General features: G+C 58.4%; 60 protein-coding genes and 4 tRNA genes (1 of these 64 cut by a window edge). 13 read left to right on the top strand and 51 right to left on the bottom strand.

Annotation, left to right across the window (positions count from 1 at the left end; translation table 11 throughout):
* The 12 genes from F6S12_RS07800 to F6S12_RS07745 form a co-directional block, all read left to right on the top strand.
* Positions 1-1,356, top strand: the 3' portion of a protein-coding gene (locus F6S12_RS07800; protein WP_315868818.1) for a 3-dehydroquinate synthase. It extends 528 nt beyond the left edge of the window; the window shows 1,356 of its 1,884 coding nt (coding positions 529-1,884); its start codon lies off the left edge, out of view; its stop codon occupies positions 1,354-1,356.
* Positions 1,353-2,237: a UbiA family prenyltransferase gene (locus F6S12_RS07795; protein ID WP_011063756.1), complete on the top strand. Its 885-nt coding sequence runs from the start codon at positions 1,353-1,355 to the stop codon at positions 2,235-2,237. Before F6S12_RS07800 ends, F6S12_RS07795 begins: the two co-directional genes overlap by 4 nt.
* A complete protein-coding gene (locus F6S12_RS07790; protein WP_123473020.1) occupies positions 2,234-3,001 on the top strand; it encodes an EboA domain-containing protein in 768 nt (255 codons plus the stop codon). The genes F6S12_RS07795 and F6S12_RS07790 overlap by 4 nt, the downstream gene beginning before the upstream one ends.
* Positions 3,002-3,052: 51 nt before the next feature.
* On the top strand, positions 3,053-3,937 hold the full coding sequence (locus F6S12_RS07785) for a TatD family hydrolase (protein WP_011063758.1): 885 nt from the start codon (positions 3,053-3,055) through the stop codon (positions 3,935-3,937).
* Positions 3,934-5,172, top strand: a complete 1,239-nt coding sequence (gene eboE / locus F6S12_RS07780) for a metabolite traffic protein EboE (RefSeq protein WP_053154141.1) — start codon at positions 3,934-3,936, stop codon at positions 5,170-5,172. The genes F6S12_RS07785 and eboE overlap by 4 nt, the downstream gene beginning before the upstream one ends.
* Positions 5,162-6,607, top strand: coding sequence for an alkaline phosphatase family protein (locus F6S12_RS07775; RefSeq protein WP_315868817.1), 1,446 nt, complete (start codon positions 5,162-5,164; stop codon positions 6,605-6,607). The genes eboE and F6S12_RS07775 overlap by 11 nt, the downstream gene beginning before the upstream one ends.
* Entirely contained in the window at positions 6,586-7,767 is a 1,182-nt protein-coding gene (locus tag F6S12_RS07770) for a hypothetical protein (RefSeq protein ID WP_315868816.1), read from the top strand. The genes F6S12_RS07775 and F6S12_RS07770 overlap by 22 nt, the downstream gene beginning before the upstream one ends.
* A 10-nt stretch (positions 7,768-7,777) precedes the next feature.
* Positions 7,778-10,189: a hypothetical protein gene (locus F6S12_RS07765; RefSeq protein WP_315868815.1), complete on the top strand. Its 2,412-nt coding sequence runs from the start codon at positions 7,778-7,780 to the stop codon at positions 10,187-10,189.
* A gap of 66 nt (positions 10,190-10,255) precedes the next feature.
* Complete coding sequence (locus tag F6S12_RS07760; protein WP_041120045.1) at positions 10,256-11,197, top strand: hypothetical protein; 942 nt, start codon at positions 10,256-10,258, stop codon at positions 11,195-11,197.
* A 13-nt stretch (positions 11,198-11,210) separates the two neighbouring features.
* Complete coding sequence (locus tag F6S12_RS07755) at positions 11,211-12,497, top strand: hypothetical protein (protein ID WP_015637223.1); 1,287 nt, start codon at positions 11,211-11,213, stop codon at positions 12,495-12,497.
* Between the two features lie 3 nt (positions 12,498-12,500).
* A complete protein-coding gene (locus F6S12_RS07750; RefSeq protein WP_015637224.1) occupies positions 12,501-14,327 on the top strand; it encodes a hypothetical protein in 1,827 nt (608 codons plus the stop codon).
* A gap of 14 nt (positions 14,328-14,341) precedes the next feature.
* Positions 14,342-15,394: a hypothetical protein gene (locus F6S12_RS07745; RefSeq protein ID WP_315868814.1), complete on the top strand. Its 1,053-nt coding sequence runs from the start codon at positions 14,342-14,344 to the stop codon at positions 15,392-15,394.
* A gap of 97 nt (positions 15,395-15,491) precedes the next feature.
* Here F6S12_RS07745 and F6S12_RS07740 read toward each other — a convergent pair whose 3' ends face one another.
* Complete coding sequence (locus F6S12_RS07740; RefSeq protein ID WP_011063767.1) at positions 15,492-16,001, bottom strand: single-stranded DNA-binding protein; 510 nt, start codon at positions 15,999-16,001, stop codon at positions 15,492-15,494.
* A gap of 9 nt (positions 16,002-16,010) precedes the next feature.
* The gene (locus tag F6S12_RS07735) at positions 16,011-17,405 is read right to left on the bottom strand and encodes an MFS transporter (protein WP_011063768.1); all 1,395 of its coding nucleotides are present in this window, start codon (positions 17,403-17,405) and stop codon (positions 16,011-16,013) included.
* Positions 17,406-17,583: 178 nt separating this feature from the next.
* Here F6S12_RS07735 and uvrA point away from each other — a divergent pair, with 178 nt between their 5' ends.
* Positions 17,584-20,418: an excinuclease ABC subunit UvrA gene (gene uvrA / locus F6S12_RS07730; RefSeq protein ID WP_019094235.1), complete on the top strand. Its 2,835-nt coding sequence runs from the start codon at positions 17,584-17,586 to the stop codon at positions 20,416-20,418.
* A 118-nt stretch (positions 20,419-20,536) separates the two neighbouring features.
* Here the strand turns inward: uvrA and bfr are convergent, their stop codons facing one another.
* The 49 genes from bfr to birA form a co-directional block, all read right to left on the bottom strand.
* Entirely contained in the window at positions 20,537-21,001 is a 465-nt protein-coding gene (gene bfr / locus F6S12_RS07725; RefSeq protein WP_011063770.1) for a bacterioferritin, read from the bottom strand.
* A 155-nt stretch (positions 21,002-21,156) separates the two neighbouring features.
* The gene (locus tag F6S12_RS07720; protein WP_019094236.1) at positions 21,157-22,605 is read right to left on the bottom strand and encodes a catalase; all 1,449 of its coding nucleotides are present in this window, start codon (positions 22,603-22,605) and stop codon (positions 21,157-21,159) included.
* 176 nt (positions 22,606-22,781) lie between these two features.
* Complete coding sequence (gene rplQ, locus F6S12_RS07715) at positions 22,782-23,168, bottom strand: 50S ribosomal protein L17 (protein WP_007924175.1); 387 nt, start codon at positions 23,166-23,168, stop codon at positions 22,782-22,784.
* 42 nt (positions 23,169-23,210) lie between these two features.
* On the bottom strand, positions 23,211-24,212 hold the full coding sequence (locus tag F6S12_RS07710; protein ID WP_007970428.1) for a DNA-directed RNA polymerase subunit alpha: 1,002 nt from the start codon (positions 24,210-24,212) through the stop codon (positions 23,211-23,213).
* A gap of 22 nt (positions 24,213-24,234) precedes the next feature.
* Positions 24,235-24,855 (bottom strand): 30S ribosomal protein S4, encoded by a 621-nt coding sequence (rpsD, locus tag F6S12_RS07705; protein ID WP_011063772.1) that lies wholly within the window; start codon positions 24,853-24,855, stop codon positions 24,235-24,237.
* Between the two features lie 18 nt (positions 24,856-24,873).
* Positions 24,874-25,263 carry a 30S ribosomal protein S11 gene (gene rpsK, locus F6S12_RS07700; protein ID WP_007924177.1) on the bottom strand — a complete coding sequence of 130 codons (390 nt, stop codon included), beginning with the start codon at positions 25,261-25,263 and terminating at the stop codon, positions 24,874-24,876.
* Between the two features lie 30 nt (positions 25,264-25,293).
* Positions 25,294-25,650, bottom strand: a complete 357-nt coding sequence (rpsM, locus tag F6S12_RS07695) for a 30S ribosomal protein S13 (RefSeq protein ID WP_003186020.1) — start codon at positions 25,648-25,650, stop codon at positions 25,294-25,296.
* 130 nt (positions 25,651-25,780) lie between these two features.
* Entirely contained in the window at positions 25,781-25,897 is a 117-nt protein-coding gene (rpmJ, locus tag F6S12_RS07690; protein ID WP_002555468.1) for a 50S ribosomal protein L36, read from the bottom strand.
* 24 nt (positions 25,898-25,921) lie between these two features.
* Positions 25,922-27,250: a preprotein translocase subunit SecY gene (gene secY / locus F6S12_RS07685; RefSeq protein WP_003210064.1), complete on the bottom strand. Its 1,329-nt coding sequence runs from the start codon at positions 27,248-27,250 to the stop codon at positions 25,922-25,924.
* The gene (gene rplO / locus F6S12_RS07680; RefSeq protein ID WP_007924183.1) at positions 27,251-27,685 is read right to left on the bottom strand and encodes a 50S ribosomal protein L15; all 435 of its coding nucleotides are present in this window, start codon (positions 27,683-27,685) and stop codon (positions 27,251-27,253) included.
* 3 nt (positions 27,686-27,688) lie between these two features.
* On the bottom strand, positions 27,689-27,865 hold the full coding sequence (gene rpmD / locus F6S12_RS07675) for a 50S ribosomal protein L30 (RefSeq protein ID WP_003176408.1): 177 nt from the start codon (positions 27,863-27,865) through the stop codon (positions 27,689-27,691).
* Positions 27,866-27,867: 2 nt separating this feature from the next.
* A complete protein-coding gene (gene rpsE / locus F6S12_RS07670) occupies positions 27,868-28,368 on the bottom strand; it encodes a 30S ribosomal protein S5 (RefSeq protein ID WP_007924184.1) in 501 nt (166 codons plus the stop codon).
* A gap of 3 nt (positions 28,369-28,371) precedes the next feature.
* Positions 28,372-28,722 (bottom strand): 50S ribosomal protein L18, encoded by a 351-nt coding sequence (gene rplR, locus F6S12_RS07665; RefSeq protein ID WP_003186037.1) that lies wholly within the window; start codon positions 28,720-28,722, stop codon positions 28,372-28,374.
* A gap of 10 nt (positions 28,723-28,732) precedes the next feature.
* Positions 28,733-29,266, bottom strand: coding sequence for a 50S ribosomal protein L6 (gene rplF / locus F6S12_RS07660; RefSeq protein WP_007924185.1), 534 nt, complete (start codon positions 29,264-29,266; stop codon positions 28,733-28,735).
* A gap of 12 nt (positions 29,267-29,278) precedes the next feature.
* Positions 29,279-29,671, bottom strand: a complete 393-nt coding sequence (rpsH, locus tag F6S12_RS07655) for a 30S ribosomal protein S8 (RefSeq protein ID WP_011063773.1) — start codon at positions 29,669-29,671, stop codon at positions 29,279-29,281.
* Positions 29,672-29,878: 207 nt separating this feature from the next.
* On the bottom strand, positions 29,879-30,184 hold the full coding sequence (rpsN, locus tag F6S12_RS07650; protein WP_003228726.1) for a 30S ribosomal protein S14: 306 nt from the start codon (positions 30,182-30,184) through the stop codon (positions 29,879-29,881).
* A gap of 13 nt (positions 30,185-30,197) precedes the next feature.
* A complete protein-coding gene (gene rplE / locus F6S12_RS07645; RefSeq protein WP_003210069.1) occupies positions 30,198-30,737 on the bottom strand; it encodes a 50S ribosomal protein L5 in 540 nt (179 codons plus the stop codon).
* Positions 30,738-30,757: 20 nt separating this feature from the next.
* Complete coding sequence (gene rplX / locus F6S12_RS07640; protein WP_010443924.1) at positions 30,758-31,072, bottom strand: 50S ribosomal protein L24; 315 nt, start codon at positions 31,070-31,072, stop codon at positions 30,758-30,760.
* 11 nt (positions 31,073-31,083) lie between these two features.
* Positions 31,084-31,452 carry a 50S ribosomal protein L14 gene (rplN, locus tag F6S12_RS07635; protein WP_011063774.1) on the bottom strand — a complete coding sequence of 123 codons (369 nt, stop codon included), beginning with the start codon at positions 31,450-31,452 and terminating at the stop codon, positions 31,084-31,086.
* A gap of 23 nt (positions 31,453-31,475) precedes the next feature.
* Positions 31,476-31,742, bottom strand: a complete 267-nt coding sequence (rpsQ, locus tag F6S12_RS07630; RefSeq protein ID WP_003194644.1) for a 30S ribosomal protein S17 — start codon at positions 31,740-31,742, stop codon at positions 31,476-31,478.
* A 2-nt stretch (positions 31,743-31,744) separates the two neighbouring features.
* Positions 31,745-31,936, bottom strand: a complete 192-nt coding sequence (gene rpmC / locus F6S12_RS07625) for a 50S ribosomal protein L29 (protein WP_002555481.1) — start codon at positions 31,934-31,936, stop codon at positions 31,745-31,747.
* Positions 31,936-32,349: a 50S ribosomal protein L16 gene (rplP, locus tag F6S12_RS07620; RefSeq protein WP_003228729.1), complete on the bottom strand. Its 414-nt coding sequence runs from the start codon at positions 32,347-32,349 to the stop codon at positions 31,936-31,938. The genes rpmC and rplP overlap by 1 nt, the downstream gene beginning before the upstream one ends.
* A 12-nt stretch (positions 32,350-32,361) precedes the next feature.
* Positions 32,362-33,048, bottom strand: a complete 687-nt coding sequence (rpsC, locus tag F6S12_RS07615; protein WP_007924192.1) for a 30S ribosomal protein S3 — start codon at positions 33,046-33,048, stop codon at positions 32,362-32,364.
* A 13-nt stretch (positions 33,049-33,061) separates the two neighbouring features.
* Positions 33,062-33,394 (bottom strand): 50S ribosomal protein L22, encoded by a 333-nt coding sequence (rplV, locus tag F6S12_RS07610; protein ID WP_003103908.1) that lies wholly within the window; start codon positions 33,392-33,394, stop codon positions 33,062-33,064.
* A gap of 13 nt (positions 33,395-33,407) precedes the next feature.
* On the bottom strand, positions 33,408-33,683 hold the full coding sequence (gene rpsS, locus F6S12_RS07605; RefSeq protein ID WP_002555486.1) for a 30S ribosomal protein S19: 276 nt from the start codon (positions 33,681-33,683) through the stop codon (positions 33,408-33,410).
* Positions 33,684-33,699: 16 nt separating this feature from the next.
* Positions 33,700-34,524: a 50S ribosomal protein L2 gene (gene rplB, locus F6S12_RS07600; protein WP_011063775.1), complete on the bottom strand. Its 825-nt coding sequence runs from the start codon at positions 34,522-34,524 to the stop codon at positions 33,700-33,702.
* A 14-nt stretch (positions 34,525-34,538) separates the two neighbouring features.
* The gene (gene rplW, locus F6S12_RS07595; protein WP_002555488.1) at positions 34,539-34,838 is read right to left on the bottom strand and encodes a 50S ribosomal protein L23; all 300 of its coding nucleotides are present in this window, start codon (positions 34,836-34,838) and stop codon (positions 34,539-34,541) included.
* Entirely contained in the window at positions 34,835-35,437 is a 603-nt protein-coding gene (rplD, locus tag F6S12_RS07590; RefSeq protein ID WP_007924200.1) for a 50S ribosomal protein L4, read from the bottom strand. Before rplD ends, rplW begins: the two co-directional genes overlap by 4 nt.
* A 12-nt stretch (positions 35,438-35,449) precedes the next feature.
* Positions 35,450-36,085 (bottom strand): 50S ribosomal protein L3, encoded by a 636-nt coding sequence (gene rplC, locus F6S12_RS07585; protein ID WP_007924205.1) that lies wholly within the window; start codon positions 36,083-36,085, stop codon positions 35,450-35,452.
* Between the two features lie 80 nt (positions 36,086-36,165).
* Complete coding sequence (rpsJ, locus tag F6S12_RS07580) at positions 36,166-36,477, bottom strand: 30S ribosomal protein S10 (protein ID WP_003186070.1); 312 nt, start codon at positions 36,475-36,477, stop codon at positions 36,166-36,168.
* Positions 36,478-36,617: 140 nt separating this feature from the next.
* Positions 36,618-37,811, bottom strand: coding sequence for an elongation factor Tu (gene tuf / locus F6S12_RS07575; protein ID WP_011063776.1), 1,194 nt, complete (start codon positions 37,809-37,811; stop codon positions 36,618-36,620).
* A 34-nt stretch (positions 37,812-37,845) separates the two neighbouring features.
* The gene (gene fusA / locus F6S12_RS07570) at positions 37,846-39,993 is read right to left on the bottom strand and encodes an elongation factor G (RefSeq protein WP_011063777.1); all 2,148 of its coding nucleotides are present in this window, start codon (positions 39,991-39,993) and stop codon (positions 37,846-37,848) included.
* Positions 39,994-40,023: 30 nt separating this feature from the next.
* Entirely contained in the window at positions 40,024-40,494 is a 471-nt protein-coding gene (gene rpsG / locus F6S12_RS07565; RefSeq protein WP_007925959.1) for a 30S ribosomal protein S7, read from the bottom strand.
* 111 nt (positions 40,495-40,605) lie between these two features.
* Positions 40,606-40,977, bottom strand: coding sequence for a 30S ribosomal protein S12 (rpsL, locus tag F6S12_RS07560; protein ID WP_003186084.1), 372 nt, complete (start codon positions 40,975-40,977; stop codon positions 40,606-40,608).
* 201 nt (positions 40,978-41,178) lie between these two features.
* Positions 41,179-45,378, bottom strand: a complete 4,200-nt coding sequence (rpoC, locus tag F6S12_RS07555; protein ID WP_011063778.1) for a DNA-directed RNA polymerase subunit beta' — start codon at positions 45,376-45,378, stop codon at positions 41,179-41,181.
* 64 nt (positions 45,379-45,442) lie between these two features.
* The gene (gene rpoB, locus F6S12_RS07550; protein ID WP_011063779.1) at positions 45,443-49,516 is read right to left on the bottom strand and encodes a DNA-directed RNA polymerase subunit beta; all 4,074 of its coding nucleotides are present in this window, start codon (positions 49,514-49,516) and stop codon (positions 45,443-45,445) included.
* A gap of 221 nt (positions 49,517-49,737) precedes the next feature.
* A complete protein-coding gene (rplL, locus tag F6S12_RS07545) occupies positions 49,738-50,103 on the bottom strand; it encodes a 50S ribosomal protein L7/L12 (protein ID WP_011063780.1) in 366 nt (121 codons plus the stop codon).
* A gap of 80 nt (positions 50,104-50,183) precedes the next feature.
* Positions 50,184-50,684: a 50S ribosomal protein L10 gene (gene rplJ / locus F6S12_RS07540; RefSeq protein ID WP_011063781.1), complete on the bottom strand. Its 501-nt coding sequence runs from the start codon at positions 50,682-50,684 to the stop codon at positions 50,184-50,186.
* A 198-nt stretch (positions 50,685-50,882) separates the two neighbouring features.
* Positions 50,883-51,578 (bottom strand): 50S ribosomal protein L1, encoded by a 696-nt coding sequence (gene rplA, locus F6S12_RS07535; RefSeq protein WP_011063782.1) that lies wholly within the window; start codon positions 51,576-51,578, stop codon positions 50,883-50,885.
* Positions 51,578-52,009 (bottom strand): 50S ribosomal protein L11, encoded by a 432-nt coding sequence (gene rplK / locus F6S12_RS07530; protein ID WP_003176435.1) that lies wholly within the window; start codon positions 52,007-52,009, stop codon positions 51,578-51,580. Before rplK ends, rplA begins: the two co-directional genes overlap by 1 nt.
* 118 nt (positions 52,010-52,127) lie before the next feature.
* Positions 52,128-52,661 (bottom strand): transcription termination/antitermination protein NusG, encoded by a 534-nt coding sequence (gene nusG, locus F6S12_RS07525; protein WP_002555501.1) that lies wholly within the window; start codon positions 52,659-52,661, stop codon positions 52,128-52,130.
* Between the two features lie 9 nt (positions 52,662-52,670).
* A complete protein-coding gene (gene secE, locus F6S12_RS07520) occupies positions 52,671-53,039 on the bottom strand; it encodes a preprotein translocase subunit SecE (protein ID WP_161467286.1) in 369 nt (122 codons plus the stop codon).
* A gap of 45 nt (positions 53,040-53,084) precedes the next feature.
* A tRNA-Trp gene (locus tag F6S12_RS07515) sits at positions 53,085-53,160 on the bottom strand.
* 54 nt (positions 53,161-53,214) lie between these two features.
* Positions 53,215-54,408 (bottom strand): elongation factor Tu, encoded by a 1,194-nt coding sequence (gene tuf / locus F6S12_RS07510; RefSeq protein ID WP_011063776.1) that lies wholly within the window; start codon positions 54,406-54,408, stop codon positions 53,215-53,217.
* Between the two features lie 84 nt (positions 54,409-54,492).
* Positions 54,493-54,568 (bottom strand) — tRNA-Thr (locus F6S12_RS07505).
* A gap of 26 nt (positions 54,569-54,594) precedes the next feature.
* A tRNA-Gly gene (locus tag F6S12_RS07500) sits at positions 54,595-54,668 on the bottom strand.
* A gap of 24 nt (positions 54,669-54,692) precedes the next feature.
* A tRNA-Tyr gene (locus F6S12_RS07495) sits at positions 54,693-54,777 on the bottom strand.
* Between the two features lie 142 nt (positions 54,778-54,919).
* Positions 54,920-55,366, bottom strand: coding sequence for a hypothetical protein (locus tag F6S12_RS07490; protein WP_161467487.1), 447 nt, complete (start codon positions 55,364-55,366; stop codon positions 54,920-54,922).
* 163 nt (positions 55,367-55,529) lie between these two features.
* The gene (birA, locus tag F6S12_RS07485; RefSeq protein ID WP_152686481.1) at positions 55,530-56,492 is read right to left on the bottom strand and encodes a bifunctional biotin--[acetyl-CoA-carboxylase] ligase/biotin operon repressor BirA; all 963 of its coding nucleotides are present in this window, start codon (positions 56,490-56,492) and stop codon (positions 55,530-55,532) included.
* Positions 56,493-56,608 lie beyond the last annotated feature (116 nt).

The following is a 56,608-nucleotide window of genomic DNA, read 5'->3' as shown; positions in this document are numbered from 1 at the left end:
ACCCTGGCCAACGCCGGGCTGGCCCTGGCCTATGCCGCCATCGGCAGCCTGCTGGTGGAACAGAACGCCCTGCTGGCAACCATTCTCGCCAGCATGGTGCTGCCCGGGCTGTTCCTCGGCACCCGCAGCCTGTTCAAGAGCCGCCTGGCCCAGCCCCGGTACGATCAGGCGCAGTCTCTGGAAGGCCGCTTCCAGGTGAGCTACCACTACCCGGTGCTGTTCACCGATCACATCTTCCAGGCCGACAACCCCTGCCTGCACCAGCAACTGACCCGGCAGAACCCGGGGCGCACCACGGTGCTTGTGTTTGTCGATGAACAACTGCTGCTGTGCTCGCCCCAGTTGCCGCTGCAGATCGACCACTACTTCAGCGCCCACGCCGCCGACCTGCATCTGCAGGCCGCACCGATCGCGGTGCCGGCCGGCGAATTGAGCAAGACCCCGGACGTGCTCCAGCAGATGTACGCGCAGATGCTGGAACACGGCCTGGATCGCCACTGCTATGTGCTGGCCCTGGGCGGCGGCGCAGTGCTGGACGCAGTGGGCTATGCCTGCGCCACCTTCCACCGGGGCATGCGCCTGATCCGCATCCCGTCCACCGTGCTGGCGCAGAACGATGCCGGCATCGGGGTGAAGAATGGCATCAACGCCTTCGCCCAGAAAAACCTGCTGGGGGCCTTCTACCCGGCCACAGCGGTGATCAACGACTTCCAGCTGCTGCTCAGCCTTTCCCACCGGGACCAGATTGCCGGCCTGGCCGAAGCGGTCAAGGTCGCGGTGATCAAGGATGCCGCGTTCTTCCAGTGGATGGAGCAGCAGGCCGAAGCCCTGGCCGGTTTCGAGCACAACGCCAGCCGCTACGCCATTCGCCGCTGCGCCGAACTGCACCTGGGCCATATCACCGGTGCCGGCGATCCGTTCGAACGGGGCAATGGCCGCCCCCTGGACTACGGGCACTGGGCCGCCCATAAGCTGGAGAACCTCAGCCAGCATCGCTTGCGCCACGGTGAAGCGGTGGCCGTGGGCATGGCCCTGGATGCGCTGTATGCCAACGCCAGCGGCCTGCTGTCCGACGCCGACTGCCAGCGCCTGCTGCGACTGCTGGACAGGCTCGGCTTCAACCTCTGCCCGCCGGAACTGAGCCTGCGGGACAACCAGGGGCGTTCGCCGATCCTGGTGGGCCTGGAAGAGTTCCGCCAGCACCTGGGGGGCCAGCTGTCGATCCCGATGCTCAACCGCCTGGGCCAGTCGGTGGATGTGCACCAGATCGACATGCCGCTGATGGAACAGGCCCTGCTGCGCCTGGCGGGTTTCGGCGGGCCGGATTTCGCCTGGGGCCCGGGGTGCGCGCAATGATCCAATCGTCGCTGACCACCTGGCTGACTCTGGGCCGGGTCTCCAACCTGCCAACGGTATGGACCAATGCCCTGGCCGCCGCGCTGCTGGCCAGCAGCGCTACCACCCTGGCGCCACCCTCGCCGCTGGTCTGGACCCTGCTGCTGGTGGCGCTCTCGGCGCTGTACCTGGCGGGCATGCTGCTCAACGACCTGATGGACGCCGACTGGGACCAGCAGCACCACAACCCGCGGCCGATCGTTCTCGGCCTGGTCAGCCGCGCCCAGGTCCGCCTGGCCACTGCCGCGCTGCTGCTGCTGGCGGCGCTGGCGGTCCTCGGCCTGAGCCGGATGATTGCCCAGCCCCACTGGCTGCTGGCCAGCGCCGGATTGCTGCTGCTGTTTATCCTTGGCTACAACCTTCTGCACAAGAAATATCCGCACAGCGTCTGGCTGATGGGCGGCTGCCGCTCGGCGCTGTACCTGACCGCCGCCGCCAGCCTGGCCATGCCGCCCCAGCCATTGTGGCTGTGCGCCGCGCTGCTGGGCACCTACATCGCCGGCTTGACCTACCTGGCCCGCCTGGAGCATCGCAACCAGTTGCTCAGCCGCCTGCCGCTGCTGCTCATGCTCAGCCCTCTGCTCCTGGCCGCCTATGCCGGCAACAGCGTGTTCTGGCTGGTCCTGCTGCTGTGGCTGGGCTGGTTGGGCTGGCACTACCAGCGCCACCTGGCCAACCCGCAACAACGGCAGGTCCGCGCCTTCATCGGTGCCGGGCTGGCCGCCCTGCCGCTGTTCGACGCCCTGGTGCTGGCGGTGGCCAACCAGCCCTTGGGCAGCCTGCTGTGTGTGCTGGTGTTCTTTCTGCTTCCCCACCTTCAACGCTGGATCAAGCCGACATGAACATGGACCCCATCGCCCCTGCACCGCCGGCGCTTGCCATTCGCCATGGTGCCTTCGCCGAGCGCCAGCAATTGCTGGAACGGCATCTGGACGACGACAGCCGAAGCTGGTGGCAGCAAGCCCGGGAACAACTGGCCCGGCAGCCCTCGGCCAACACCCTGATGCTGCTCAGCAGTCAGTGTCGGCGCCGCTTGGCCAGCGCACCGCTGGCCCCCAGCCCGGACTGCAACCGCACTCAACTGGCCCGGGCGCTGCTGCTGGCCCAGTTGCTGGAGCAGCAGGCCGGCGCCGGGCAACTGGCCCTGTTGCGCCAGCTGTTTCTCTGGGGCGACGACCAGGAAAAGGCTGCCCTGCTCAAGGCCCTGGATGACCTCGACAGCCAGGGGGCCAGCCTCGACCTGGCGCTCCAGGCCGGGCGCACCAACAACCGCGAGGTGTTCGCCGCCATCGCCCTGGACAACCCCTTTGCCGCGCGCCACTACCCGGAACGGGCCTTCCACCAGCTGGTGCTCAAGACCCTGGGCATGGGCCTGGACAGCCGCCACATCCACGGCCTGGCAGAACGGCGCAGCGTCGACCTCAACCAGTTGGCCCTGGACCTGATGGAAGAACAGCTGGCCGCCGAGCGCGAGGTCGCCGACGGCCTGCCCCAGGCCATTGCCTTCGAGCTGTTGAGCCTGGCCCAGCTGCAGCGCCTGCGAGGCCTGTACCAGCAGGGACGATTGCCTGCGCACTGGCGCGACCACTTCCCGGCAGGCGGTTGACCCCCGGCAGCTGAGCCCACGATTTTTCCCGCACTCAAGCAAGGAGCCACCATGGCGAAGTACTTCGACCCGCACATTCATATGGTCAGCCGCACCACCGACGACTACCAGAACATGGCCGCCGCCGGCATCACCGGGGTCATCGAGCCTGCGTTCTGGCAAGGCCAGGCGCGCACCAGCGTCGGCAGCTTCATCGACTACTTCGACACCCTGCTGGGCTGGGAGCGCTTTCGCGCCAGCATGTTCGGCATCCACCATTTCTGCACCATCGGCCTCAACCCCAAGGAAGCCAACGACCTGTCGGTGGCTAACGAAGTGCTGGAGATCCTGCCGCGCTACCTGGTCAAGGACGGCGTGGTAGCGGTAGGGGAAATCGGCTACGACGACATCACCCCGGAAGAAGATCGCTTTCTCGCCGCGCAACTGGAACTGGCCAGACAGTTCAACCTGCCGGTGCTGGTGCACACCCCGCACCGCGACAAGATCGGCGGCACCAAGCGCACCCTGGCGGTGATCCGCGAGGTGGGCATCGCCGAAAACCTGGTGATCATCGACCACCTCAACGAACTGACCCTGCCCCTGGTGCTGGACAGCGACTGCTGGCGCGGGCACTCGATCTACCCCAACACCAAGATGTCGGAGCAGCGCATGGTGGCCCTGCTGCAGGAATACGGCAGCGAAAAAATGGTGGTCAACAGCGCCGCCGACTGGGGCATCAGCGACCCGCTCAAGGTGCCCAAGACCGGCCAGGCCATGCTCGCCGCCGGCTTCAGCGAAGCCCAGGTGGAGCAGGTGCTGTTCCACAACCCGGTGGATTTCTTCGCCCAGAGCGGGCAGTTGGACAAGCAACTGGTGAGCACCCCGCTGCCGATCGACCAGCGCCGCCAGTGGCAGGACAACTCGGCCCTGAGGGGCCAGGAACCGGTGGTCAAATGAGTGCCCGGGCCGGCTGGAACGCCGCGCAGATCGGCTACTGCAGCAACGTGCACCCGGCCCATGACGTGGCCGGCCTACGGGCGTCGATCCAGGAACATTTCCAGGGTGTGCGGCGTCAGCGTGGGCTGGCGGTGCAGGACAGCGGCCTGTGGATCAGCGCCCAGGCCGCCGCCGAACTACAGGTGCCAGAGGTGCGCGAGGCCTTCATCGAACTGCTGCACGATTGTGGCCTGCGCCTGACCTCGCTCAACGGTTTCCCCTATGGCCAGTTCCATGAAGGCGCAGTTAAGGCCGAGGTCTACCGGCCCACCTGGGCCGAACCCCAGCGCCTGGAATACAGCCTGCAACTGGCGCATCTGCTGGCCGCCGCTCTGCCCCTGGATTGCCAGCAGGGGGTGATTTCCAGCGTGCCCTTCGGTTATGCCGCCACCTGGGACGAGGCCCAGCAGCAACAGGCCGAAACCCACCTGCGGCAACTGACCGCCGAGCTGGCCAGCCTGCATCGCAGCAGCGGCAGGAAGATCCTGGTGTGCCTGGAGATGGAGCCGGATTGCGTGCTGGAAAACACCGATCAGGCCCTGGCCTTTTTCAAGCACTGGCAGGCCACCGATCCCCATCATGGCTACCTGGCGCTGTGCTTCGACGTCTGCCATCAGGCGGTGGTCTTCGAAGACTGCTATCAATCCCTGCAACGGCTGCTGGATGCGCGGGTTCCGGTGGGCAAGATCCAGCTGTCCAACGCCCTGATCTGCCAGTTGCCGTTTGCCGATCGCCCACGCCGCCAGCAGGTACTGCAGGCCTTGGGCAACTTCGCCGAAGCCACCTACCTGCATCAGGTCAAGGCCCGGGATATGGCCGGGCAGCTACTGGCCTGGGCCGACCTGCCCGGGGCCCTGGACGCCGCCGAACCGGCCCAGGGGCAATGCCCCGAGTTGCGCATTCACTTTCATGTGCCGCTGTTCAGCGAACAGTTTCTACTGGCCGAGCTCAGCGGCAGCCAGCAGGCCTTGCTGCGCACCTTCGACTTTCTCGCCGCGCACCCGAACTTCCAGCCGGTGCTGGAGGTGGAAACCTACAGCTGGAACGTGCTGCCCGGTGCGCTGCGCCCGGACAGCGAGCAGGCCTTGCTGCAAGGCATCGCCGCCGAACTGCAATGGGTCGAGGGCCAACTGCGCCAGCGGCATCTGCTGCGTACCCACTCGTCTGCCCTGGAGGCTCCGGCCCATGCCTTCTGAACGCCCGCGCCAGCCCTTGCTGCTGATCAATGTGGTGGGCCTGACACCCAGCCTGCTGGGGCCGGCCACGCCGCGGATCAACAACCTGCTGCAACGGGCGCGAATGGCCCGGCTGCGCCCGGTGTTCCCCGCCGTGACCTCCACCGTGCAGGCCTCGATCCTCACCGGGCTGCCGCCTTCGGAACACGGCATCGTCGGCAACGGCTGGTATTTCCGCGATCAGGTCGAGGTGCGTTTCTGGCTGCAGCCCAACGCGCTGATCCAGGGTGAAAAGGTCTGGCAGGCGCTGCAACGGGAGATCCCCGGCCTGCGCTGCAGCCAGCTGTTCTGGTGGTTCAACATGTATGCCCAGGTGGAGGCAGCCATCACCCCGCGCCCCCACTACCCGGCCGACGGGCGCAAGATGTTCGGCCTCTATTCGTCGCCTCCGGGGCTGCACGAACGCATCGAACAGCAGATCGGCGAGTTCCCCTTTCCGAGCTTCTGGGGCCCGGCCGCGGGGATTGCCTCCAGCCGCTGGATCGTCGACTGCGCCATCGCCGAGTTCCAGATCAGCCGCCCCGACCTGCAACTGATCTACCTGCCGCACCTGGACTACAGCCTGCAACGCCTGGGGCCGGAGCATCCGTCCATCAGCGACGAAGTGCGGGCCATCGACCATGAAGTCGGGCGCCTGCTGGATTTTGCCCAGCAGCAAGGCGCGGCCGTGATGCTGGTCTCCGAATACGGCATCGAGGCGGTGCAGCAGTCCATCTCGATCAATCGCGTGCTGCGCGAGCAAGGTCTGCTGCAGGTACGTCGTTCATTGAGCTGGGAGCTGCTGGACCCCGGCGCCAGCGCGGCCTTCGCCGTGGTCGACCACCAGATCGCCCACGTCTATGTGCGCCAGCCCGAGGACATTGCCCGGGTCAAGGCCCTGCTGCTGCGCCAGCCCGGTATCGAGCAGGTGCTGGACAGGAGCGAGCAGCGGGCCTGCCAGCTCGATCACCCACGCAGCGGCGAGCTGGTGGCGGTGGCCGCCCCGGGCTTCTGGTTCGATTACTACTACTGGTTCGACGACCGCCTGGCCCCGGATTTCGCCCGCACTGTGGATATCCACCGCAAGCCGGGCTACGACCCACTGGAGCTGTTCATCGACCCGGCGATCCGCTTTCCCAAGCTGCGGGTCGCTCGCCGGCTGCTGCAGAAGAAGCTCGGCTTTCGCTACTACATGGACCTGATTCCCCTGGACACCTCACTGATTCGCGGCAGCCACGGACGCTTGCCCAGCAGTGCCGAGGCAGGGCCCCTGCTCATCACCGATTGCGATTTACCCCTGCCGGCGCACCTGCCGGCCACCGCGGTAAAGCACCTGCTCCTAGAGCATTTCCTAGGGCGCCCCTATGACGATACGGCTCAGGCCAAGGAGATTCCATGCGGCGAACCATCCCTATAGTCGTGCTCGGTGTGTTGAGCGGCCTCGCTCACGCACAGACCACGCCCGCCTTCAATTGCAGCAACTTCCTGACGTTCAATGGTGACCAGGCCGGCACCCTGAGCACCTTCAAGCAGAGCCCGGAAACCATGGCATGGAACTGGTTTGTGTGCCTCAACCAGCCGGCCGGCTCCGGTAGCCCGGAGCGGCTCTGGGAGACGTTCAAACCATCCGATGAGGTCTACCTGAGCAAGGGGCAGGCTCCCCAGCCCTACAGCACCCAGGCCAACCTGCCGAGCCAGGTGCAGACCCAGGCGCAGAAGATCCCGGGCATGAACACCAGCGGGCTGTTCCTCAACCTGGGCAACGACACCGACGGCAGCACCGACAACGGCACCCAGCAGGTCGATGGCCTGGCCCTGGAAATGGGCAACCAGGTGCCGGAAGCGCAACGGGGCCAGTCGGTGCGTTTTCACATGTTGATGGGCCAGGACACCTTCAACTACATCGTCCAGCAGAAGATCTACAACCGGAACGGCATTGCCGCCCTGACCAGCAGCCTGAACTTTCCCGCCACGGCTTGGGAGCTGAAGACCTCCTGGTTGTGGATCGGCAGCGATAGCACCTTCCAGGCGCAACTGGCAAAGGATGGCTACTTCATCGCCCAGGCCTACTACGTCGACAAGCAGGGCCAATACCACACCGGCTACGCCGGCCTCAGCGGCATGCACGTCATCAACAAGCTGACCCACGACTGGGTCTGGACCACCTTCGAGAACCGCAACAACAGCAAGTACACCGTGACCAACGGCACGCCGGCCAAGCCCATGACCAACATCACCGGGCCCACTGACGCGGCCCAGCCGGTGAATGCCACCTTCCAGCAGCAGAACCCCACGCTGGCCCAGTACGAGTTGATCGGCGTGCAGTACGACCAGGCCCAGGCCGAGCCCAAGCTGCTGGCCAACTCCCAGCTGGAATCAGCCTTCCAGAGCCACTCCTCGTGCCTGGCCTGCCACAACACCGCGGCCTATTCGATCAACAACACCTACTTCAACTTCGCCTTGAAAGAGGATGGCGGGATCGTCTACCCCACCACCGTACTACCGGACTCCGACTTCGTCGGCTACCAGAAACTGGACTACGTCTGGTCGCTCAAACGCGCCCAGTGGCAGCGCTAAGGAGCAGCTCATGAGCGTCTTGAACTTTCCCCGGATCTACTTCAATGGCCACATGTTCTGGAACCCACCGACGGCCAACAACAACGACGTTTTCCCGCTATATGACGCGGTGAAGATGCGCATGAACTGGCCGTTCCTGTCCTACTACGGGATCAACGACCAGAACGCCCCGCAACAGCTGATGCCCTGGACCATCGCCCCGCTGGCCTACGAGAACGTGCCGGACTACGTGCTGCAGGTGCCCACCAATGGCTCGCCCAGTGGCTACCCGATGATTCCCGCCGAATGGGACCTGTTCGGCGACAACGCCTGCGGCTTGGTCGACTACGAGCAGACCCGCTCGGTGATCGTCGGTGGCGAGTTCCAGGCCAACACCTACATCGACAACGACCCGCTGGTGAACAAGTGTTACCAGTTGCAGGGCAACCCGTTCGGCAGCGCCGCGCCGACAGCCGCGCGCTTCGTCGATATCAGCCCCTGGCAGAACACCTTCACCGCCCTGTACTTCGACAAACTGGTACTGGGGGACGCCACCTGCGGCCTGACCTTGAAGCGCCGGTACCGCATGCTCGACCGCTTCCTCAACTTCAACTGGGGGGCCTTCGGCGGCTTGAGCTACGTGACTACCACCTGGCAGACCTGCTTCCCGAAAGACCAGCTGCAGTGGATCGTCGGCGACTCGCAACTGCTGAAGACCCTGCAACAGGAGATGATCAACCAGAACGCCAAGGGCCTGATGTTCCGGTTCACCACCTACCTGACCTTCTACGACAAGAACGGCATCTTCAACGACTTCCCGGTGGTGGACAGCCACTCCAAGACGCCCGAAGCCATGGCCGCGCTGCAGGCGATGTACCAGAAGGGCCTGGATAACGTCGCCGACATCTTCTTCAACCCGGCCTACAGCCGCACCGCCGGTACTCTGGGCCTGTGGTTCGACAATGAATACCCCACCGCTCCGGCTGGCCGGCGCCTGGAACCCAAGGCCCCGGTACCGGTGTGCAAGGCGGTTCCCAAAGACACCAAGCCTGCGGCCATGACCCTGGGGGTGATCAGCGCCCAAGTGCACGACAACACCCTGTCCCTGGACCTGGGCAATACCTTTCCGTTCTATCCCGCCGGAGACAGCGCCGCACTGCCGCCCACCAACACTGACCTGAGCCAGGGAATTCCGGTGCCCGGGAAATACCTGGCCGGTGATTACGACATCGGGGTACGGCCCACTGGCGGCGCTTTCCACAAAGTCGCCAGCTTTGGCTTCGAACAGTATCGCCAGACCGCCTTCGACAAGCGCGCCGGCCTGCTGGACCTGCCCATCAGCCCCGCCGACCAGGCCGCGTTGCAACAGGGCGCCCTGGAGCTGCAGTTGCAGGGCAGCCAGGAACTGGTCGCCGCCGCCCAGAATATGTGGACCGCCGAGGTCCTCGACAGCGGCTGCTTCATCGATGTGGGCGACACCCGGGTCCTGAGCATCATGGTGCAGTACGACGGCCTGCCCGCGCCCGCGGGCACCGTGCTGTGGGTGGCGGAGTACAACAACGCCTACATGCTGACCACCAGCGACTATTACCTGGCCTTCAGTAACGCGGCCAACTTCACCCTGTTCAACAACTACCCGAAGGACCCCGGGAGCAACACGTCGAACCGACCGCAGTTCGTCGGCACCCAGACCGCTGAAAGCCTGTTGCACGTGGGCAGCGGCCGCCGGCTCAGCGCGGTGCTGAACGTCGAGGACAGCGAGCCATCCGAGCCCATGCTCTACCAGAGCTTCCTGACCACGCCCTCGGCCGCGGCCCTGAGCCCCCGCCTGCAGTTCACCAATGGGCAGGCACGCAGCGGCACCCTGGCAGACCCGCTGAACGCCACCGTGCAGTACAGCCTGGCGCAGATCCTGACCGACGCCAATGGCATCGCCCAGGTGTCGGTCAAGGCCGTGGCGGCCGGCTTCCCGACCTTGCGCTTCTTCATCCAGGACGGCCAGCAGCAACCGACGGTGCCCTTCAGCTTCAACTACACCGACGCCTACACCGACTTCCTTGCGCCCCTGCGGGTCCTGCCCCAGGAGCCGGAGATGCTCAAGGACTTCATCGACTGCTGGAACCGGGTGTGCACCCAGGACGACGCCAGCGTGCGGATCTGGAAGGAGTTCATCTTCCCCAGAATCCTCCAGCCTTTCTATTACCTCTACCCGATCATGAACAAGTTCATGCCGCTCAACTCCCTGCAACGCATCGAGGGCGCGATCAACCAGTTCATCGTGCTGATCAGCAAGGACTACCAGGAGGAAAGCACCCTGGCCATGCCGATCACCCGGGACCTGCCGCAAAGCCGGCGCAGGGTGCTGGAGATCTGGGCCCAGGACCTGGTGAGCAAGGGCTACCCACCGATCCCGCTGAAACTCAACGACTACCCCCACGGCTGAGCCACAAAGGCCAGCTCATGGAATGCCGGGCGACCCCGTCGCCCGGCGCTTTCAAAGGAGTGTCAGATGAACGCCAGTCTCTTCAAGCAACTGCTGTTGGCCGCCAGCCTGCTGAGCGCCAGCCAAACGCTATGGGCCGAGACCTACCCCGACAACGTCTACTTCAACATGGGCGTGCACAACGACCGGGGGTGCGACGCCAAGACCAACAACTGCATCGCCAAGCGCAAACCCGGCGAGCCGGCCGATCCGCTCTACCCGGCAACCTGGGTCAGTGACTGGATCATGTACCGGGTCACCGCCAACTACGTGAAGAACCCACCGCCCTACAGCAGCCCGCCCAGCACCCTGAAACCGGCCGACTACACCGTGTCCCGGGGCACCAGCTACTACGACAACGACTATGTGCCGGCCGACAAGGACGGCACCGGGGCGATGATGGAGCACTACGAGAAGTACTGCCTGCCGATCTTCCCGATCAAGGACAACAACTACACCTGCTCCTTCGTTTCCCTGGGCAACAAGGCCTACTTCCTCACCTACCCCGAGGACCGGCCAAAGGACATGCCGGCCTGCTGCATGTTCTCGCCCATGAACCACCCGCCGCGCCGGGACTTCATCAAGCACCTGCCCTACAGCGCCGCCCGCAGCCAGCATCTGGATGGCAGCGTGCAGGCCTACGCGCTGGAGATCCCGGTCCAGCCGAGCCCGATTCTGTTCGGCTATGCGTTCTACAAGAAAGCCAGCAGCGACGGCCCGGGCCAGCCGGCCTATCAGCATCCACAATCGTTCTATTTCTCCGGTGACGAGAGCGTCGCCAACGCGCCAATCGTCAGCCAGAACTACCTCAACTGGCGCACCGAGAAACCAAATCCGGCCAAGACCTGGGACCAGGTGGCGAAGATGTGCCCGGCCAACCCGCCGGACTGCCAGCTCTTCACGCCACCGCCATCGCTGAAGAACGGTGCGCGGCCGCAGTGGAACCAACTTTCGCCCCCCTCGCCATGACAGGAGCCGCCTCATGAACCCTTGGAGCCGTTTCACCGCCCTGTTGTTGCTTGGCCTGGGCAGCCAGCAGGCCAGCGCCCTGCAGCCCAGCGCAGCGGCGCCGCAGACCAGCTGCCCGCCCACGGCTGCGGTGCCTGCTGCGGGCGCGTCGCAGCAGGCTTTCGATCAATACAGCTGGAAGATGTTCATCAACCTGAACTGGCCGGCCCAGGCGGGACAGCGCGGAGTGGCCGATTGCAGCAAGCCCCTGGGCAGCCCTGGCGATACCGTGTGGCAGACCTACAAGAGCGTCAGCGAGACCTTCCTCCCCGGGGCCAAGAATCCGGGCCTCTGGAACTCGCAACTGCCCCGCAGAAATCTCAGCCTGATCAACATCGCCGCGGTCAAGAACACCCAGGTGGTGCAAGCGGACAACCAGGCGGTGGGCGGCTGGCTGATTGACCAGCGCGGCAACCCGACCTACTACGACATCGCCGCCAACGAGGTCTCCTACAACTACATCGTCGATAACGACTTCTACAACGCGGTGGTCGTCAACGCAGCGAAGAACATCAGCTTTCCCAACAACGCCGGCGAGATCAAGAGCAGTTGGCGCATCCTCAGCAGCGCCGACGACAGCAGCCGCTATCTGACAATGAAGGCCCTGGTCACCCAGTTCGACAGTCAGGGACAGCCCAACGGCACCACCGAGGCCACTTTGGGATTGGTGGGGTTGCACATCATCAGCAAGGTGGAGGGGTTCCCGCAGTGGGTCTGGTCGACCTTCGAGCAGGTCGACAACGTGCCTCCCAAGACCCAGCTGGGGGGCCGTTGGGTGGACCAACCGGTCTCGGGGATTTTCTACTCCTACTTCAACGCCAAGGCGCCCGCCGAAAGCCTCAACCAATCCCCCTGCCTGTGGCAGCAACAAGCTGGACAAATGGTCTGTACCCCAAAACCCGGTAACAGCTTCAGTACCCCGGACCCGCTGAACCGGGTCACCCCGATCACGGACGTCACCCAGCAGATCAATACCCAATACCAGGGCGATCCGCAGGTACAGCAAAGCGTGTTCAAGTACTACCAGTTGATCACCACCCAACGCCCGCAGTCGCCGGATAACCCCGGCAACCCCTTGGGGCAACCAACGCCATCACTGTCGGCCAACGTCACCATGGAAAGTTACATCCAGACCAACAGCAGCTGCATGAACTGCCATTCCATGGCCGCACCGCTCAACAGCCAGTACAAGAGCGACTTCTCCTTCCTGTTCAGATTCGCCCAAGCCCCAGTCACCAGCGTCGCCAAGGATAAGGAATAGATCATGAGCATATTGAATGGACCCCGACTGAACTTCTGGGGCGGCATCTCTACCGACGTCAGCGTGCCAAACAACTCACCGACCTTGCCCAATGGCATCGCCACCTCCCTTGAGCTGTTCGACCTGACCACCTCGACCGTGGCGGACCAGGCCAAGACCTATAGCGATGAGCACCTGTACCAACTGATCAACGCCCCGGACCCGAGAATCGGCCCCAACAGTCGGTACACGGCCGGCGGCTGGAACCACTATGGCGAACACGTGGTGACGCTGCACAACGCGCTGATCAGTTCCCAAGGCACCCCGGGCAACATTGCGCTGGAAGGGGATATGGTCGGACAGCCGGTTTACCTGCTCGGCTCCGTGACCCCCGGCACCGGACAAGGTCCCTACTCCGGCCCAATGATGGTCGACCTGGACCCCACAGCCAGCACCACGACCCAGATCTTTGTCGGAGGCCTGCAGATCGGCAACGGCAACACGCCTCAGCTCTTGATTCGCTGGGATACCGTGTGCAGCAGTTTCGACCTCAATACCCGGGTGCTGGAACCTGCAACCATGGACTCGCCGGGCTCCTTCCACGCCAGCGGCACCTTTCAACTGACCTTTCCGCTGAGCAGCATCGTCAGCTACAACAAGGAAAGTGCCGGACTCCGGGCCCTGATCGAGGCGCCCAACGCTACCGGGATCGTGCTGCGTTTCGTGATGTTCGAAATGTGTCCGACCCTGACCACCGAGCAACTGAATGCCGACTACGCAGCCAACCAGTTCAGCCCGAACCCGAGCATCGGCCGGGTCATCGGTACCCTGGCCACGGCGTTTACCGATGAGCCGCAGATCTGTCCGCCGGGCCGCCAAATCATCAATGCCGACAAAGACCTGAACATCAACAGCGTGGCCTATGCCGAGGTCGCCAACGGGCAACTGAGCATCGACATGGTCAACCTGATCCCCAAGCAGACGTTCAGGGCTGTACGCGACGACATCACCAGCCCCATCGGCCCCAACGCCGACTTCGGGACCGTCACCATCGCGGCCGGAACCACGCCCCTGGCGAGCTTCGAGCCCAGCAATCCGCTGCTGCAAGACTACTACCGGTACGGCGGCATCATCGACGTGCCGCTCAACTCGACCCAGACACAGGTGGTGCAGAGCACGCCCTTGTGCATTAGTGCCCCCGGGACCACCCGCAACCCGGCGCTGTCGGCCCCCGAATGCCCGTATCGGGTCTACAGCGATCAGCGCAACACCTACCTCGATCCCGACAGCACAGGCGTGCAGATCACCTTGCAAGTCCGTTATCTGGGAGCGCCGGTGCAGAAGGCTACGCCGATCAGCATCGATGCCTCGGCGACCGCCGTCTATCAAGCCAACCGCTACTGGAACTTCCTGGAGCTTCCGAACTCGGTAACGGTGCCGGCCGGTCAACCTTCGGTGAGTTTCAACGTCGTTCCCGTCGCCGGTTCCAATACCCAGGCTGGCTTCACCACACTGACCTACACCATCGACAACAACCCTCTGACCCAGAGCTTCAGCAACTTCCGCAAGTACGCCTGGAGCGACTTCGGCGTTCCAACAGGCAGCATCGTCACCTGGGAACAGGCGTTTCAAAACGTGCTGCGCTTTCATTACCTGGCCTTCCCCGCCATGTCGCGCTACATCCAGCTCAATCAGCCCGACGCGGTGATGGGTTACAAACAGGCGATCCTGGCCCGGATATCCCCCGAGTACCAGAACACCACCTTGTACATGTCCGTGGTGCGTTCGATGTCGCCAAGCCAACGCTCCCTGCTGACCGCCTACCTCAACGGCACGCCCTGGCAGCCTTGAACAAGGAGAAGACCATGCCCGTTGCTCTGCATATTCCCACCCAGCTCGAGCAGGTGCTGCGACCGGATCACGTCATCGCCGAGGGCCTGCTCAACCCTCGCGGGGTTTGCCTGCAAGGCGATGGCAGCCTGCTGCTGGCGGAAGCCGGCTCAGGCCTGCCGGACCAGCCGTTCAGCGGCCGCATCAGCCGCCTGCGTCCGGATCCGGGCCAGCCGGGCGCCTACCTGCCGCCCCAGGTCGTGGCCCAGGGTTTTCGTTCGATGAACATGCAATCGCGCATGCTGCGCGACGAAATCATGGGCCTGTCGGACATCGCCCTGGGCGACGGGCGCTGCCTGGCCAGCCAAACCGACTACGTCGCCGGCTCCAAGCTCCTGGACCTGCAATACAACCCGCCCGAGCCGCTGTTCCATAGTCGCGGCAACCTCAACTCGCTGTGCTATCACCCGTCGCGCCGCAGCTGGCTGGCGGTCAAGCCCGATAGCAACCAACTGGTGGAGTTCACCGAAGGCGGTGAACAAGTCCTGGCGCAGCTGCCCGATCTGGATCAGGGCCAGGAAGCCGTGCCGGTGACCCTGGTGCACGAGCCGCAGACCGATGCAGTGCTGGTCAGCCTGTTCTCCGGCGAGCTGCGCCGGGACCCGCCGCGGATGGGTATCGACTTCGCCGACAAGGCGGGCCAGGTGATCCGGGTCTGGCCCGAGAGCGGCAGGATCGAGGTGCTGATTCGCGGGTTGCAACTGCCCACCGGGCTGGCGCTGGACCCGCAGGAGCGGATCCTGGTGCTGGAACTGTGCGACCGGCTGCTGCAACCGTTGCCGCCGGACTGGGCCGGCGAAGTCCTGCACGGCGGCTTCGCCCGCTTCAGCGGCCGCCTGCTGCGCTGCGATTTGCAGCAACGCAGCGTGCAAGTACTCGCCAAGGGCCTGGATACGCCTTCCAACCTGTGCTGCGTCGGAGATGCGGTGCTGGTGAGTGAAGGCATGGGCCTGAGTGGGCGGCCGATTCCGACGCCGGAGCAGCAGGTGGTCGCACTGAGCGGCCGACTGCGGCGAGTGGCGCTTTGAGCTGAGTGATGCGGCACACCGGTTAAACCCGGGCATAAAAAAACGGGGCCATCTGCATGGCCCCGTTTTTATCGATGCTGAACGCTGAAAACAGCGATCAGAACGGAATATCGTCATCGAAGCTGTCGAAGTCCGGAGCCGGCTGCGGAGCGGCCTGCTGTGGCGCTGGACGCGACTCACGCTGAGGCTGCGGAGCAGGACGGGACTGCTGTGGACGCGGTGCCGAGTTGGACATGCCGCCCTGGCCTTGCTGGTCGCCCTGTGGACGGCCACCCAGCAGCTGCATGGTGCCCTGCATGTCGACGATGATTTCGGTGGTGTAGCGCTTGATACCGTCTTTTTCCCACTCGCGGGTCTGCAGCTTGCCCTCGATGTAGACCTGCGAACCTTTGCGCAGGTATTCACCGGCGATCTCCGCGACCTTGCCGAACATCGACACGCGGTGCCACTCGGTGCGCTCGACCTTCTGACCGGTCTGCTTGTCGGTCCACTGCTCGCTGGTGGCCAGACTCAGGTTGGTCACGGCGTTACCGTTAGGCAGGTAGCGAACTTCGGGATCCTGGCCGCAAGTGCCGACCAATATGACTTTGTTAACCCCACGGGCCATAACGTTCTCCTAGGCTTCGCTCGCCGACGGCGCTGGATTGACCAGCTGCTCGAGGGTCGTGCGATCCAATAATTCGGTGTCCAATTTGATGTAAATGGCGGCCTCTTCGGCCACCACTACGGCATCTGTTACCCCAACAACGGCCTTCAGGCGCTCGACCAGGCCGGCTTCGCGGATCGCTTCGGGCGATAACGGCAAGCGCAGGCTCGTCACATACGGGGGCTCGCGCATGGTAACAGCAAAGGCCAGCCAGAGTGCAGCCAGGACTGCGCATCCAAGGAACACAGCCGACAAACCGCCATGCTGGAACAACCAGCCGCCGAGGATGCCGCCCAGTGCCGAACCGAGGAACTGGCTGGTGGAATACACCCCCATCGCCGTTCCTTTACCACCCGCCGGCGAAACCTTGCTGATCAGCGACGGCAAGGACGCTTCCAGCAGGTTGAACGCGGTGAAGAACACCACGGTACCAATCACCAGCGCCCGCAGGCTGTCGCCGAACTCCCAGAAGAATAGCTCGGTGAGCAGCAGCGTACTGACCGCGCCCAACAGAACTCGTTTCATTTTGCGTTTCTTCTCGCCGTAGATGATGAACGGGATCATGGCGAAGAACGAAATCAGCAGTGCGGTGAGGTAGACCCACCAGTGCTGCTCCTTGGGCAGGCCGGCTTTTTCCACCAGCGCCAGGGGCAAGGCCACGAAGCTCGACATGAGCATCGCGTGCAACACGAAGATACCAAGATCCAGGCGCAGCAGATCGGGGTGCTTGAGGGTCGGGATCAGCGCCTGGCGCGCCACTCCGGATTCCCGGTGCTGCAGCGGCCCGGTTGAGCGCGGCACCATGAAGGCGATGATCAGAATGCCCACCAGGGCCATGGCCCCGGTGGCCAGGAACAGCCCCGAAAGCCCGAAACTGCGGGTCAGCAGCGGGCCAACCACCATGGCCACGGCAAAGGACAGACCGATGGTCATGCCAATCATGGCCATGGCCTTGGTCCGGTGCTGTTCGCGGGTCAGGTCGGAAAGCAGCGCCATCACCGCCGCGGAAATTGCGCCGGCGCCCTGCAGGATACGCCCGGCGATCACCCCCCAGATCGAATCGGCGTTGGCCGCCAGCACACTGCCCAGGGCGAACACGATCAACCCCAGGTAGATAACCGGACGACGACCGATACGGTCGGAAATGATCCCGAAGGGAATCTGGAACACTGCCTGGGTCAGGCCATAGGCACCAATCGCCAGCCCGATCAGGGTCGGGGTCGCTCCTGCGAGATCCATTCCATAGGTCGCCAGGACCGGCAGTACCATGAACATGCCAAGCATACGGAAGGCGAACACCAGGGCCAGCCCGCTTGCCGCGCGGGTCTCGCTGCCACTCATGCGTTCGTTGTGGGGATCGTGCATGGATAAACCTCATGTGAACCGGCGGCGATTCTACCAGTCGGATCGATTGAGGGGGTATATGGCGACGCTTTGCCGCGCAGCCCATGCCAGCGATCAAAAAAGCGCCGAACGATAGTGTGCATCCATCCAGTGTTTGGTTTTATACTCCTGCCTTTACGCCCGCCGATCGAGGCCACTTTTGGACAAGATTCTGATTCGTGGGGCCCGCACCCACAACCTGAAGAACATCGACCTGACCCTGCCGCGGGACAAGTTGATCGTCATCACCGGGCTGTCTGGGTCCGGCAAGTCGTCCCTGGCTTTCGACACGCTGTATGCCGAAGGCCAGCGCCGCTATGTCGAGTCGCTCTCGGCCTATGCCCGACAGTTCCTGTCGATGATGGAAAAGCCCGATGTCGACACCATCGAAGGCCTCTCGCCGGCGATTTCCATCGAACAGAAATCCACCTCCCACAACCCGCGCTCCACCGTCGGCACCATCACCGAGATCTACGACTACCTGCGCCTGCTCTATGCCCGCGTCGGTACTCCACGCTGCCCGGACCACGACATCCCGCTGGAAGCCCAGACCGTCAGCCAGATGGTCGACCTGGTGCTGGCCCAGCCCGAAGGCAGCAAGCTGATGCTGCTGGCCCCGGTGATCCGCGAGCGCAAGGGCGAACATCTGTCGGTCTTCGAAGAGTTGCGAGCCCAGGGCTTCGTTCGCGCCCGGGTCAACGGCAAGCTGTTCGAGCTGGACGAACTGCCGAAGCTGGATAAACAGAAGAAGCACTCCATCGATGTGGTGGTCGACCGCTTCAAGGTCCGCGCCGACCTGCAGCAGCGCCTGGCCGAATCCTTTGAAACCGCCTTGAAACTGGCGGACGGGATTGCCCTGGTGGCGCCGATGGACGACGAGCCGGGAGAGGAGATGATCTTCTCCGCGCGCTTCGCCTGCCCGATCTGCGGCCACGCCATCAGCGAACTGGAACCCAAGCTGTTCTCCTTCAACAACCCGGCCGGTGCCTGCCCGACCTGCGACGGGCTGGGGGTCAAGCAGTTCTTCGACATCAAGCGCCTGGTCAATGGCGAGCTGACCCTGGCCGAAGGGGCGATACGCGGCTGGGACCGGCGCAACGTCTATTACTTCCAGATGCTCGGTTCGCTGGCCTCTCATTACGGCTTCAGCCTGGAAGTACCGTTCAACCAACTGCCGGCGGATCAGCAGAAGGTCATCCTGCACGGCAGCGGCACCCAGAACGTCGACTTCAAATACCTCAACGACCGGGGCGACATCGTCAAGCGCTCCCACCCGTTCGAAGGGATAGTGCCGAATCTGGAGCGCCGCTACCGGGAAACCGAGTCGGCCACCGTGCGTGAAGAGCTGGCCAAGTTCCTCAGCACCCAGCCCTGCCCGGATTGCCGTGGCACCCGCCTGCGTCGCGAAGCGCGGCACGTCTGGGTGGGCGAGAAAACCCTGCCGGCAGTCACCAGCCTGCCCATCGGCGACGCCACCGATTATTTCGGCACCCTGAAACTCACCGGGCGCCGTGGCGAAATCGCCGACAAGATCCTCAAGGAAATCCGCGAGCGCCTGCAGTTCCTGGTCAACGTCGGGCTCGACTACCTGACCCTGGACCGCAGCGCGGACACCCTGTCCGGCGGCGAAGCCCAGCGTATCCGCCTGGCCAGCCAGATCGGCGCCGGCCTGGTGGGGGTGATGTACATCCTCGACGAGCCGTCCATCGGCCTGCATCAGCGGGACAACGATCGCCTGCTGGGAACCCTGAAACACCTGCGCGACATCGGCAACACGGTGATCGTGGTTGAACACGATGAAGACGCCATTCGCCTGGCCGACTATGTCGTCGATATCGGCCCGGGGGCCGGTGTGCACGGCGGGCGAATCGTTGCCGAAGGCACCGCCGCAGAGGTCATGGCCCATCCGGACTCCCTGACCGGTAAATACCTCTCGGGCCGGGTGAAGATCGTGGTGCCGGCCAAGCGCACGCCGCGCAACAAGAAGCTCTCCCTGACCCTCAAGGGCGCTCGCGGCAACAACCTGCGCAATGTCGACCTGGAGATCCCCATTGGCCTGCTGACCTGCGTCACTGGGGTATCGGGCTCGGGCAAGTCGACCCTGATCAACAACACCCTGTTCCCCTTGAGCGCCACCGCACTGAATGGCGCCACCACCCTGGAAGCCGCGCCACACGACAGCATCAACGGCCTGCAGCACCTGGACAAGGTAGTGGATATCGACCAGAGCCCGATCGGCCGGACTCCGCGCTCCAACCCGGCGACCTACACCGGGCTGTTCACCCCGATCCGCGAGCTGTTCGCCGGGGTACCCGAGTCGCGCTCCCGGGGCTACGGGCCCGGTCGCTTCTCCTTCAACGTCAAGGGTGGGCGCTGCGAGGCTTGCCAGGGCGATGGCCTGATCAAGGTGGAAATGCACTTCCTGCCGGACATCTACGTGCCCTGCGACGTGTGCAAGAGCAAGCGCTACAATCGCGAAACCCTGGAAATCAAGTACAAGGGCAAGAGCATCCACGAGGTGCTGGAAATGACCATCGAGGAAGCCAGGGAGTTCTTCGACCCGGTGCCTGCCCTGGCGCGCAAGCTGCAGACCCTGATGGATGTGGGCCTGTCCTACATCAAGTTGGGGCAGTCGGCGACGACCCTGTCCGGTGGCGAAGCGCAGCGGGTCAAGTTGTCTCGCGAGCTGTCCAAGCGCGACACCGGCAAGACTCTGTATATCCTTGATGAGCCGACCACGGGCCTGCACTTTGCGGATATCCAGCAGTTGCTGGACGTACTGCACCGCCTGCGCGATCACGGCAACACCGTGGTGGTGATCGAACACAACCTGGATGTGATCAAGACTGCCGACTGGCTGGTGGACCTGGGGCCGGAAGGCGGTTCCAAGGGCGGCCAGATCATTGCCGTGGGCACCCCGGAGCAGGTTGCGGAGATGCCCCAGTCCCATACCGGGCACTACCTCAAGCCGTTGCTGACCCGCGACCGCGCCTGAGGCCCATGAAAAAGCCCCTGGCACTTGACGGTGCCAGGGGCTTTTTTGTCTCTAGGGGTTGCTGCGCTTCCCGCAGAAGCGAGCTTTGCTCGCGAACAGGCAGCAAAACCTAAGGCAATCAGAACTGCGATTGCAGGTAGTTCTCCAGGCCGATGGACTTGATCAGGCCCAACTGCTTCTCCAGCCAGTAGGTGTGATCTTCCTCGGTATCCGCCAGCTGGATGCGCAAGATGTCGCGGCTGACATAGTCCTTGTGCAACTCGCACAGCTCGATGCCTTTGCACAACGCGGCGCGCACCTTGTATTCCAGGCGCAGGTCGCTGGCCAGCATCTCCGGCACCGTGGTTCCGGTGTCGAGATCGTCAGGGCGCATGCGCGGAGTGCCTTCGAGCATCAGGATGCGGCGCATCAGGGCGTCGGCGTGTTGCGCCTCTTCTTCCATTTCATGGTTGATACGCTCATAGAGCTTGGTAAAGCCCCAGTCTTCGTACATCCGCGAGTGGATGAAATATTGGTCTCGTGCTGCCAGCTCGCCCGTCAGCAACGTGTTGAGGTAATCGATTACGTCCGGGTGACCTTGCATCGCCCTACATCTCCCTGCTTGAAAGTGGATAGTTTGAACCAAGCTGACTTGCAGGTCACTTAGAAATAGCTGAAAAAGTGAAGAATATCTGAGAAAACCAGTAGAAATAACGCAAAAACCGCCCTAATGAGGGCGGTTCTGCTTCTTATTTAGACTTACTTGAGCGATACGCCCAAAGCTTTGGCGATGCCTTCGCCGTAAGCCGGGTCGGCCTTGTAGAAATGCTGCAACTGCCGATCAACCACATCAGCCGTCACTCCAGCCATGGCGCCCGCGATGTTATTGATCAGCAATGCCTTCTGCTCATCGTTCATCAGGCGGAACAACGCACCAGCGTGGCTGTAGTAGTCGGTGTCTTCACGATGATCGTAGCGGTCCGCAGCACCGCTGAGTGCCAGGGCCGGCTCGGCATAACGTGGAGCCTGCTTCGGCGCATCGCCATAGCTGTTGGGCTCGTAGTTAGGCGCCGCACCACCATTGGTACCGAAAGCCATGGAGCCGTCGCGCTGGTAGCTGTTCACCGGGCTCAATGGAGCGTTCACCGGCAACTGTTGGTGGTTGGTACCCACACGGTAGCGATGCGCGTCGGCGTATGCGAATACTCGGCCTTGCAGCATGCGATCCGGCGAAAGACCTACCCCAGGTACCATGTTGCTAGGGCCGAATGCAGCCTGCTCGACCTCTGCAAAGTAATTCAACGGGTTGCGGTTCAGTTCCAGCTCACCCACTTCGATCAACGGGAACTCTTTCTGCGACCAGGTCTTGGTCACATCGAAGGGATTCTCGTAATGCGCGGCGGCTTGAGCTTCGGTCATGACCTGAATGCACACGCTCCATTTCGGAAACTCACCGCGCTCGATCGCATTGAACAGGTCGCGCTGGGCGTAATCAGGATCGGTACCGGCCAGGCGCGCTGCGTCAGCCGGCGCCAGGTTCTTGATGCCCTGCTTGGTCTTGTAGTGCCACTTGACCCAATGCCGCTCACCCTTGGCGTTGATCAGGCTGTAGGTGTGGCTGCCAAAGCCATGCATGTGGCGGTAGCCGTCCGGAATACCCCGATCGGAAAACAGAATGGTTACCTGGTGCAGCGCCTCGGGCGAATGGGACCAGAAATCCCACATCATCTGGGCACTTTTCAGATTGCTCTGGGGCAAGCGCTTCTGGGTGTGGATAAAGTCGGGAAACTTCAGCGGGTCGCGAATGAAGAAAACCGGGGTGTTGTTGCCTACGATGTCCCAGTTGCCTTCTTCGGTGTAGAACTTGAGGGCAAAGCCGCGTGGGTCACGCTCGGTGTCTGCCGAACCACGCTCGCCGCCTACCGTGGAAAAACGCAGGAAGGTCGGAGTCTTCTTGCCTACCGCCTCAAACAACTTGGCGCTGGTGTATTCGGTGATATCACGAGAAACGGTGAAAGTGCCATAGGCGCCTGAACCCTTGGCGTGCACGCGACGCTCGGGAATATTCTCGCGGTTGAAATGGGCGAGCTTTTCGATCAGGTGAAAATCGTCGAGAAGCAGAGGGCCCCGGGGGCCGGCGGAACGAGAGTTCTGGTTATCAGCGACAGGAGCGCCACTTGCGGTAGTAAGAGTTTTGGTCTGGCTCATGCTCAATCTTCCTCTGTCAGTCTGTGAAACTGCCGGCTAATCGGCTGACAAAGAGTATTGACCACCAGTGTTACAACATCCAATGCATTACACATTAGCTAACGATAGAAATATCCAATATAGGCAGACACAAAAAACCGGGCGCTAGGCCCGGTTCCTTGTTTCAGACTGACGTCTTACTCAGCGGATACAGCTTCACCGCCGACAGCACGATCAACCAGTTCAACGTACGCCATAGGAGCGTTGTCGCCAGCGCGGAAACCGCACTTGAGGATGCGCAGGTAGCCACCCTCACGGGTAGCGTAGCGCTTGCCCAGGTCGTTGAAGAGCTTACCAACGATAGCTTTCGAACGGGTACGGTCGAAAGCCAGACGGCGGTTAGCCAGGCTGTCTGTCTTGGCCAAAGTGATCAGCGGCTCGGCAACGCGGCGCAGTTCTTTAGCTTTCGGCAGTGTAGTTTTGATCAGCTCGTGCTCGAACAGCGACACCGCCATGTTCTGGAACATGGCCTTGCGGTGCGAGCTGGTGCGGCTCAGGTGACGCCCACTTTTACGATGACGCATGGTTCATTCCTTACCAAACACAACGTTCGGTGATTACGACGATCAGGCAGTCGCCTTGTCGTCCTTCTTAAGACTTGCAGGCGGCCAGTTGTCGAGGCGCATGCCGAGGGACAGACCGCGGGAGGCCAGAACGTCCTTGATTTCAGTCAAGGATTTCTTGCCCAGGTTCGGAGTCTTCAACAGTTCTACTTCGGTACGCTGAATCAGGTCGCCGATGTAGTAAATGTTTTCCGCCTTAAGGCAGTTAGCCGAACGTACAGTCAGTTCCAGATCGTCAACCGGGCGAAGCAGGATCGGATCGATCTCGTCTTCCTGCTCGACTACCACTGGCTCACTGTCACCCTTGAGGTCGACGAACGCAGCCAACTGCTGTTGCAGGATGGTTGCAGCACGACGGATAGCCTCTTCAGGATCCAGAGTACCGTTGGTTTCCAGATCAATAACCAGCTTGTCCAGGTTAGTACGCTGCTCGACACGGGCGTTTTCCACCACGTATGCGATACGGCGAACCGGGCTGAACGAAGAGTCGAGCTGCAAGCGACCAATGCTGCGGCTTTCGTCTTCATCGCTCTGACGCGAGTCGGCCGGTTCATAACCACGACCACGAGCTACTACGAGCTTCATGTTCAGGGCGCCGTTAGACGCCAGGTTAGCGATTACGTGATCGGGATTAACGATCTCGACATCATGATCCAGCTGAATATCGGCAGCGGTAACCACCCCCGAACCCTTCTTCGACAAGGTCAGCGTAACTTCGTCACGGCCGTGCAGCTTGATAGCCAGACCTTTAAGGTTCAACAGGATTTCAATTACGTCTTCCTGTACACCTTCGATGGCGCTGTACTCGTGGAGCACACCGTCAATCTCGGCCTCGACTACTGCACAGCCGGGCATTGAGGACAACAGGATGCGGCGCAGCGCGTTGCCCAGGGTGTGGCCAAAACCACGCTCGAGAGGCTCGAGGGTGATCTTGGCGCGGGTTGGACTGACAACCTGCACATCAATGTGGCGGGGTGTCAGGAACTCATTTACCGAAATCTGCATGGATGCACCTATTTTCTAGCCCTTACTTGGAGTAGAGCTCGACAATCAGGCTTTCGTTGATGTCGGCGGACAGATCACTGCGAGCTGGAACGTTCTTGAAAACGCCCGACTTCTTCTCAGTGTCTACTTCTACCCATTCTACGCGGCCACGTTGAGCACACAGATCGAGAGCTTGGACAATGCGAAGTTGATTTTTTGCTTTCTCGCGAACAGCGACCACGTCACCAGCACGAACCTGGTAGGACGGAACGTTAACGGTCTGACCGTTCACGCTGATCGACTTGTGCGATACCAGCTGACGGGATTCGGCACGAGTAGAACCGAAGCCCATGCGGTACACAACGTTGTCCAGACGGCATTCGAGCAGTTGCAACAGGTTTTCGCCGGTTGCGCCCTTCTTGCCAGCTGCTTGTTTGTAGTAGCCGCTGAATTGACGCTCGAGTACGCCGTAGATACGACGAACTTTTTGCTTTTCACGCAGCTGGGTGCCGTAGTCGGATTGACGACCGCGACGCTGGCCGTGGATGCCAGGAGCTGCTTCGATGTTGCACTTGGATTCGATAGCGCGCACGCCGCTCTTCAGGAAGAGATCGGTGCCTTCGCGACGAGCCAGTTTGCATTTTGGACCAATGTAACGAGCCATTCTTTACAATCTCCTGGATTACACGCGGCGCTTCTTCGGCGGACGGCACCCGTTGTGCGGGATTGGCGTCACGTCGGTGATGCTGGCGATCTTGTAGCCACAGCCGTTCAAAGCGCGGACTGCGGATTCACGACCTGGACCTGGACCCTTGACGTTGACGTCGAGGTTTTTCAGGCCATATTCCAGCGCAGCTTGACCAGCACGCTCAGCAGCTACTTGAGCAGCGAACGGGGTGGACTTGCGAGAACCGCGGAAACCCGAACCACCGGAGGTTGCCCAGGAAAGAGCGTTACCTTGACGGTCGGTGATGGTCACGATGGTGTTGTTGAAAGACGCGTGGATGTGGGCGATGCCATCAACCACTGTCTTTTTAATCTTTTTACGAGGACGAGCAGCAGGTTTTGCCATGACTAAATTCCTGTCGATTCGCTGGTGCGATTACTTGCGGATCGGCTTACGCGGACCTTTGCGAGTACGCGCGTTGGTCTTGGTACGCTGACCGCGCACTGGAAGACCACGACGATGGCGCAGACCGCGGTAGCAGCCCAGATCCATCAAGCGTTTGATTTTCATGTTGATTTCGCGACGCAGGTCACCTTCAGTGGTGAACTTCGCCACTTCGCCACGCAGCTGTTCAATTTGCTCGTCGCTCAGATCCTTGATCTTCGCAGCTGGGTTGACCCCAGTCACCGCGCAGATTTTCTGCGCAGTAGTGCGACCAACACCATAGATGTAGGTCAGCGAGATAACAGTATGCTTGTTATCTGGAATGTTAACGCCTGCAATACGGGCCATTCAGTGGGACTCCAATTGACAGCTACCTACGCCCCGGAAGCCAAGAAATAGGGCGCGAGATAATATCGCTGTAATAACAAATAATCAACCCGGCAGCGCACTAGCTGCCGGGCTTGAAGCACAATCACACTCAGCCTTGGCGCTGTTTGTGACGCGGTTCCGCGCTGCAAATTACTCGAACAACACCTTCGCGGCGAATAATCTTGCAGTTACGGCACAGCTTTTTCACCGATGCACGAACTTTCATCACCAACTCCTCGAACCTTATGGATTAGCGCAGCATGCCGCTGCCGTAACCCTTCAGGTTGGCTTTCTTCATCAGGGATTCGTACTGGTGGGAAACGAGGTGCGATTGTACTTGCGACATAAAGTCCATAACAACCACGACCACGATCAGCAACGAGGTCCCGCCAAGGTAGAACGGAACGTTTGCAGCAACCACCAGGAACTGGGGCAACAGGCAGACGGCCGTCATATATAGAGCACCGAACATGGTCAAACGAGTCAGAACGCCATCAATGTAGCGCGCCGACTGCTCACCTGGACGGATGCCCGGAATAAAGGCACCGGACTTCTTCAGGTTTTCCGCTACGTCTTTCGGATTGAACATCAACGCCGTATAGAAGAAGCAGAAGAAAATAATCCCTGCACTAAACAGCAGAATATTCAACGGCTGACCAGGAGCGATCGACTGCGAGATGTCCTGCAACCAGCCCATACCTTCAGACTGACCGAACCAGGCACCCAACGAAGCCGGAAACAGCAAAATGCTGCTCGCGAAGATAGCAGGAATAACACCGGCCATATTCACTTTCAGCGGCAAGTGGCTGGTCTGCGCAGCAAATACCTTGCGGCCCTGCTGACGCTTGGCGTAATGAACAGCAATACGACGCTGACCACGCTCAATGAACACCACAAAACCGATAATCGCTACTGCCAGCAAACCGATCGCAACCAGGGCAAAAATGTTGATATCACCCTGACGTGCAGACTCGAAAGACTGCCCGATCGCTCTCGGAAGACCGGCGACGATACCTGCGAAAATCAACATCGAGATACCGTTGCCAACACCACGCTCAGTAATCTGCTCACCCAGCCACATCATGAACATCGCACCAGCCACAAAAGTGGATACCGCGACGAAATGGAAGCCAAAGTCACCAGTGAACGCAACACCCTGACCCGCCAAGCCAACGGACATGCCGATAGCTTGAACCAGGGCCAGGATGACAGTGCCGTAGCGGGTGTACTGGCTGATCTTGCGACGGCCAGCTTCACCTTCCTTCTTCAACTGCTCCAACTGCGGGCTGACGGCTGTCATCAGCTGCATGATGATCGATGCCGAGATATACGGCATGATCCCCAGTGCAAAGATGCTCATCCGTTCCAGCGCGCCGCCGGAAAACATGTTGAACAAGCTAAGAATGGTCCCCTCATTCTGTCGAAACAGGTCCGCGAGTCGGTCAGGGTTGATACCTGGAACCGGGATGTGTGCGCCTATTCGGTAGACGATAATCGCCAAGAACAGAAAACGCAGACGAGCCCAAAGTTCAGACATACCGCCTTTGCCGAGCGCAGAGAGAGCACCTTGCTTAGCCATTTATTCCTCGAACTTGCCGCCAGCTGCTTCGATAGCCGCACGCGCACCTTTGGTGGCTGCGATACCCTTGATGGTCACAGCGCGAGTAACTTCGCCGGACAGCATGATTTTCACACGCTGAACGTTTTGGTTAATCACGTTGGCATCTTTCAGGGACTGCACGGTGACGATGTCGCCTTCCACTTTAGCCAGCTCGGACAGACGCACTTCTGCGCGATCCATGGCCTTCAGGGAAACGAAACCGAACTTCGGCAGGCGACGATGCAGCGGCTGTTGACCGCCTTCAAAGCCTGGAGCAATGGTGCCACCGGAGCGGGAAGTCTGACCTTTGTGACCACGGCCACCAGTCTTACCCAAACCACTACCGATACCACGGCCCGGACGATGCTTTTCGCGACGGGAACCCGGCGCTGGACTCAGATCATTGAGTTTCATCGATTAACCCTCGACACGCAGCATGTAGTAAGCCTTGTTGATCATCCCGCGATTCTCGGGAGTATCCTGGACTTCTACAGTGTGACCGATGCGACGCAGACCCAGACCCTTAACGCACAGTTTGTGGTTAGGGATACGGCCGGTCATGCTTTTGATCAGCGTTACTTTTACGGTAGCCATGATCAGATGATCTCCTGGACGCTTTTGCCACGCTTGGCGGCAATGGATTCAGGGGACTGCATTGCTTTCAAACCCTTGAAAGTGGCGTGAACCACGTTTACTGGGTTAGTCGAGCCGTAGCACTTGGCCAGAACGTTCTGAACGCCAGCTACCTCGAGGACAGCACGCATAGCGCCGCCAGCGATGATACCGGTACCTTCAGAAGCAGGCTGCATGTACACCTTGGAAGCGCCGTGAGCGGACTTCATTGCGTACTGCAGAGTGGTGCCATTCAGGTCAACTTGGATCATGTTGCGGCGAGCAGCTTCCATTGCCTTCTGGATCGCAGCAGGCACTTCACGCGACTTGCCACGGCCGAAGCCAACACGGCCCTTACCATCACCAACCACGGTCAACGCGGTGAAAGTGAAGATACGGCCGCCTTTTACGGTTTTGGCTACGCGGTTAACTTGAACCAGCTTCTCGATGTAGCCTTCGTCGCGCTTTTGGTCGTTATTTGACATAACTTAGAACTCCAGCCCAGCTTCACGAGCAGCATCAGCCAGCGCCTTGACGCGGCCGTGGTACTTGAAGCCAGAGCGGTCGAAAGCCACCTGCGAGACGCCAGCGGCTTTCGCACGCGTAGCGACCAGCTGGCCAACCTTAGTGGCCGCGTCGATGTTGCCAGTGGCGCCATCACGCAGTTCTTTATCCAAAGTCGAGGCACTTGCCAGGACTTTGTTGCCGTCGGCCGAAATGACCTGGGCGTAGATGTGCTGCGAAGAGCGGAACACGCAGAGACGCACGACTTCGAGTTCGTGCATTTTCAGGCGTGCTTTGCGAGCGCGACGCAGTCGAGTAACTTTTTTGTCGGTCATTTGCTATGCCCTACTTCTTCTTGGCTTCTTTACGACGGACGACTTCGTCCGCGTAGCGCACACCTTTGCCTTTGTAAGGCTCTGGTGGACGGAAGTCGCGGATCTCAGCGGCCACTTGACCTACCAGCTGCTTATCGATGCCCTTGATCAGGATATCGGTCTGGCTAGGAGTCTCAGCGGTGATGCCTTCCGGCAGTTCGTAATCCACTGGATGCGAGAAGCCGAGGGCCAGGTTCAGCACTGTGCCTTTTGCCTGTGCCTTGTAACCAACACCGACCAGCTGGAGCTTGCGCTCGAAGCCTTGGCTTACGCCTTGGACCATGTTGTTTACCAGAGCACGAGTGGTACCGGCCATTGCGCGAGTTTGTTGGTCGCCGTTGCGAGCAGCGAAACGCAGCTCACCAGCTTCCTGAACAATTTCAACGGACGAGTGTACGTTCAGTTCGAGAGTGCCCTTGGCACCCTTCACCGAAAGCTGTTGGCCGGCGAATTTGACTTCGACACCAGCTGGCAGCTTAACGGGGTTCTTAGCGACGCGAGACATGCTTATCCCCCCTTAGAACACAGTGCAAAGAACTTCGCCGCCGACACCGGCAGCGCGCGCAGCACGATCAGTCATCACACCTTTGTTGGTGGAGACGATAGACACGCCAAGACCGCCACGTACTTTCGGCAGTTCTTCAACGGACTTGTACTGACGCAGGCCTGGACGGCTAACGCGCTTCACTTCTTCGATGACCGGACGGCCTTCGAAGTACTTCAGCTCGATGGACAGCAGAGGTTTGATTTCGCTGCTGATCTGATAACCCGCGATGTAACCTTCGTCCTTCAGGACTTTTGCTACAGCCACCTTCAGCGTGGAAGACGGCATGCTTACGACGGACTTTTCAGCCATCTGGGCATTACGGATTCGAGTTAGCATGTCCGCTAACGGGTCCTGCATACTCATGGGCTAGATGCTCCTGATACAAAAAGAATTAGCCTTGCGGCTACAACTGTCGCCGAGAAATTCCGGGCAAAAAACACGGGCTCAGGCGAGCCGGTCATTCTAGACACACCCCAGAAATGAATCAAGCCCCAAAAGGGGCTTGATTCACGTTCAAGGCCACCGGCGATCGGGATCTTGCGAGCCCGAACACCGAGACTTTGATAGCTATTACCAGCTGGCTTTAACCAGACCTGGTACGTCACCACGCATTGCAGCTTCACGCAGCTTGTTACGGCCCAGGCCGAACTTCCGGTAAACGCCGTGCGGACGACCAGTCAGGCGGCAGCGGTTACGCATGCGCGAAGCGCTTGCATCACGTGGCTGCTTCTGCAGAGCTACGGTAGCTTCCCAACGAGCTTCTGGACTTGCGTTCAGATCCACGATGATAGCTTTCAGCGCTGCACGCTTGGTGGCGTACTTGGCAACGGTGAGCTGACGCTTCAGCTCACGGTTCTTCATGCTCTTCTTGGCCATTTTCCTACTCCAATCAGTTGCGGAACGGGAATTTGAAAGCACGCAGCAGAGCGCGGCCTTCATCATCGTTCTTAGCAGTGGTGGTCAGGGTAATGTCCAGACCGCGGAGAGCATCGATCTTGTCGTAATCGATTTCCGGGAAAATGATCTGCTCTTTAACGCCCATGCTGTAGTTGCCACGACCGTCGAAGGACTTGGCATTCAGGCCGCGGAAGTCGCGAACCCGAGGCAGGGAGATCGACAGCAGACGATCCAGGAACTCGTACATACGCTCACGGCGCAGGGTCACTTTGACGCCGATCGGCCATCCTTCGCGGACTTTGAAGCCAGCGATGGATTTACGAGCGTAGGTCACAACGACTTTCTGGCCGGTGATCTTTTCCAGGTCAGCAACAGCATGCTCGATGACTTTTTTGTCGCCGATTGCTTCGCCCAGACCCATGTTCAGGGTGATTTTGGTAACGCGCGGAACTTCCATCACGTTCGAAAGCTTAAGTTCTTCCTTAAGTTTCGGAGCGATTTCCTTCCGGTAAATCTCTTTTAGTCGTGCCATGGTCTTCTACCTAGCAGTGTTCAAGCATCAACCGCTTTTTGGGTCGACTTGAAGACACGAATTTTTTTGCCGTCTTCTACTTTGAAACCAACGCGGTCAGCCTTGTTGGTTTCGCTGTTGAAAATGGCGACGTTGGAAGCGTGCAGTGGCGCTTCTTTCTCGACGATACCGCCCTGTACGCCCGACATCGGGTTAGGCTTGGTATGACGCTTGACCAGGTTCAGGCCACCGACGACCAGACGGTCGTCAGCCAGAACCTTAAGCACCTTACCGCGCTTACCTTTGTCTTTGCCGGCGATCACGATGATCTCGTCGTCACGACGAATCTTTTGCATGTCGGATCTCCTTACAGCACTTCTGGGGCGAGCGAGACGATCTTCATGAACTTCTCGTTGCGAAGTTCACGGGTCACTGGCCCAAAGATACGGGTGCCGATCGGCTCTTGCTTGTTGTTCAACAGAACAGCAGCGTTGCCATCAAAGCGGATGATGGAGCCGTCTGCACGACGAACACCATGGCGAGTGCGGACTACAACAGCAGTCATCACTTGGCCTTTTTTCACCTTACCGCGAGGAATTGCTTCCTTGACGGTAACTTTGATGATGTCACCGATACCAGCGTAACGACGATGGGAGCCACCCAGCACCTTGATGCACATAACGCGGCGAGCGCCGCTGTTATCGGCCACATCGAGCATGGATTGAGTCTGAATCATATAATTTCTCCGACCCCTAGCCCTTAGACTTCCACAGCGCGTTCGAGAACATCAACCAGGGCCCAAGACTTGGTCTTGGCCATCGGACGAGTTTCACGAATAGTGACTTTGTCGCCGATGTGGCACTGGTTGGTTTCGTCGTGCGCGTGCAGCTTAGTCGAACGCTTAACGTATTTACCGTAGATAGGGTGCTTAACGCGACGCTCGATCAGAACGGTGATGGTCTTGTCCATCTTGTCGCTGACAACACGGCCAGTCAGCGTACGGACAGTTTTTTCGGCTTCAGCCATGATTACTTACCTGCCTGCTGGTTGAGCACAGTCTTCACGCGAGCGATGTCACGCTTAACTTGCGAGAGCAGATGAGACTGCCCCAACTGGCCAGTTGCTTTCTGCATACGCAGATTGAACTGGTCGCGCAGCAGGCCGAGCAGTTGCTCGTTCAGCTGCTGTGCGGATTTTTCACGAAGTTCATTCGCTTTCATCACATCACCGTCCGTTTAACAAAGGAGGTGGCGAGCGGCAGCTTTGCAGCAGCCAGGGCGAAAGCCTCACGCGCCAGCTCTTCAGAAACACCCTCGATTTCATACAGGACTTTGCCTGGCTGAATCTGGGCTACCCAGTATTCGACGTTACCCTTACCTTTACCCATCCGAACTTCGAGAGGCTTTTTGGAAATAGGCTTGTCCGGGAATACACGGATCCAGATCTTGCCACCACGTTTTACGTGACGGGTCAGAGCACGACGCGCTGACTCGATCTGACGAGCGGTGAGACGACCACGAGCAACAGACTTCAGCGCGAACTCGCCGAAGCTGACTTTGCTACCGCGCAATGCCAGACCACGGTTGTGGCCGGTCATTTGCTTGCGGAACTTCGTACGCTTTGGTTGCAACATTTGGCGTACCCCTTACTTAGCAGCTTTTTTACGAGGCGCAGGTGCTTGCGGCTTCAGCTCTTCTTGGCGACCACCAATTACTTCGCCTTTGAAGATCCAAACCTTCACACCGATCACACCGTAAGTGGTGTGAGCTTCGTAGGTGGCATAGTCGATATCGGCACGCAGGGTGTGCAGTGGCACACGACCTTCGCGATACCATTCAGTACGTGCGATTTCAGCACCGCCGAGACGACCGCTCACTTGGATTTTGATGCCTTTGGCACCAATGCGCATGGCGTTCTGTACGGCGCGCTTCATAGCACGACGGAACATTACGCGACGCTCCAGCTGCTGAGCTACGCTCTGCGCAACCAGCATACCGTCGAGCTCCGGCTTGCGGATCTCTTCGATATTGATGTGCACAGGCACACCCATTTGCTTGGTCAGGTCCTGACGCAGCTTCTCAACATCTTCACCTTTCTTGCCGATCACGATGCCGGGACGAGCGGTGTGGATGGTGATGCGTGCAGTTTGAGCCGGACGATGGATATCGATACGGCTTACGGACGCGCTTTTTAGTTTGTCTTGGAGATACTCACGCACATTCAGATCTGCGAGCAAATAGTCCGCATAAGTCCGACCGTCTGCGTACCAGACGGAGGTGTGCTCCTTGACGATTCCCAGGCGAATGCCAATGGGATGTACTTTCTGACCCATCTCTTCGACTCCGTTACTTGTCAGCAACCTTGACAGTGATATGGCAAGACCGCTTGACGATGCGATCAGCACGGCCTTTGGCACGTGGCATGATGCGCTTCAGCGAACGCCCTTCGTTGACGAAAACGGTGGAGACCTTCAGGTCATCAACGTCTGCGCCTTCGTTATGCTCGGCGTTGGCTACGGCCGACTCCAGCACTTTCTTCATGATCTCGGCGGCTTTCTTACTGCTGAAAGCCAACAGGTTGAGCGCTTCGCCCACCTTCTTCCCGCGGATCTGGTCGGCGACCAAGCGGGCTTTCTGGGCGGAGATTCGAGCGCCCGACAACTTAGCGGCTACTTCCATCATTCCTTACCCCTTAACGCTTGGCTTTCTTGTCAGCCACGTGCCCGCGATATGTACGGGTACCGGCGAACTCGCCCAGTTTGTGGCCGACCATGTCTTCGTTCACGAGAACTGGAACATGCTGACGACCGTTATGCACAGCAATGGTCAGACCGACCATTTGTGGCAGGATCATGGAACGGCGCGACCAGGTCTTAACTGGTTTGCGATCGTTCTTTTCCGCCGCCACTTCGATCTTCTTCAGTAGGTGAAGATCAATAAAAGGACCTTTTTTCAGAGAACGTGGCACTGTCGTATCCCTCTATTTACTTGCGACGACGGACGATCATTTTGTCGGTACGCTTATTACCACGAGTCTTCGCGCCCTTAGTCGGGAAGCCCCATGGCGATACCGGATGACGACCACCAGAGGTACGACCTTCACCACCACCATGTGGGTGGTCAACCGGGTTCATGGCAACACCACGAACGGTTGGGCGAACGCCACGCCAGCGTTTGGCACCAGCTTTACCCAGCGAACGCAGGCTGTGCTCGGAGTTCGAGACTTCGCCCAGGGTCGCGCGGCATTCAGCCAGCACTTTACGCATCTCACCAGAACGCAGACGCAGGGTCACGTAGACACCTTCACGAGCGACCAGCTGAGCCGAAGCACCAGCCGAACGAGCGATTTGCGCGCCTTTACCTGGCTTCAGTTCGATGCCGTGTACGGTGCTACCAACTGGAATGTTGCGCAGTTGCAGAGCGTTGCCCGGCTTGATCGGTGCCAGAGCACCTGCGATCAGCTGGTCGCCAGCGCTCACGCCTTTAGGGGCGATGATGTAGCGACGCTCGCCATCTGCGTACAGCAGCAGAGCGATGTGAGCAGTACGGTTTGGATCGTATTCGATACGCTCGACAGTGGCAGCGATGCCATCTTTGTCGTTGCGACGGAAGTCGACCAGACGGTAATGCTGCTTATGACCACCACCAACGTGACGAGTGGTAATGCGGCCATTGTTGTTACGACCACCAGACTTCGATTTCTTCTCGAGCAGCGGTGCGTGAGGAGCGCCTTTATGCAGCTCCTGGTTGACCACCTTGACCACAAAACGGCGGCCAGGGGAAGTCGGTTTGCATTTAACGATTGCCATGATGCACCCCTTCCTTACTCAGCACTGCTGCTGAAATCGAGATCTTGGCCTGGCTGAAGGGAGATAACTGCCTTCTTCCAGTCATTACGCTTGCCCAGACCGCGAGCGGTACGCTTGCTCTTACCCAGAACGTTCAGGGTAGTAACGCGTTCCACTTTCACGCTGAACAGGCTTTCGACGGCCTTCTTGATTTCCAGCTTGGTTGCGTCAGTAGCAACCTTGAAAACGAACTGGCCTTTCTTGTCTGCCAGAACCGTAGCCTTCTCGGAAACGTGCGGGCCAAGCAGAACTTTAAATACGCGTTCCTGGTTCATCCCAGCAGCTCCTCGAATTTCTTCACGGCCGACACAGTGATCAACACTTTGTCGTATGCGATCAGACTAACTGGATCGGAACCTTGCACGTCACGAACATCAACGTGTGGCAGGTTACGAGCAGCCAGGTACAGGTTCTGATCAACAGCGTCCGACACGATCAGAACGTCGGTCAGGCTCATGTTGTTCAGCTTGCCCAGCAGATCTTTGGTTTTCGGAGTTTCAACAGCGAAATCCTGAACCACGACCAGACGATCAGTACGCACCAGCTCAGCAAGGATGGAACGCATTGCTGCGCGATACATCTTCTTGTTCAGCTTCTGGGAGTGATCCTGAGGACGAGCTGCGAAAGTGGTACCGCCGCCACGCCAGATTGGGCTACGGATAGTACCGGCACGAGCACGGCCAGTACCTTTCTGACGCCATGGGCGCTTGCCGCCACCGGAAACGTCGGAACGGGTCTTTTGCTGCTTGCTACCTTGACGGCCGCCGGCCATGTAGGCCACGACTGCTTGGTGAACCAGCGTCTCGTTGAATTCGCCGCCAAATGTCAGTTCGGAAACTTCGATCGCTTGAGCGTCATTTACATTTAATTGCATGTCAGCTTCCCCTTAACCGCGAGCCTTGGCCGCCGGACGTACAACCAGGTTGCCGCCAGTAGCGCCAGGAACAGCACCCTTGACCAACAACAGATTGCGTTCAGCGTCGACGCGCACTACTTCCAGGGACTGCACGGTCACGCGCTCAGCGCCCATATGACCGGACATTTTTTTGCCCTTGAATACACGACCAGGAGTCTGGCACTGGCCAATAGAGCCCGGGACGCGGTGGGAAACGGAGTTACCGTGGGTGTTATCTTGACCGCGGAAATTCCAACGCTTGATGGTACCGGCGAAGCCTTTACCTTTCGACTGACCGGTAACGTCTACCAGTTGGCCAGCAGCGAAGATTTCTGCATTGATCAGATCGCCAGCTTGGTACTCGCCTTCTTCAAGACGGAATTCCCAAACGCCACGACCGGCAGCAACGTTCGCTTTAGCGAAGTGACCTGCTTGAGCAGCAGTCACGCGCGAAGCACGACGCTCACCTACAGTGACCTGCACTGCACGATAGCCATCGGTTTCTTCAGTTTTGAACTGGGTGACGCGATTCGGCTCGATCTCAATGACCGTGACCGGAATGGAGACACCTTCTTCGGTGAAAATACGGGTCATACCGCATTTACGACCGACTACACCAATAGTCATGTTGTAAACCTCATGAGTGTACGGGGCTTTCACCCGCTATGGCCGCCCATTTCAGAGCGTTACACGACTAAGACCGAGTCTTAGCCGAGGCTGATCTGCACTTCCACACCTGCCGCAAGATCAAGCTTCATAAGAGCATCAACGGTTTTATCCGTTGGCTGGACGATGTCCAGTACGCGCTTATGAGTACGGATCTCGTACTGGTCACGCGCGTCTTTGTTGACGTGCGGGGAGACCAGAACGGTGAACCGCTCTTTACGGGTAGGCAGTGGAATTGGACCACGCACTTGAGCACCAGTACGTTTCGCGGTTTCCACGATTTCCTGGGTGGATTGGTCGATCAGGCGATGGTCGAAAGCCTTCAACCTGATACGGATTTGCTGATTTTGCATTGGATTTCAGACTCCAGGCTGCTATTCCCACCGGGCGCAATACGCCCGTTAAAAGGAGGCGCAATTCTATAGACGGCCCCACAGAGTGTCAACCCAATAAAAAAGCCCCCGCAAGCGGGGGCTTCTTCATGAGTCGTCGATTACTCGATGACTTTGGCTACGACGCCAGCGCCGACGGTACGACCGCCTTCACGGATAGCGAAACGCAGACCATCTTCCATCGCGATGGTTTTGATCAGAGTGACAGTCATCTGGATGTTGTCACCTGGCATTACCATTTCAACGCCTTCTGGCAGCTCGCAGTTACCAGTCACGTCAGTAGTACGGAAGTAGAACTGTGGACGGTAGCCTTTGAAGAACGGAGTATGACGGCCGCCTTCTTCCTTGCTCAGAACGTAAACTTCAGCAGTGAACTTGGTGTGCGGCTTAACGGTGCCTGGCTTAACCAGAACCTGGCCACGCTCAACGTCGTCACGCTTGGTACCACGCAGCAGAACGCCGCAGTTCTCGCCAGCACGACCTTCGTCGAGCAGCTTGCGGAACATTTCAACGCCGGTGCAGGTAGTTTTCTGAGTGTCGCGCAGACCAACGATCTCAACTTCTTCCTGGATGCGAACGATACCACGCTCAACACGGCCAGTTACCACGGTGCCACGGCCGGAGATCGAGAATACGTCTTCGATTGGCATCAGGAACGGCTTGTCGATTGCACGCTCTGGCTCTGGGATGTAGGTATCCAGAGTTTCTACCAGACGCTTAACAGCGGTGGTACCCATTTCGTTGTCGTCTTGGCCGTTCAGAGCCATCAGAGCCGAACCGATGATGATCGGAGTGTCGTCACCTGGGAAGTCGTAAGTGCTCAGCAGATCGCGCACCTCCATCTCAACCAGTTCCAGCAGCTCAGCGTCGTCAACCATGTCAGCCTTGTTCAGGAAGACAACGATGTACGGAACGCCTACCTGACGGGACAACAGGATGTGCTCACGAGTTTGCGGCATCGGACCATCGGCAGCCGAGCAAACCAAGATCGCGCCGTCCATCTGGGCAGCACCAGTGATCATGTTTTTGACGTAGTCGGCGTGACCTGGGCAGTCAACGTGCGCGTAGTGACGAATGTTCGAGTCGTACTCTACGTGCGCAGTGTTGATGGTGATACCACGAGCTTTTTCTTCTGGGGCGCTGTCGATCTTGTCGAAGTCAACACGAGCCGAACCGAAAACTTCGGAGCAAACGCGAGTCAGAGCAGCGGTCAGAGTGGTTTTACCGTGGTCAACGTGACCGATAGTGCCAACGTTGACGTGCGGTTTGTTACGTTCAAATTTTTCTTTAGCCACGACAATTAACTCCTAGCCTAAAGGGGAGACTGAATCAGCCTTGTTTTTTAACGAGAGCTTCGACGATGTTCGACGGAGCTTCGGCGTATTTGGAGAATTCCATGGAGTAGCTCGCGCGACCCTGAGACATGGAACGAACGTCAGTTGCATAACCGAACATTTCACCCAGTGGCACTTCAGCACGGATAACCTTGCCGGACACCGAGTCATCCATACCCTGAATCAGACCACGACGACGGTTCAGGTCACCCATCACGTCACCCATGTAGTCCTCTGGGGTTACAACTTCAACCTTCATGATCGGCTCGAGCACAACGCCGCCACCCTTCTGGGCCAGCTGCTTGGTCGCCATGGAGGCTGCCACCTTGAACGCCATCTCGTTGGAGTCGACGTCGTGGTAGGAACCATCAAACACGGTAGCCTTCAGGCCGATCAGCGGATAACCGGCAACGACGCCGTTCTTCATCTGCTCTTCGATACCCTTCTGGATAGCCGGGATGTATTCCTTAGGAACCACACCACCAACAACCTCGTTGGTGAAGACCAGACCTTCGGTGATGTTGCCGTTCGCATCGACGTCTGGCTCCGAGAAACGGATCCAGCAGTGACCGAACTGACCGCGACCGCCGGACTGACGAACGAACTTGCCTTCGATCTCAACGTTGCTCTTGCTGATCTTCTCGCGGTACGAAACCTGCGGCTTGCCGATGTTGGCTTCGACGTTGAACTCGCGCTTCATGCGGTCAACGAGGATGTCCAGGTGCAGCTCACCCATACCGGAGATGATGGTCTGGCCAGTCTCTTCGTCGGTCTTGACGCGGAACGACGGGTCTTCCTGAGCCAGCTTGCCCAGTGCAATACCCATCTTTTCCTGGTCCTGCTTGGTTTTCGGCTCTACCGCTACCGAAATTACAGGCTCAGGGAAGTCCATACGCTCAAGAATGATCTGCTTGTCGAGATCGCACAGAGTGTCACCAGTGGTGACGTCCTTCATGCCGATCAGAGCAGCGATGTCGCCTGCACGTACTTCTTTGATCTCTTCACGCTGGTTGGCGTGCATCTGCACCATACGACCAACGCGCTCTTTCTTGCCCTTGACCGAGTTGATCACGGAGTCGCCCGAGCTCAGGAAGCCCGAGTAAACGCGCACGAAAGTCAGAGTACCAACGAACGGGTCGGTAGCAATCTTGAATGCCAGAGCCGAGAACGGTTCAGCATCGTCAGCATGACGCTCGTCGTAGTCAGCCTCTACCAGCTCATCCTTCGGCTTCTCGATGAGATCCGGATGGATACCCTTGATCGCCGGGATCTCGGTAGGAGCAGGCAGGAAGTCGATAACGGCATCGAGAACCAGGGGAACGCCCTTGTTCTTGAACGACGAACCGCAGACGGCCGGAACGATCTCGCTAGCCAGGGTGCGCGCACGCAGACCGGCCTTGATCTCTTCGACAGTCAGGTCACCTTCTTCAAGGTACTTGTTCATCAGCTCTTCGTTGGCTTCAGCAGCAGCTTCAACCATGTTGGAGCGCCACTCGTTAGCCAGGTCCAGCATATCGGCAGGAATTTCTTCCTCGCGATAGGTAGTACCCTTGTCGTCGTCGTTCCAGTAGATAGCCTTCATCTTGATCAGATCAACCTGACCTTCGAAGTTATCTTCAGCACCGATAGCCAGCTGGACCGGAACCGGGGTATGACCCAGGCGGTTCTTGATCTGGCCAACAACGCGCAGGAAGTTGGCACCAGCACGGTCCATCTTGTTCACGTAAACAACACGTGGAACACCGTACTTGTTGGCTTGACGCCATACGGTTTCAGACTGAGGCTCAACACCGGAAGTACCGCAGAACACAACGACCGCGCCGTCGAGTACACGCAGGGAGCGCTCTACTTCAATGGTGAAGTCAACGTGGCCAGGGGTATCGATAACGTTTACACGATAGTTATCGTATTGGCCGCGCGAACCTTTCCAGAAGGTAGTTACAGCAGCGGAGGTAATGGTAATACCGCGCTCCTGCTCCTGCACCATCCAGTCGGTGGTCGCAGCGCCGTCATGCACCTCACCCATCTTGTGGCTGAGACCTGTGTAGAACAGGATCCGCTCGGTAGTGGTAGTCTTGCCCGCGTCAACGTGGGCACAGATACCGATGTTACGGTAGCGGTTGATTGCTGTAGTACGAGCCATAAAGCCCTCGCAAAATGAATGATGCCGATATTAGAAGCGGTAGTGCGAGAAAGCCTTGTTGGCTTCAGCCATACGGTGAACGTCTTCACGCTTCTTAACTGCAGCACCTTTGCCTTCGGCAGCGTCCAGCAGTTCGCCAGCCAAACGCAGAGCCATAGACTTCTCGCCGCGCTTGCGGGCGAAGTCTACCAACCAGCGCATTGCCAGAGCGTTACGACGGGACGGACGAACTTCGACCGGAACCTGGTAAGTAGCACCGCCTACACGGCGCGACTTCACTTCGACCAGCGGAGCGATGGCGTCGAGAGCTTTCTCGAAGATTTCCAGGGGATCGCTGTTCTTGCGCTCTTTAACTTTTTCCAGCGCGCCATAAACGATACGCTCGGCAACGGCTTTCTTGCCGCTTTCCATTACGTGGTTCATGAACTTGGCGAGGATCTGGCTTCCGTATTTCGGATCGTCCAGAATCTCACGTTTGGCTGCTACGCGACGTCTTGGCATTGATAAGCCCTCAAACGGTCTTCAGGTTAGCTCGGGACAGTTGATCCAATGGACGCGTGCCCGACCTTACTCTTATCGACTCAATATAATTAAAAACTGCAAAACGACCGATTACTTCGGACGCTTGGTACCGTACTTCGAACGACCTTGGTTACGACCTTTAACGCCGGAGGTATCCAGGGAGCCGCGAACGGTGTGGTAACGAACACCTGGCAAGTCTTTTACACGGCCGCCGCGAATCAGTACGACGCTGTGCTCTTGCAGGTTGTGGCCTTCACCACCGATGTACGAGGAAACCTCGAAACCGTTGGTCAGACGCACACGGCACACTTTACGCAGTGCCGAGTTAGGTTTTTTCGGCGTAGTGGTGTACACGCGAGTGCACACGCCACGACGTTGCGGGCAGTTCTGCAGCGCAGGCACGTCGGATTTCTCGACGATACGCTTACGCGGCTGACGTACCAGCTGGTTGATAGTTGCCATCTACTAGCTCCACTGTTGTCTTTCGACATAAACAAAATGGCAGAGCAGGAGCTCCACCAAATTTAGGGGTACAAGAGTCTAAAGAGGATCTTGCCCCCAGTCAAGGCAAGGCCCCGGCCTCCCCGATCAGCGAACCTCGACAAAAAGTGTCTTGACTCTCAATCGAAAAAGCCGGGGCCCCGTCTCAATCTACTGCAGACCTCAATTACCGCTGGAGTTCAGCGCTTCAGTCAGTGCTGCTTCGACTTCGCTTGCGCTTACGCGCAGCGGCTTGTCTGCATCACGACGACGCTTACGCTCGCTGTGGTACGCCAGGCCAGTACCGGCCGGGATCAGACGACCCACGACCACGTTTTCTTTCAGGCCACGCAGGTAGTCGCGCTTGCCAGTTACCGCCGCTTCGGTCAGTACACGGGTGGTCTCCTGGAAAGAGGCCGCCGAGATGAACGATTCGGTGGACAAGGACGCCTTGGTGATACCCAGCAGTACGCGGGTGAACTTGGCGACGAATTTGTCTTCGGTGCTCAGACGCTCGTTTTCTACCAGTACGTGAGTCAGTTCCATCTGGTCGCCCTTGATGAAGCTGGAGTCGCCGGACTCGGCGATTTCAACCTTACGCAGCATCTGACGCAGAATGGTCTCGATGTGCTTGTCGTTGATCTTCACGCCTTGCAGACGGTAAACGTCTTGGATCTCGTTGACGATGTACTTGGCCAGCGCACTGACACCCAGCAGACGCAGGATATCGTGTGGATCGCTCGGACCGTCGGAGATAACTTCGCCGCGGTTCACTTGTTCGCCTTCGAAGACGTTCAGGTGACGCCACTTCGGAATCAGCTCTTCATACGGATCGCTACCGTCGTTCGGAGTAATGACCAGACGGCGCTTGCCCTTGGTCTCTTTACCGAACGCGATGGTGCCGCTGACTTCAGCCAGAATCGACGCTTCTTTCGGACGACGAGCTTCGAACAGGTCGGCAACACGCGGCAGACCACCGGTGATGTCACGGGTCTTCGAAGTTTCTTGCGGAATACGAGCGATAACATCACCGATCGCAATCTGCGCACCGTCGGCAACACCGACCAGGGCGTTAGCCGGCAGGAAGTACTGTGCCGGTACGTCGGTACCTGGCAGCAGCAGATCCTTGCCATCCATACCCACCATCTTCACAGCAGGACGGATGTCCTTGCCGGCAGCTGGACGGTCTTTGACGTCAAGCACTTCAATGTTGGTCATACCGGTCAATTCGTCAGTCTGACGCTTGATCGTGATGCCTTCTTCCATGCCCACGTAGGTCACGGTACCTTTCATTTCGGTAACGATCGGGTGAGTGTGCGGATCCCACTTGGCCACGATAGCGCCAGCGTCGACCTTGTCACCTTCTTTAACCGAAATCACAGCACCGTACGGCAGCTTGTAACGCTCGCGCTCACGACCGAAGTCATCAGCGATTGCCAGCTCACCGGAACGGGACACAGCAACCAGGTGACCATCCACACGCTCAACGTGCTTCAGGTTGTGCAGACGGACGGTACCGCCATTCTTCACCTGAACGCTGTCGGCTGCGGAAGTACGGCTTGCCGCACCACCAATGTGGAACGTACGCATGGTCAGCTGGGTACCCGGCTCACCGATGGATTGGGCAGCGATAACGCCGACCGCCTCACCAATGTTCACCTGGTGACCACGAGCCAGGTCACGGCCGTAGCACTTGGCGCAGATGCCATAGCGGGTTTCGCAACTGATCGGCGAACGCACGATCACTTCGTCGATGCTGTTGAGCTCGATGAATTCAACCCACTTTTCGTCTACCAGAGTGCCGGCAGGAACGATGACGTCCTCGGTACCCGGCTTGAATACGTCACGGGCGATAACACGACCCAATACGCGCTCACCCAGTGGCTCTACAACGTCGCCGCCTTCAATGTGCGGAGTCATCAGCAGGCCGTGTTCGGTGCCGCAATCGATCTCGGTTACAACCAGATCCTGCGCAACGTCCACCAGACGACGAGTCAGGTAACCGGAGTTCGCAGTTTTCAACGCGGTATCCGCCAGACCTTTACGAGCACCGTGAGTCGAGATGAAGTACTGGAGTACGCTCAGACCTTCACGGAAGTTCGCAGTAATCGGCGTTTCGATGATGGAGCCGTCCGGCTTGGCCATCAGACCACGCATACCGGCCAGCTGACGGATCTGTGCTGCGGAACCCCGCGCACCCGAGTCAGCCATCATGTACATCGAGTTGAACGATTCTTGCTCGACTTCGTCGCCATTGCGGTCGATGACCTTCTCTTTCGAGAGGTTGGCCATCATCGCCTTGGATACTTCGTCGTTGGCCTTCGACCAAAGGTCGATCACTTTGTTGTACTTCTCGCCCTGGGTTACCAGGCCGGAGGCGTACTGGCTCTCGATTTCTTTCACTTCGTCGGTGGCAGCACCGATGATGCGAGCTTTTTCATCCGGGATAACGAAGTCGTTAACACCGATGGAAACGCCGGAAATGGTCGAATAAGCGAAACCGGTGTACATCAACTGGTCAGCGAAGATCACGGTCTCTTTCAGACCAACCACGCGGTAGCACTGGTTGATCAGCTTGGAGATCGCCTTCTTCTTCATCGGCAGGTTGACGACGTCGAACGACAGGCCCTTCGGCACAACCTGGAACAGCAGAGCACGGCCGACAGTGGTGTCGACGATACGGGTGGCGCTCACGCTGCCGCCATCACGATCATTGACGGTTTCGCTGATGCGAACCTTGATCTTGGCGTGCAGAGCAGCTTCGCCGGCGCGGAATACGCGGTCGACTTCCTGCAGGTCGGCGAAAACGCGACCTTCGCCCTTGGCGTTGATCGCTTCACGGGTCATGTAGTACAGACCCAATACAACGTCCTGCGACGGAACGATGATTGGCTCACCGTTGGCTGGCGACAGAATGTTGTTGGTCGACATCATCAACGCACGCGCTTCCAACTGGGCTTCCAGTGTCAGCGGTACGTGCACGGCCATTTGGTCGCCGTCGAAGTCGGCGTTGTACGCAGCACAGACCAGAGGGTGCAGCTGGATAGCCTTACCTTCGATCAGTACCGGTTCAAACGCCTGGATACCCAGACGGTGAAGGGTCGGTGCACGGTTGAGGAGAACCGGGTGTTCACGGATCACTTCAGCGAGAACGTCCCAAACCTCTGGCAGTTCGCGCTCGACCATCTTCTTGGCGGCTTTGATGGTGGTGGCCAGGCCACGCATTTCCAACTTGCCGAAGATGAACGGTTTGAACAGCTCGAGAGCCATCTTCTTCGGCAGACCGCACTGGTGCAGACGCAGGGTCGGACCTACGGTAATTACCGAACGACCGGAGTAGTCAACACGCTTACCGAGCAAGTTCTGACGGAAACGACCTTGCTTACCCTTGATCATGTCAGCCAGGGATTTCAGAGGACGCTTGTTGGAACCGGTGATAGCGCGGCCACGACGACCGTTGTCGAGCAGTGCATCGACAGCTTCCTGCAACATACGCTTTTCGTTGCGCACGATGATGTCCGGAGCGGACAGATCCAGCAGGCGCTTCAAACGGTTGTTACGGTTGATCACTCGACGATACAGATCGTTGAGGTCGGAAGTCGCGAAACGACCGCCATCCAGCGGGACCAGTGGACGCAGATCTGGCGGCAGAACCGGCAGAACGGTCAGCACCATCCACTCTGGCAGGTTGCCGGAACCCTGGAAGGCTTCCATCAACTTCAGACGCTTGGACAGCTTCTTGATCTTGGTTTCCGAGTTGGTTTGCGGAATCTCTTCACGCAGACGGCCAATCTCGTGCTCCAGGTCGATAGCGTGCAGCAGCTCGCGGACAGCCTCGGCACCCATGCGGGCGTCGAAGTCATCGCCGAACTCTTCCAGCGCTTCGAAGTACTGCTCATCGTTCAGCAGCTGACCTTTTTCAAGGGTGGTCATGCCTGGATCGATAACGACGTAGCTCTCGAAGTAGAGAACGCGCTCGATATCACGCAGAGTCATGTCCATCAGCAAGCCGATACGGGACGGCAGCGATTTCAGGAACCAGATGTGGGCAACCGGCGAAGCCAGTTCGATGTGCGCCATGCGCTCACGACGAACCTTGGCCAGCGCAACTTCAACGCCGCACTTCTCGCAGATCACGCCGCGATGCTTCAAGCGCTTGTACTTACCGCACAGGCACTCGTAATCCTTTACCGGGCCAAAGATCTTGGCGCAGAACAGGCCGTCACGCTCAGGCTTGAACGTACGGTAGTTGATGGTTTCCGGCTTTTTAACTTCACCGAACGACCACGAACGGATCATCTCAGGCGAGGCCAATCCGATACGGATGGCGTCGAACTCTTCGACTTGACCCTGGTTTTTCAGCAAATTCAGTAGGTCTTTCAAGGCCTTTCCTCCTGGCGGAGCAGAGAGCGGGCAATCCTGCCCCGCTCTCGATTCGCGTCACGTGTTATTCGGTTTCCAGATCGATATCGATGCCGAGGGAACGAATTTCTTTGATCAACACGTTGAAGGACTCGGGCATGCCCGGCTCCATACGGTGATCGCCGTCCACGATGTTTTTGTACATCTTGGTACGACCGTTCACATCGTCCGACTTCACTGTGAGCATTTCTTGCAGAGTGTATGCAGCACCGTATGCTTCCAGTGCCCAGACCTCCATCTCCCCGAAACGCTGACCACCGAACTGCGCCTTACCACCCAGCGGCTGCTGGGTAACCAGGCTGTACGAACCGGTAGAACGAGCGTGCATCTTGTCGTCTACCAAGTGGTTCAGTTTCAGCATGTACATGTAGCCAACGGTAACTGGACGCTCGAACTTGTTGCCGGTACGGCCGTCGGTCAGTTGCATCTGGCCGCTTTCTGGCAGGTCTGCCAGTTTCAGCATGGCCTTGATTTCGCTTTCCTTGGCACCGTCGAACACCGGAGTGGCCATCGGAACACCGCCGCGCAGGTTGTTCGCCAGATCCAGGATCTCCTGATCGGAGAAGCTGTCCAGGTCTTCGTTACGACCGCCGATCTGGTTGTAGATCTCGTCCAGGAAGGTACGCAGTTCTGCGACCTTGCGCTGCTCTTCGACCATGCGATTGATCTTCTCGCCCAGACCTTTGGCCGCGAGGCCCAGGTGAGTTTCGAGGATCTGACCAACGTTCATACGCGAAGGTACGCCCAGCGGGTTGAGGACTACGTCGACCGGGGTGCCATTGGCATCGTGCGGCATGTCTTCAACCGGCATGATCACGGAGACCACACCCTTGTTACCGTGACGACCGGCCATCTTGTCGCCCGGCTGGATGCGACGACGGATTGCCAGGTAGACCTTGACGATTTTCAGCACGCCTGGAGCCAGGTCATCGCCCTGCTGCAGCTTGCGCTTCTTGTCTTCGAACTTGTCGTCCAGCAGACGGCGACGATCAACGATGTAGGCCTGGGCCTTCTCGAGCTGCTCGTTCAGAGCATCTTCAGCCATGCGCAGTTTGAACCACTGGCCGTGCTCAAGACCGTCGAGAACTTCGTCGGTGATTTCCTGGCCTTTCTTCAGGCCGGCGCCGCCTTCGGCTTTATGGCCGACCAGAGCGGAGCGCAGACGTTCGAAGGTCGCACCTTCAACGATACGGAACTCTTCGTTCAGGTCCTTGCGGATCTCGTCCAACTGGCTCTTCTCGATCGACAGTGCACGAGCATCACGCTCAACGCCGTCACGAGTGAAGACCTGTACGTCGATAACAGTACCCTTGGTACCGGTAGGTACACGCAGGGAGGTGTCTTTAACGTCGCTGGCTTTTTCACCGAAGATCGCACGCAGCAGTTTCTCTTCCGGAGTCAGCTGGGTCTCGCCTTTCGGAGTGACCTTGCCCACCAGGATGTCGCCTGCGCCAACTTCAGCACCTACATAAACGATACCGGCTTCGTCCAGCTTGTTCAGTGCAGCCTCACCCACGTTCGGGATGTCTGCAGTGATTTCCTCTGGGCCAAGCTTGGTGTCACGAGCCACACAGGTCAGTTCCTGGATGTGGATCGTGGTGAAACGGTCTTCCTGAACCACACGCTCGGACAGGCAGATGGAGTCTTCGAAGTTGAAGCCGTTCCACGCCATGAACGCGATACGCATGTTCTGACCCAGTGCCAGCTCACCCATGTCGGTGGACGGACCATCGGCCATGATGTCGCTGCGCTGAACCCGATCACCCTTGCTCACCAGCGGACGCTGGTTGATGCAGGTGTTCTGGTTGGAGCGGGTGTACTTGGTCAGGTTGTAGATGTCGACACCGGCTTCGCCGGTTTCAACTTCGTCATCAGCAACACGAACCACGATACGGCTGGCATCGACCGAGTCGATCACACCGCCACGACGAGCCACGACGCAAACGCCGGAGTCACGGGCAACGTTGCGCTCCATGCCGGTACCTACCAGCGGCTTGTCAGCACGCAGGGTCGGTACAGCCTGACGCTGCATGTTGGAACCCATCAATGCACGGTTGGCGTCGTCGTGCTCGAGAAACGGAATCAGCGACGCTGCAACCGAAACTACCTGCTTCGGCGAAACGTCCATCAAGGTGACGTCTTCCGGCGCCTTGACGGTGAATTCGTTCAAGTGACGAACAGCTACCAGTTCATCGACCAACTGACCTTTGTCGTTCATCGTCGCCGAAGCCTGGGCGATCACGTGATCGGCCTCTTCGATAGCGGACAGGAACACGATCTCGTCGGTTACCAGAGCGTCTTTCACCACACGGTACGGGCTCTCGAGGAAGCCGTACTGGTTGGTGCGCGCATAGGCCGCCAGGGAGTTGATCAGACCGATGTTCGGACCTTCCGGCGTTTCAATCGGGCATACACGACCGTAGTGGGTCGGGTGTACGTCACGGACTTCGAAGCCTGCACGCTCACGGGTCAGACCACCTGGGCCAAGTGCAGAAACACGACGCTTGTGGGTGATCTCGGACAGCGGGTTGTTCTGGTCCATGAACTGGGACAGCTGGCTGGAACCGAAGAACTCTTTCACTGCCGCAGCCACTGGCTTGGCATTGATCAGGTCTTGCGGCATCAGGCCTTCGCTTTCAGCCATCGACAGACGCTCTTTGACCGCACGCTCTACACGCACCAGGCCAACGCGGAACTGGTTCTCGGCCATTTCGCCAACACAGCGAACACGACGGTTACCCAGGTGGTCGATGTCGTCGACGATGCCTTTACCGTTACGGATGTCGACCAGAGTCTTCAGTACGGCAACGATGTCTTCTTTGCACAGAACGCCGGAACCTTCGATCTCGGTACGACCGATACGACGGTTGAACTTCATCCGGCCAACGGCGGACAGATCATACCGCTCAGGGCTGAAGAACAGGTTGTTGAACAGAGTCTCGGCAGCATCTTTGGTCGGTGGCTCGCCAGGACGCATCATGCGATAGATCTCGACCAGGGCTTCCAATTGGTTGCTGGTGGAGTCGATCTTCAGAGTGTCAGAGACGAACGGACCGCAGTCGATGTCGTTGGTGTACAGAGTCTCGATGCGAACGACCTGAGCCTTGGCGATTTTCGCCAGGATCTCGGTGTTCAGCTCGGTGTTGCACTCTGCCAGGATTTCACCGGTAGCCGGGTGCACGATAGCCTTGGCGGTGGTACGACCCAGGACGTAGTCCAGAGGTACATCCAGCTCTTTGATACCGGCTTTTTCCAGCTGGTTGATGTGACGAGCGGTGATACGACGACCCTGCTCGACAATAACCTTGCCCTTGTCATCCTGGATGTCCAGAACGGCAATCTCACCACGCAGGCGCTGAGGCACCAGCTCCAGGCTCAGGCTCTCGCCTTTCACGTGGAATACGTTGGTGGTGTAGAAAGCGTCCAGCACTTCTTCAGTGGTATAGCCCAGCGCGCGCAGCAGAACCGATGCCGGCAGCTTGCGACGACGGTCGATACGGACGAACACGCAGTCTTTCGGGTCGAACTCGAAGTCCAGCCACGAACCGCGGTAAGGAATGATCCGCGCGGAATACAGCAGCTTACCGGAGCTGTGCGTCTTGCCACGGTCGTGGTCGAAGAATACGCCAGGGGAACGGTGCAGCTGGGAAACGATTACACGCTCGGTACCGTTGATTACGAAGGTACCGTTCTCAGTCATCAGGGGAATTTCACCCATGTAGACTTCTTGCTCTTTGATGTCCTTGATCGCTTTGTTCGACGATTCTTTGTCGAAAATGATCAGACGGACTTTTACCCGCAAAGGTACGGCGTAAGTTACACCACGCAACACGCATTCTTTAACATCAAACGCCGGTTCGCCCAGGCGATAACCGACATACTCCAACGCAGCATTGCCGGAGTAGCTGATGATCGGGAAAACGGATTTGAAGGCCGCATGCAGGCCCACGTCGCGGAACTGATCTTTAGTCGCTCCCGCTTGCAAGAATTCACGATACGAATCCAGCTGGATGGCCAGGAGGTACGGCACATCCATGACGTCCGGCAACTTGCTAAAGTCCTTGCGGATACGTTTTTTCTCAGTATATGAGTAAGCCATCAGCGTTCCCCAGCTTGGTCACCTGCTTATTCGGCTCCTCCCGACGGGAGCAGCCAGAAAATCGTGCAAACCCTTTGGTTTGCGCCACCGCACAGGGTGGGCTACAGCACGTTACTGGCACCGACCCAGTCGGTCACCAATAACGGAAAAAGGCCGGTGGCAAAAGCCACCAGCCATCAGCCGTTCGCTTAACGCTTGGGCTGGAGACACAAAGTCGATGCTTACTTGAGCTCGACTTTAGCGCCTGCTTCTTCCAGAGCTGCTTTGGCTTTGTCAGCTGCTTCTTTAGCAACAGCTTCCAGAACCATGGCAGGAGCGCCGTCAACTACAGCCTTGGCTTCTTTCAGGCCCAGACCGGTCAGTTCACGTACAGCCTTGATCACGTTAACTTTCTTCTCGCCAGCTTCGGTCAGCATGACGTTGAATTCAGTTTGCTCTTCAACAACAGCGGCAGCAGCAGCTGGGCCAGCAGCGGCAACAGCAGCGGTAACGCCGAAGGTTTCTTCCATTGCTTTGATCAGCTCAACAACTTCCAGAACGGTTTTCTGGCCGATTGCTTCGATGATTTGCTCGTTAGTCAGAGACATGACTATAAATTCCTGTATTGGGGTGACAGCCTACGCAGCCATCAAATTAAACATATGATTTTGAAAGGGCTTGCAGTGCCTTAGGCAGCAGCAGCTTCTTTCTGGTCGCGAATAGCCGCCAGAGTACGAGCCAGCTTGCTGGTAGCGCCTTGAATCACGCTCATCAGCTTCGCAATAGCTTCGTCGCGAGTTGGCAGCGAAGCCAACACGTCGATCTCGTTTGCTGCGAGGTACTTGCCCTCGAACGCAGCTGCCTTGATCTCGAACTTTTCCTGACCCTTTGCGAACTCTTTGAAAATACGAGCGGCAGCGCCCGGATGTTCCTTGGAGAATGCAATCAGGGTAGGGCCGACGAACGCGTCGTTGAGCACGTCATATTGAGTGCCTTCAACAGCGCGCTTGAGCAGGGTGTTACGTACGACACGTACATAAACACCAGCTTCGCGGGCCTCTTTACGGAGTCCGGTCATAGCGCCTACTGTCACACCACGGGCATCAGCCACGACAGCGGACAGAGCGGCTTTGGCAGCCTCGTTGACTTCAGCGACGATGGCCTTCTTGTCTTCGAGTTTAATTGCCACGGGTTTAACTCCTGCTTGTTACCGTTTCATCCAACCGGAGCTGGATGTCGTTTTGGTGTCTGATTCGGTAAGGAACCGGGAGCACCATCTGCGTAGGCTTGAGGTTTAAGACTTGCGTCGCCTACGGTCTTGGATAGCCCCCGCCAGGCAGGGACCCCAATTTTTCAGCGCGCGCAATTGCTTGCACGCGCTTGTGTCTTATACGTCTAGCGAACCCTGGTCGATGACCAGACCTGGGCCCATAGTGGTGCTCAGGGTAACGCGCTTGACGTAGATGCCTTTCGAAGAAGCTGGCTTGATACGCTTCAGGTCAGCGATCAGGGCTTCAACGTTTTCCTTCAGCTTGACGGCGTCGAAGCCGACCTTGCCAACGGAAGTGTGGATGATGCCGTTTTTGTCGGTGCGATAGCGAACCTGACCAGCCTTGGCGTTCTTAACTGCCGAAGCTACGTCTGGAGTAACGGTACCGACTTTCGGGTTAGGCATCAGGCCGCGAGGACCCAGAACCTGACCCAGCTGACCCACAACGCGCATTGCATCCGGGGAAGCAATAACCACGTCATAGTTCAGGTCGCCGCCTTTCATTTCGGCAGCCAGATCGTCCATACCTACGCGGTCTGCACCGGCAGCCAGAGCAGCTTCAGCTGCTGGGCCCTGGGTGAACACAGCTACACGTACAGTCTTGCCAGTGCCGTGTGGCAGCACAGTAGCGCTACGAACAACCTGGTCAGATTTACGTGGGTCTACGCCCAGGTTCACAGCAACGTCTACGGACTCGCTGAACTTAACGGTCGACAGCTCGGTCAGGAGAGCGGCGGCTTCTACGAAGTTGTAGGCCTTGCCTGCTTCAATCTTGCCGGCGATAGCCTTTTGGCGCTTGGTCAGCTTAGCCATTACACACCCTCCACGTTAAGGCCCATGCTACGAGCAGAACCGGCGATAGTACGCACGGCTGCATCCATATCAGCTGCAGTCAGATCCGCGTTTTTGGTTTTCGCGATTTCTTCCAGCTGAGCACGGGTAACAGTGCCAACCTTAACGGTGTTTGGACGAGCGGAACCGCTGGTCAGGCCAGCAGCTTTCTTCAGCAGAACCGAAGCAGGGGTGCTCTTAGTTTCGAAAGTGAAGCTGCGGTCACTGTAAACAGTGATGATCACAGGAGTCGGCAGGCCTGGCTCAAGACCCTGAGTACGGGCGTTGAAAGCTTTGCAGAACTCCATGATGTTCACGCCGTGCTGACCCAGAGCTGGACCAACGGGTGGACTTGGGTTGGCCTGAGCGGCCTTAACTTGCAGCTTGATGTAAGCAGTAATCTTCTTAGCCATGAGGCACTCCAATTACGGGTTCAGACGCCTAGATAGGCTCCCCGGTTACTTGCGCGTTTATCCCAGTGACGACAAAACCCCACAGCCTAAGGCTGCGGGGTATGGGATTCTCGTTCAGTTATGCCTTCTCGACCTGACTGAACTCTAGCTCTACCGGAGTAGAGCGACCGAAAATGAGCACTGCCACCTGAATGCGGCTCTTTTCGTAGTTAACCTCTTCGACCGTACCGTTAAAGTCAGCGAATGGGCCGTCAGTAACACGGACCACCTCACCCGGCTCAAACAGGGTCTTAGGCTTGGGCTTGTCGCTACCATCAGCAACGCGACGCAGAATCGCTTCCGCTTCTTTGTCAGTGATAGGAGCCGGCTTATCGGCAGTACCACCAATAAAGCCCATGACACGAGGAGTATCCTTGACCAAGTGCCAAGTACCCTCGTTCATATCCATCTGTACCAGCACATAGCCTGGAAAGAATTTACGCTCGCTTTTGCGCTTCTGGCCATTGCGCATCTCAACCACTTCTTCAGTGGGGACCAGAATCTCGCCGAAGCCATCTTCCATGCCAGCCAGCTTCACACGCTCGATCAACGAACGCATTACATGCTTCTCGTAACCCGAGTAAGCATGCACAACGTACCAACGCTTAGCCACGGGACACCCTTAGCCAACAATCAAGGAAACAAGCCAGCCGAGCAGGGAATCTAGCCCCCACAACAGCAACGCCATGACCAGAACCACAGCCACAACAATCAATGTGGTCTGCGTAGTCTCTTGGCGAGTTGGCCATACGACTTTACGAATCTCAGTGCGCGCTTCCTTAACCAGGACAAAGAACGACCTACCCTTGGCAGTCTGCAAGCCAACGAAGGCAGCAACTGCGGCAATGACAAGTAGCGCCAAGACACGGTACAGGATAGGCGAAGCAGAGTAGTACTGATTGCCAACAACACCAACAATCACCAAGGCAACAACAACCAGCCACTTGAGCAAGTCGAAGCGAGAGCCTTGAGCTTCAGCCTTAGGAGTCATCTATGAAGATCCTGTGAAAAGAAAGCCAGACACATTGAGTGAATCTGGCAGGTCAGGAGGGAATCGAACCCCCAACCTACGGTTTTGGAGACCGTCGCTCTGCCAATTGAGCTACTGACCTAAAAACAAAATCAGGCCGACCATTATGTCGGCCCGATGGAGATATATCAAGAACTTATTCGATGACTTTGGCTACGACGCCAGCGCCGACGGTACGACCGCCTTCACGGATAGCGAAACGCAGACCATCTTCCATCGCGATGGTTTTGATCAGAGTGACAGTCATCTGGATGTTGTCACCTGGCATTACCATTTCAACGCCTTCTGGCAGCTCGCAGTTACCAGTCACGTCAGTAGTACGGAAGTAGAACTGTGGACGGTAGCCTTTGAAGAACGGAGTATGACGGCCGCCTTCTTCCTTGCTCAGAACGTAAACTTCAGCAGTGAACTTGGTGTGCGGCTTAACGGTGCCTGGCTTAACCAGAACCTGGCCACGCTCAACGTCGTCACGCTTGGTACCACGCAGCAGAACGCCGCAGTTCTCGCCAGCACGACCTTCGTCGAGCAGCTTGCGGAACATTTCAACGCCGGTGCAGGTAGTTTTCTGAGTGTCGCGCAGACCAACGATCTCAACTTCTTCCTGGATGCGAACGATACCACGCTCAACACGGCCAGTTACCACGGTGCCACGGCCGGAGATCGAGAATACGTCTTCGATTGGCATCAGGAACGGCTTGTCGATTGCACGCTCTGGCTCTGGGATGTAGGTATCCAGAGTTTCTACCAGACGCTTAACAGCGGTGGTACCCATTTCGTTGTCGTCTTGGCCGTTCAGAGCCATCAGAGCCGAACCGATGATGATCGGAGTGTCGTCACCTGGGAAGTCGTAAGTGCTCAGCAGATCGCGCACCTCCATCTCAACCAGTTCCAGCAGCTCAGCGTCGTCAACCATGTCAGCCTTGTTCAGGAAGACAACGATGTACGGAACGCCTACCTGACGGGACAACAGGATGTGCTCACGAGTTTGCGGCATCGGACCATCGGCAGCCGAGCAAACCAAGATCGCGCCGTCCATCTGGGCAGCACCAGTGATCATGTTTTTGACGTAGTCGGCGTGACCTGGGCAGTCAACGTGCGCGTAGTGACGAATGTTCGAGTCGTACTCTACGTGCGCAGTGTTGATGGTGATACCACGAGCTTTTTCTTCTGGGGCGCTGTCGATCTTGTCGAAGTCAACACGAGCCGAACCGAAAACTTCGGAGCAAACGCGAGTCAGAGCAGCGGTCAAAGTGGTTTTACCGTGGTCAACGTGACCGATAGTACCCACGTTAACGTGCGGCTTATTACGTTCGAACTTTTCCTTAGCCATCGAAATCACCCCTAGGAGAAGAATTGAGCAAGTCACCCAAGCCATTAAAACAAAGGCAGATATTTTCATATCTGCCTTGTTATATGGAGCTCTTGAGCGGATTTGAACCGCTGACCTCACCCTTACCAAGGGTGTGCTCTACCAACTGAGCTACAAGAGCGTAACACCTTGCAAAACCTGCAAACTTGGAGCGGGTAGCGGGAATCGAACCCGCATCATCAGCTTGGAAGGCTGAGGTTCTACCACTAAACTATACCCGCGGAGCCTGCAGCTCTCGCTAAATCTGGTGGAGGGGGAAGGATTCGAACCTTCGAAGTCGTAGACGTCAGATTTACAGTCTGATCCCTTTGGCCGCTCGGGAACCCCTCCTAAGCGAGGCGACATTCTATATCATGCCACCCTTCTGTCAAGCATTTTCTCAATAAAATCTTGAGGTTAGCTGCGTTGACCTCGCTTCGCGACGCTGACTTCGTGAAGTCTTCGCTGCGGAGCGGGCGCCATTCTATGCAACCTATTCGACAGTTGCAACCCCCTCGCAAGGCATTATTTTATGTTTTAACTCATTGAATTCTTTAGCAAGGTTCTGCAGTTGCATATCATCCAGCAAATGCTTGCTCTCGGGAGTCACACGAAGCCAAAAACCAGAAGAACCAGGAACACTCAAGGACTGCAGCCTGACATCAGCCCCCAGCCCTACCAGCCGCTGCTCCAACATCTGAGCCGTATCACGACGAGCAAAGCCCCCCAGATAAAGACAGCTTGCATCAACCTCCCCTGACTTACCCTTATCCCGCCGCTCGACCGAATCAGAAGACTCACTCAACAAACGGATATCTTGCTGAGTACCTCGATAGAGCGAGAGAGGCATGACCTCTTTCGCACGAAGCGGCGCTTCCTGCTGATGCCAGATGTAATAAAAGCAATTGAGGACCAATAACAACAGAAACAACCAGCGCATAAAAACCTCAAGACAGAGGACAAGGCTTAAACAACTCGAAAAGATGGATCACGTACAAGCTGATCTTGCGGAACCGATGCAACACTCAAAGTCCCATCCCACACAAGGAATCAGCCCCTACCTCCTAGCCGTAGATCGCGCAAGCGCACATTGATGGCCGAACTCATGAGCCATCACGCAACCTTAGACTGAGCTCCCCGCCGCTATACGTTTTCTCCTCCCCCTCAACGCTCAACCGCAAAGCTCCTTGGCGATCAATACCCAACACAACACCATCGATCTTATTTACGCCCGCGATCAGAGACACAGCACGCCCCTGCCAGAGGTGACCTTGCTCCCACTCGCCCTGGATCGCGGAGAAGCCATTCAGCCGATGACGCTCCAGATAAGACACAAGAACCTCATTCAATCGAGCAACAAGCTGATTGCGATCAATAACCTTGCCAGACTCCAACCTCACCGAAGTCCACTCCTGATCGATCTTTTCAGCGCTTTGCATATTCACATTGATCCCAATGCCCAGGACCACATGACACACATCCGCAGGATCACCCACCAACTCCAAAAGTATCCCCGCGACCTTCTTCTGACCAACCAAAACATCATTTGGCCACTTCAAACCCGCACCAGGAATTCCATACTCACGAAGGGTATGCATGACCGCCAACCCAACGACCAGGCTAAGCCCTTCCAATTGCCGGAGACCTCCGTCCATACGCAAGACGAGGCTGTAATAGATATTTTCGGCAAAAGGGCTTACCCACTTACGACCACGACGGCCTCGCCCCACCGTCTGGCGCTCAGCTAGCACAAGAAAAGGAGCCACACTCCCTTCTTCAATGGATCGCAGCGCCTGTGCATTCGTGGAGTCGATAGAGTCGAGAATTCGGATATCCCAGGAGCCACTGGAAATAGAGGAGCGGCCTATCTCAGCACTGCTCAGCAACGTGATTGGAGTGGCCAGCTGGTAACCGCGGCCTCGCACCTTATGAATGACAAGCCCCAACTCCGCCTCAAGAAGCTGTAACTGCTTCCATATAGCACTACGGCTAACACCCAGCGCCTGACCGAGCGCCTGACCCGAGTGAAATCGCCCATCTTTCAGAAGCTCTAACAACGTCGACATGCAGTTTCCGCCTCACCATGAGGCAGGCATGATAGCCATGCCCAGCGCTATTGCATAGAAACCCCCACCTGACGAGCAAGTCGATCGAGACAGCAAAAAATCAAACCCATTTTTCG

It is taken from the genome of Pseudomonas sp. JV245A (assembly GCF_032424515.1).
GTDB classification, from domain to species: domain Bacteria; phylum Pseudomonadota; class Gammaproteobacteria; order Pseudomonadales; family Pseudomonadaceae; genus Aquipseudomonas; species Aquipseudomonas protegens.
The sequence above is the reverse complement of the archived record's forward strand: the minus strand, read 5'-3'. Positions and strand labels throughout refer to the sequence as shown.

What these genes read in the sequence shown, in the direction of transcription:
- F6S12_RS07795 (WP_011063756.1), top strand. Translation starts at nt 1,353, where the DNA reads ATGATCCAATCGTCGCTGACCACCTGGCTGACTCTGGGCCGGGTCTCC.
- F6S12_RS07790 (WP_123473020.1), top strand. Translation starts at nt 2,234, where the DNA reads ATGAACATGGACCCCATCGCCCCTGCACCGCCGGCGCTTGCCATTCGC.
- F6S12_RS07785 (WP_011063758.1), top strand. Translation starts at nt 3,053, where the DNA reads ATGGCGAAGTACTTCGACCCGCACATTCATATGGTCAGCCGCACCACC.
- eboE (WP_053154141.1), top strand. Translation starts at nt 3,934, where the DNA reads ATGAGTGCCCGGGCCGGCTGGAACGCCGCGCAGATCGGCTACTGCAGC.
- F6S12_RS07775 (WP_315868817.1), top strand. Translation starts at nt 5,162, where the DNA reads ATGCCTTCTGAACGCCCGCGCCAGCCCTTGCTGCTGATCAATGTGGTG.
- F6S12_RS07770 (WP_315868816.1), top strand. Translation starts at nt 6,586, where the DNA reads ATGCGGCGAACCATCCCTATAGTCGTGCTCGGTGTGTTGAGCGGCCTC.
- F6S12_RS07765 (WP_315868815.1), top strand. Translation starts at nt 7,778, where the DNA reads ATGAGCGTCTTGAACTTTCCCCGGATCTACTTCAATGGCCACATGTTC.
- F6S12_RS07760 (WP_041120045.1), top strand. Translation starts at nt 10,256, where the DNA reads ATGAACGCCAGTCTCTTCAAGCAACTGCTGTTGGCCGCCAGCCTGCTG.
- F6S12_RS07755 (WP_015637223.1), top strand. Translation starts at nt 11,211, where the DNA reads ATGAACCCTTGGAGCCGTTTCACCGCCCTGTTGTTGCTTGGCCTGGGC.
- F6S12_RS07750 (WP_015637224.1), top strand. Translation starts at nt 12,501, where the DNA reads ATGAGCATATTGAATGGACCCCGACTGAACTTCTGGGGCGGCATCTCT.
- F6S12_RS07745 (WP_315868814.1), top strand. Translation starts at nt 14,342, where the DNA reads ATGCCCGTTGCTCTGCATATTCCCACCCAGCTCGAGCAGGTGCTGCGA.
- F6S12_RS07740 (WP_011063767.1), bottom strand. Translation starts at nt 16,001, where the DNA reads ATGGCCCGTGGGGTTAACAAAGTCATATTGGTCGGCACTTGCGGCCAG.
- F6S12_RS07735 (WP_011063768.1), bottom strand. Translation starts at nt 17,405, where the DNA reads ATGCACGATCCCCACAACGAACGCATGAGTGGCAGCGAGACCCGCGCG.
- bfr (WP_011063770.1), bottom strand. Translation starts at nt 21,001, where the DNA reads ATGCAAGGTCACCCGGACGTAATCGATTACCTCAACACGTTGCTGACG.
- F6S12_RS07720 (WP_019094236.1), bottom strand. Translation starts at nt 22,605, where the DNA reads ATGAGCCAGACCAAAACTCTTACTACCGCAAGTGGCGCTCCTGTCGCT.
- rplQ (WP_007924175.1), bottom strand. Translation starts at nt 23,168, where the DNA reads ATGCGTCATCGTAAAAGTGGGCGTCACCTGAGCCGCACCAGCTCGCAC.
- F6S12_RS07710 (WP_007970428.1), bottom strand. Translation starts at nt 24,212, where the DNA reads ATGCAGATTTCGGTAAATGAGTTCCTGACACCCCGCCACATTGATGTG.
- rpsD (WP_011063772.1), bottom strand. Translation starts at nt 24,855, where the DNA reads ATGGCTCGTTACATTGGTCCAAAATGCAAACTGGCTCGTCGCGAAGGC.
- rpsK (WP_007924177.1), bottom strand. Translation starts at nt 25,263, where the DNA reads ATGGCAAAACCTGCTGCTCGTCCTCGTAAAAAGATTAAAAAGACAGTG.
- rpsM (WP_003186020.1), bottom strand. Translation starts at nt 25,650, where the DNA reads ATGGCCCGTATTGCAGGCGTTAACATTCCAGATAACAAGCATACTGTT.
- rpmJ (WP_002555468.1), bottom strand. Translation starts at nt 25,897, where the DNA reads ATGAAAGTTCGTGCATCGGTGAAAAAGCTGTGCCGTAACTGCAAGATT.
- secY (WP_003210064.1), bottom strand. Translation starts at nt 27,250, where the DNA reads ATGGCTAAGCAAGGTGCTCTCTCTGCGCTCGGCAAAGGCGGTATGTCT.
- rplO (WP_007924183.1), bottom strand. Translation starts at nt 27,685, where the DNA reads ATGAAACTCAATGATCTGAGTCCAGCGCCGGGTTCCCGTCGCGAAAAG.
- rpmD (WP_003176408.1), bottom strand. Translation starts at nt 27,865, where the DNA reads ATGGCTACCGTAAAAGTAACGCTGATCAAAAGCATGACCGGCCGTATC.
- rpsE (WP_007924184.1), bottom strand. Translation starts at nt 28,368, where the DNA reads ATGTCAAATAACGACCAAAAGCGCGACGAAGGCTACATCGAGAAGCTG.
- rplR (WP_003186037.1), bottom strand. Translation starts at nt 28,722, where the DNA reads ATGACCGACAAAAAAGTTACTCGACTGCGTCGCGCTCGCAAAGCACGC.
- rplF (WP_007924185.1), bottom strand. Translation starts at nt 29,266, where the DNA reads ATGTCTCGCGTCGCTAAGAACCCCGTTAAGCTGCCAGCTGGTGTCGAA.
- rpsH (WP_011063773.1), bottom strand. Translation starts at nt 29,671, where the DNA reads ATGAGTATGCAGGACCCGTTAGCGGACATGCTAACTCGAATCCGTAAT.
- rpsN (WP_003228726.1), bottom strand. Translation starts at nt 30,184, where the DNA reads ATGGCCAAGAAGAGCATGAAGAACCGTGAGCTGAAGCGTCAGCTCACC.
- rplE (WP_003210069.1), bottom strand. Translation starts at nt 30,737, where the DNA reads ATGGCACGACTAAAAGAGATTTACCGGAAGGAAATCGCTCCGAAACTT.
- rplX (WP_010443924.1), bottom strand. Translation starts at nt 31,072, where the DNA reads ATGCAAAAGATTCGTCGTGACGACGAGATCATCGTGATCGCCGGCAAA.
- rplN (WP_011063774.1), bottom strand. Translation starts at nt 31,452, where the DNA reads ATGATTCAGACTCAATCCATGCTCGATGTGGCCGATAACAGCGGCGCT.
- rpsQ (WP_003194644.1), bottom strand. Translation starts at nt 31,742, where the DNA reads ATGGCTGAAGCCGAAAAAACTGTCCGTACGCTGACTGGCCGTGTTGTC.
- rpmC (WP_002555481.1), bottom strand. Translation starts at nt 31,936, where the DNA reads ATGAAAGCGAATGAACTTCGTGAAAAATCCGCACAGCAGCTGAACGAG.
- rplP (WP_003228729.1), bottom strand. Translation starts at nt 32,349, where the DNA reads ATGTTGCAACCAAAGCGTACGAAGTTCCGCAAGCAAATGACCGGCCAC.
- rpsC (WP_007924192.1), bottom strand. Translation starts at nt 33,048, where the DNA reads ATGGGTCAGAAAGTACATCCCATTGGCATTCGCCTGGGAATCGTCAAG.
- rplV (WP_003103908.1), bottom strand. Translation starts at nt 33,394, where the DNA reads ATGGAAGTAGCCGCTAAGTTGTCGGGCGCTCGAATCTCCGCCCAGAAA.
- rplB (WP_011063775.1), bottom strand. Translation starts at nt 34,524, where the DNA reads ATGGCAATCGTTAAATGCAAACCGACTTCCCCTGGCCGCCGTTTTGTG.
- rplW (WP_002555488.1), bottom strand. Translation starts at nt 34,838, where the DNA reads ATGAACCAGGAACGCGTATTTAAAGTTCTGCTTGGCCCGCACGTTTCC.
- rplD (WP_007924200.1), bottom strand. Translation starts at nt 35,437, where the DNA reads ATGCAATTAAATGTAAATGACGCTCAAGCGATCGAAGTTTCCGAACTG.
- rplC (WP_007924205.1), bottom strand. Translation starts at nt 36,085, where the DNA reads ATGACTATTGGTGTAGTCGGTCGTAAATGCGGTATGACCCGTATTTTC.
- rpsJ (WP_003186070.1), bottom strand. Translation starts at nt 36,477, where the DNA reads ATGCAAAATCAGCAAATCCGTATCAGGTTGAAGGCTTTCGACCATCGC.
- fusA (WP_011063777.1), bottom strand. Translation starts at nt 39,993, where the DNA reads ATGGCTCGTACTACAGCAATCAACCGCTACCGTAACATCGGTATCTGT.
- rpsG (WP_007925959.1), bottom strand. Translation starts at nt 40,494, where the DNA reads ATGCCAAGACGTCGCGTAGCAGCCAAACGTGAGATTCTGGACGATCCG.
- rpsL (WP_003186084.1), bottom strand. Translation starts at nt 40,977, where the DNA reads ATGGCAACTATCAACCAGCTGGTACGTCAGCCGCGTAAGCGTATCGTC.
- rpoB (WP_011063779.1), bottom strand. Translation starts at nt 49,516, where the DNA reads ATGGCTTACTCATATACTGAGAAAAAACGTATCCGCAAGGACTTTAGC.
- rplL (WP_011063780.1), bottom strand. Translation starts at nt 50,103, where the DNA reads ATGTCTCTGACTAACGAGCAAATCATCGAAGCAATCGGCCAGAAAACC.
- rplA (WP_011063782.1), bottom strand. Translation starts at nt 51,578, where the DNA reads ATGGCTAAGCTGACCAAGCGCCAAAAGGCTATCGCCGGCAAGATTGAA.
- rplK (WP_003176435.1), bottom strand. Translation starts at nt 52,009, where the DNA reads ATGGCTAAGAAGATTACTGCTTACATCAAGCTGCAAGTTAAGGCCGCT.
- secE (WP_161467286.1), bottom strand. Translation starts at nt 53,039, where the DNA reads ATGACTCCTAAGGCTGAAGCTCAAGGCTCTCGCTTCGACTTGCTCAAG.
- tuf (WP_011063776.1), bottom strand. Translation starts at nt 54,408, where the DNA reads ATGGCTAAGGAAAAGTTCGAACGTAATAAGCCGCACGTTAACGTGGGT.
- F6S12_RS07490 (WP_161467487.1), bottom strand. Translation starts at nt 55,366, where the DNA reads ATGCGCTGGTTGTTTCTGTTGTTATTGGTCCTCAATTGCTTTTATTAC.
- birA (WP_152686481.1), bottom strand. Translation starts at nt 56,492, where the DNA reads ATGTCGACGTTGTTAGAGCTTCTGAAAGATGGGCGATTTCACTCGGGT.